The organism is Fundicoccus sp. Sow4_F4 (genome assembly GCF_052116145.1).
GTDB lineage: Bacteria > Bacillota > Bacilli > Lactobacillales > Aerococcaceae > Fundicoccus.
This window is the reverse complement of record NZ_JBQKLQ010000004.1, coordinates 173015-230685: the sequence shown is the minus strand read 5'-3', so window position 1 is coordinate 230685 and position 57671 is coordinate 173015. Positions and strand designations below refer to the sequence as shown.

58 protein-coding genes (2 of these 58 running past the window's edge) are annotated in these 57671 nt (G+C 40.7%); 11 read left to right on the top strand and 47 right to left on the bottom strand.

Translation table 11 applies throughout. From position 1 onward, the window contains the following. From ACTQ5J_RS08055 to ACTQ5J_RS08045, 3 genes are all read right to left on the bottom strand, one after another. On the bottom strand, nt 1-275 hold the 5' portion of the coding sequence (locus ACTQ5J_RS08055; protein WP_441752196.1) for a hypothetical protein. Its footprint begins 22 nt before the window's first position; the window shows 275 of its 297 coding nt (coding positions 1-275); the start codon lies at nt 273-275; its stop codon lies off the left edge, out of view. Nucleotides 276-308: 33 nt separating this feature from the next. Next, nucleotides 309-881 (bottom strand): GNAT family N-acetyltransferase, encoded by a 573-nt coding sequence (locus ACTQ5J_RS08050; RefSeq protein WP_441752194.1) that lies wholly within the window; start codon nt 879-881, stop codon nt 309-311. 393 nt (nt 882-1274) lie between these two features. Then, the gene (locus ACTQ5J_RS08045) at nt 1275-2084 is read right to left on the bottom strand and encodes an aldo/keto reductase family protein (RefSeq protein WP_441752193.1); all 810 of its coding nucleotides are present in this window, start codon (nt 2082-2084) and stop codon (nt 1275-1277) included. Nucleotides 2085-2310: 226 nt separating this feature from the next. Here ACTQ5J_RS08045 and ACTQ5J_RS08040 point away from each other — a divergent pair, with 226 nt between their 5' ends. Then, nucleotides 2311-3294, top strand: coding sequence for a YhdH/YhfP family quinone oxidoreductase (locus ACTQ5J_RS08040; protein ID WP_441752191.1), 984 nt, complete (start codon nt 2311-2313; stop codon nt 3292-3294). Between the two features lie 340 nt (nt 3295-3634). Here ACTQ5J_RS08040 and ACTQ5J_RS08035 read toward each other — a convergent pair whose 3' ends face one another. From ACTQ5J_RS08035 to ACTQ5J_RS08025, 3 genes are all read right to left on the bottom strand, one after another. Then, nucleotides 3635-4654: an ABC transporter permease subunit gene (locus ACTQ5J_RS08035; RefSeq protein ID WP_441752189.1), complete on the bottom strand. Its 1020-nt coding sequence runs from the start codon at nt 4652-4654 to the stop codon at nt 3635-3637. Nucleotides 4655-4683: 29 nt separating this feature from the next. After that, entirely contained in the window at nt 4684-6195 is a 1512-nt protein-coding gene (locus ACTQ5J_RS08030) for a sugar ABC transporter ATP-binding protein (protein ID WP_441752187.1), read from the bottom strand. A 78-nt stretch (nt 6196-6273) separates the two neighbouring features. Continuing rightward, nucleotides 6274-7347 (bottom strand): galactose ABC transporter substrate-binding protein, encoded by a 1074-nt coding sequence (locus ACTQ5J_RS08025; protein ID WP_441752185.1) that lies wholly within the window; start codon nt 7345-7347, stop codon nt 6274-6276. A 375-nt stretch (nt 7348-7722) separates the two neighbouring features. Between ACTQ5J_RS08025 and ACTQ5J_RS08020 the strand changes: the two genes are divergently transcribed. Next, a complete protein-coding gene (locus tag ACTQ5J_RS08020; RefSeq protein WP_441752183.1) occupies nt 7723-8634 on the top strand; it encodes an AraC family transcriptional regulator in 912 nt (303 codons plus the stop codon). 149 nt (nt 8635-8783) lie between these two features. Here the strand turns inward: ACTQ5J_RS08020 and ACTQ5J_RS08015 are convergent, their stop codons facing one another. Beyond that, nucleotides 8784-9566, bottom strand: a complete 783-nt coding sequence (locus tag ACTQ5J_RS08015; RefSeq protein WP_441752181.1) for a sulfite exporter TauE/SafE family protein — start codon at nt 9564-9566, stop codon at nt 8784-8786. A gap of 143 nt (nt 9567-9709) precedes the next feature. Continuing rightward, complete coding sequence (locus tag ACTQ5J_RS08010) at nt 9710-10228, bottom strand: VOC family protein (protein WP_441752179.1); 519 nt, start codon at nt 10226-10228, stop codon at nt 9710-9712. A 164-nt stretch (nt 10229-10392) separates the two neighbouring features. Between ACTQ5J_RS08010 and ACTQ5J_RS08005 the strand changes: the two genes are divergently transcribed. Then, nucleotides 10393-11052 (top strand): ABC transporter ATP-binding protein, encoded by a 660-nt coding sequence (locus tag ACTQ5J_RS08005; protein WP_441752177.1) that lies wholly within the window; start codon nt 10393-10395, stop codon nt 11050-11052. A 1-nt stretch (nt 11053) separates the two neighbouring features. Next, nucleotides 11054-11830 carry an ABC transporter permease gene (locus ACTQ5J_RS08000; protein ID WP_441752175.1) on the top strand — a complete coding sequence of 259 codons (777 nt, stop codon included), beginning with the start codon at nt 11054-11056 and terminating at the stop codon, nt 11828-11830. 83 nt (nt 11831-11913) lie between these two features. On the opposite strand, the gene ACTQ5J_RS07995 is transcribed toward ACTQ5J_RS08000, so the two are convergent. The 5 genes from ACTQ5J_RS07995 to ACTQ5J_RS07975 all read right to left on the bottom strand — a co-directional run bounded on the left by ACTQ5J_RS07995 (nt 11914) and on the right by ACTQ5J_RS07975 (nt 16466). Continuing rightward, nucleotides 11914-12555, bottom strand: a complete 642-nt coding sequence (locus ACTQ5J_RS07995; protein ID WP_441752173.1) for an SOS response-associated peptidase — start codon at nt 12553-12555, stop codon at nt 11914-11916. Between the two features lie 17 nt (nt 12556-12572). Continuing rightward, on the bottom strand, nt 12573-13361 hold the full coding sequence (locus ACTQ5J_RS07990) for a CHAD domain-containing protein (protein ID WP_441752171.1): 789 nt from the start codon (nt 13359-13361) through the stop codon (nt 12573-12575). Between the two features lie 104 nt (nt 13362-13465). After that, nucleotides 13466-14269: a hypothetical protein gene (locus tag ACTQ5J_RS07985; protein ID WP_441752170.1), complete on the bottom strand. Its 804-nt coding sequence runs from the start codon at nt 14267-14269 to the stop codon at nt 13466-13468. A gap of 354 nt (nt 14270-14623) precedes the next feature. Next, nucleotides 14624-15445, bottom strand: coding sequence for an aldo/keto reductase family protein (locus ACTQ5J_RS07980; RefSeq protein ID WP_441752168.1), 822 nt, complete (start codon nt 15443-15445; stop codon nt 14624-14626). Nucleotides 15446-15455: 10 nt separating this feature from the next. Beyond that, complete coding sequence (locus ACTQ5J_RS07975; RefSeq protein WP_441752166.1) at nt 15456-16466, bottom strand: NAD(P)H-quinone oxidoreductase; 1011 nt, start codon at nt 16464-16466, stop codon at nt 15456-15458. A 236-nt stretch (nt 16467-16702) separates the two neighbouring features. On the opposite strand from ACTQ5J_RS07975, the gene ACTQ5J_RS07970 reads away from it, so the two are divergent. After that, on the top strand, nt 16703-17542 hold the full coding sequence (locus tag ACTQ5J_RS07970) for a VOC family protein (protein ID WP_441752164.1): 840 nt from the start codon (nt 16703-16705) through the stop codon (nt 17540-17542). Nucleotides 17543-18024: 482 nt separating this feature from the next. Next, complete coding sequence (locus ACTQ5J_RS07965; protein WP_441752162.1) at nt 18025-18609, top strand: CDP-alcohol phosphatidyltransferase family protein; 585 nt, start codon at nt 18025-18027, stop codon at nt 18607-18609. A gap of 303 nt (nt 18610-18912) precedes the next feature. Here ACTQ5J_RS07965 and ACTQ5J_RS07960 read toward each other — a convergent pair whose 3' ends face one another. Beyond that, complete coding sequence (locus ACTQ5J_RS07960; RefSeq protein ID WP_441752160.1) at nt 18913-19251, bottom strand: hypothetical protein; 339 nt, start codon at nt 19249-19251, stop codon at nt 18913-18915. 314 nt (nt 19252-19565) lie between these two features. Further along, nucleotides 19566-19772, bottom strand: a complete 207-nt coding sequence (locus tag ACTQ5J_RS07955; protein ID WP_441752292.1) for a lipocalin-like domain-containing protein — start codon at nt 19770-19772, stop codon at nt 19566-19568. Between the two features lie 266 nt (nt 19773-20038). Between ACTQ5J_RS07955 and gap the strand changes: the two genes are divergently transcribed. Together gap and ACTQ5J_RS07945 are read left to right on the top strand one after the other, a co-directional pair. Further along, nucleotides 20039-21043 carry a type I glyceraldehyde-3-phosphate dehydrogenase gene (gene gap / locus ACTQ5J_RS07950; protein WP_441752158.1) on the top strand — a complete coding sequence of 335 codons (1005 nt, stop codon included), beginning with the start codon at nt 20039-20041 and terminating at the stop codon, nt 21041-21043. A 296-nt stretch (nt 21044-21339) separates the two neighbouring features. Continuing rightward, the gene (locus ACTQ5J_RS07945) at nt 21340-22338 is read left to right on the top strand and encodes a DUF697 domain-containing protein (RefSeq protein WP_441752156.1); all 999 of its coding nucleotides are present in this window, start codon (nt 21340-21342) and stop codon (nt 22336-22338) included. Between the two features lie 65 nt (nt 22339-22403). On the opposite strand, the gene ACTQ5J_RS07940 is transcribed toward ACTQ5J_RS07945, so the two are convergent. The 19 genes from ACTQ5J_RS07940 to ACTQ5J_RS07850 form a co-directional block, all read right to left on the bottom strand. Beyond that, nucleotides 22404-22718 (bottom strand): hypothetical protein, encoded by a 315-nt coding sequence (locus ACTQ5J_RS07940; protein ID WP_441752154.1) that lies wholly within the window; start codon nt 22716-22718, stop codon nt 22404-22406. Between the two features lie 61 nt (nt 22719-22779). Then, nucleotides 22780-23457 carry an RluA family pseudouridine synthase gene (locus tag ACTQ5J_RS07935; protein ID WP_441752152.1) on the bottom strand — a complete coding sequence of 226 codons (678 nt, stop codon included), beginning with the start codon at nt 23455-23457 and terminating at the stop codon, nt 22780-22782. 186 nt (nt 23458-23643) lie between these two features. After that, nucleotides 23644-24252 carry a DUF624 domain-containing protein gene (locus tag ACTQ5J_RS07930; RefSeq protein ID WP_441752150.1) on the bottom strand — a complete coding sequence of 203 codons (609 nt, stop codon included), beginning with the start codon at nt 24250-24252 and terminating at the stop codon, nt 23644-23646. 28 nt (nt 24253-24280) lie between these two features. Next, nucleotides 24281-25780: a sugar ABC transporter substrate-binding protein gene (locus ACTQ5J_RS07925; protein ID WP_441752290.1), complete on the bottom strand. Its 1500-nt coding sequence runs from the start codon at nt 25778-25780 to the stop codon at nt 24281-24283. A gap of 61 nt (nt 25781-25841) precedes the next feature. After that, nucleotides 25842-26753 (bottom strand): carbohydrate ABC transporter permease, encoded by a 912-nt coding sequence (locus ACTQ5J_RS07920; protein ID WP_441752148.1) that lies wholly within the window; start codon nt 26751-26753, stop codon nt 25842-25844. 11 nt (nt 26754-26764) lie between these two features. Next, nucleotides 26765-27712, bottom strand: coding sequence for an ABC transporter permease (locus ACTQ5J_RS07915; RefSeq protein WP_441752146.1), 948 nt, complete (start codon nt 27710-27712; stop codon nt 26765-26767). A gap of 19 nt (nt 27713-27731) precedes the next feature. Next, on the bottom strand, nt 27732-30035 hold the full coding sequence (locus ACTQ5J_RS07910) for a glycoside hydrolase family 31 protein (protein ID WP_441752144.1): 2304 nt from the start codon (nt 30033-30035) through the stop codon (nt 27732-27734). A 3-nt stretch (nt 30036-30038) separates the two neighbouring features. Next, a complete protein-coding gene (locus ACTQ5J_RS07905; RefSeq protein ID WP_441752142.1) occupies nt 30039-31061 on the bottom strand; it encodes a LacI family DNA-binding transcriptional regulator in 1023 nt (340 codons plus the stop codon). A gap of 549 nt (nt 31062-31610) precedes the next feature. Continuing rightward, nucleotides 31611-32267: a bifunctional 2-keto-4-hydroxyglutarate aldolase/2-keto-3-deoxy-6-phosphogluconate aldolase gene (locus ACTQ5J_RS07900; RefSeq protein ID WP_441752141.1), complete on the bottom strand. Its 657-nt coding sequence runs from the start codon at nt 32265-32267 to the stop codon at nt 31611-31613. Nucleotides 32268-32316: 49 nt separating this feature from the next. Then, the gene (locus ACTQ5J_RS07895; protein WP_441752140.1) at nt 32317-32913 is read right to left on the bottom strand and encodes a hypothetical protein; all 597 of its coding nucleotides are present in this window, start codon (nt 32911-32913) and stop codon (nt 32317-32319) included. A gap of 56 nt (nt 32914-32969) precedes the next feature. After that, complete coding sequence (locus ACTQ5J_RS07890; RefSeq protein WP_441752138.1) at nt 32970-35087, bottom strand: hydantoinase/oxoprolinase family protein; 2118 nt, start codon at nt 35085-35087, stop codon at nt 32970-32972. A gap of 24 nt (nt 35088-35111) precedes the next feature. Then, entirely contained in the window at nt 35112-36395 is a 1284-nt protein-coding gene (locus ACTQ5J_RS07885; RefSeq protein ID WP_441752136.1) for a gluconate:proton symporter, read from the bottom strand. Nucleotides 36396-36486: 91 nt separating this feature from the next. Then, nucleotides 36487-37440, bottom strand: a complete 954-nt coding sequence (locus tag ACTQ5J_RS07880; RefSeq protein ID WP_441752134.1) for a sugar kinase — start codon at nt 37438-37440, stop codon at nt 36487-36489. Further along, nucleotides 37440-38171, bottom strand: a complete 732-nt coding sequence (locus ACTQ5J_RS07875; RefSeq protein ID WP_441752132.1) for a hypothetical protein — start codon at nt 38169-38171, stop codon at nt 37440-37442. The genes ACTQ5J_RS07880 and ACTQ5J_RS07875 overlap by 1 nt, the downstream gene beginning before the upstream one ends. 14 nt (nt 38172-38185) lie before the next feature. Continuing rightward, nucleotides 38186-39175 carry a LacI family DNA-binding transcriptional regulator gene (locus ACTQ5J_RS07870; protein ID WP_441752130.1) on the bottom strand — a complete coding sequence of 330 codons (990 nt, stop codon included), beginning with the start codon at nt 39173-39175 and terminating at the stop codon, nt 38186-38188. A gap of 449 nt (nt 39176-39624) precedes the next feature. Then, entirely contained in the window at nt 39625-40047 is a 423-nt protein-coding gene (locus tag ACTQ5J_RS07865) for a GNAT family N-acetyltransferase (protein WP_441752128.1), read from the bottom strand. Nucleotides 40048-40065: 18 nt separating this feature from the next. Next, complete coding sequence (locus tag ACTQ5J_RS07860; RefSeq protein ID WP_441752126.1) at nt 40066-40488, bottom strand: GNAT family N-acetyltransferase; 423 nt, start codon at nt 40486-40488, stop codon at nt 40066-40068. Nucleotides 40489-40542: 54 nt separating this feature from the next. After that, entirely contained in the window at nt 40543-41160 is a 618-nt protein-coding gene (locus ACTQ5J_RS07855) for a DNA-binding protein (RefSeq protein WP_441752125.1), read from the bottom strand. 445 nt (nt 41161-41605) lie between these two features. Next, a complete protein-coding gene (locus ACTQ5J_RS07850; protein ID WP_441752123.1) occupies nt 41606-43642 on the bottom strand; it encodes a flavocytochrome c in 2037 nt (678 codons plus the stop codon). A 222-nt stretch (nt 43643-43864) separates the two neighbouring features. Here ACTQ5J_RS07850 and ACTQ5J_RS07845 point away from each other — a divergent pair, with 222 nt between their 5' ends. The 3 genes from ACTQ5J_RS07845 (at nt 43865) to ACTQ5J_RS07835 (ending at nt 45654) form a co-directional block, all read left to right on the top strand. Beyond that, the gene (locus ACTQ5J_RS07845) at nt 43865-44116 is read left to right on the top strand and encodes a YkvA family protein (RefSeq protein ID WP_441752121.1); all 252 of its coding nucleotides are present in this window, start codon (nt 43865-43867) and stop codon (nt 44114-44116) included. Nucleotides 44117-44256: 140 nt separating this feature from the next. Next, nucleotides 44257-44922: a cytochrome c biogenesis CcdA family protein gene (locus tag ACTQ5J_RS07840; RefSeq protein ID WP_441752119.1), complete on the top strand. Its 666-nt coding sequence runs from the start codon at nt 44257-44259 to the stop codon at nt 44920-44922. 9 nt (nt 44923-44931) lie between these two features. Continuing rightward, on the top strand, nt 44932-45654 hold the full coding sequence (locus ACTQ5J_RS07835) for a TlpA family protein disulfide reductase (protein WP_441752117.1): 723 nt from the start codon (nt 44932-44934) through the stop codon (nt 45652-45654). A gap of 110 nt (nt 45655-45764) precedes the next feature. Here ACTQ5J_RS07835 and ACTQ5J_RS07830 read toward each other — a convergent pair whose 3' ends face one another. The 13 genes from ACTQ5J_RS07830 to ACTQ5J_RS07770 form a co-directional block, all read right to left on the bottom strand. After that, a complete protein-coding gene (locus ACTQ5J_RS07830) occupies nt 45765-46229 on the bottom strand; it encodes a universal stress protein (RefSeq protein WP_441752115.1) in 465 nt (154 codons plus the stop codon). 77 nt (nt 46230-46306) lie between these two features. Further along, complete coding sequence (locus ACTQ5J_RS07825) at nt 46307-46483, bottom strand: hypothetical protein (RefSeq protein ID WP_441752113.1); 177 nt, start codon at nt 46481-46483, stop codon at nt 46307-46309. Nucleotides 46484-46982: 499 nt separating this feature from the next. Then, complete coding sequence (locus tag ACTQ5J_RS07820; RefSeq protein WP_441752111.1) at nt 46983-47192, bottom strand: hypothetical protein; 210 nt, start codon at nt 47190-47192, stop codon at nt 46983-46985. 1149 nt (nt 47193-48341) lie between these two features. Beyond that, nucleotides 48342-48761 carry a hypothetical protein gene (locus ACTQ5J_RS07815; RefSeq protein WP_441752109.1) on the bottom strand — a complete coding sequence of 140 codons (420 nt, stop codon included), beginning with the start codon at nt 48759-48761 and terminating at the stop codon, nt 48342-48344. Nucleotides 48762-48972: 211 nt separating this feature from the next. Further along, nucleotides 48973-49413 carry a GNAT family N-acetyltransferase gene (locus ACTQ5J_RS07810; RefSeq protein ID WP_441752107.1) on the bottom strand — a complete coding sequence of 147 codons (441 nt, stop codon included), beginning with the start codon at nt 49411-49413 and terminating at the stop codon, nt 48973-48975. 115 nt (nt 49414-49528) lie between these two features. Then, the gene (locus ACTQ5J_RS07805) at nt 49529-50758 is read right to left on the bottom strand and encodes an ABC transporter permease (protein WP_441752105.1); all 1230 of its coding nucleotides are present in this window, start codon (nt 50756-50758) and stop codon (nt 49529-49531) included. A gap of 1 nt (nt 50759) precedes the next feature. Next, the gene (locus tag ACTQ5J_RS07800; RefSeq protein ID WP_441752288.1) at nt 50760-51482 is read right to left on the bottom strand and encodes an ABC transporter ATP-binding protein; all 723 of its coding nucleotides are present in this window, start codon (nt 51480-51482) and stop codon (nt 50760-50762) included. A 75-nt stretch (nt 51483-51557) separates the two neighbouring features. After that, the gene (locus ACTQ5J_RS07795; protein WP_441752103.1) at nt 51558-52907 is read right to left on the bottom strand and encodes an efflux RND transporter periplasmic adaptor subunit; all 1350 of its coding nucleotides are present in this window, start codon (nt 52905-52907) and stop codon (nt 51558-51560) included. A gap of 73 nt (nt 52908-52980) precedes the next feature. Then, the gene (locus ACTQ5J_RS07790; RefSeq protein ID WP_441752101.1) at nt 52981-54960 is read right to left on the bottom strand and encodes an FtsX-like permease family protein; all 1980 of its coding nucleotides are present in this window, start codon (nt 54958-54960) and stop codon (nt 52981-52983) included. A gap of 2 nt (nt 54961-54962) precedes the next feature. Next, complete coding sequence (locus ACTQ5J_RS07785) at nt 54963-55724, bottom strand: ABC transporter ATP-binding protein (RefSeq protein ID WP_441752099.1); 762 nt, start codon at nt 55722-55724, stop codon at nt 54963-54965. Nucleotides 55725-55831: 107 nt separating this feature from the next. After that, nucleotides 55832-56854, bottom strand: a complete 1023-nt coding sequence (locus ACTQ5J_RS07780) for a sensor histidine kinase (protein ID WP_441752097.1) — start codon at nt 56852-56854, stop codon at nt 55832-55834. After that, the gene (locus ACTQ5J_RS07775) at nt 56835-57512 is read right to left on the bottom strand and encodes a response regulator transcription factor (RefSeq protein ID WP_441752096.1); all 678 of its coding nucleotides are present in this window, start codon (nt 57510-57512) and stop codon (nt 56835-56837) included. The genes ACTQ5J_RS07780 and ACTQ5J_RS07775 overlap by 20 nt, the downstream gene beginning before the upstream one ends. 92 nt (nt 57513-57604) lie before the next feature. Further along, a protein-coding gene (locus ACTQ5J_RS07770) for a fructosamine kinase family protein (RefSeq protein WP_441752094.1) crosses the window boundary here: on the bottom strand, nt 57605-57671 show its 3' portion. It continues 791 nt past the right edge of the window; 67 of the gene's 858 nt are visible here — the last part of the coding sequence; its start codon lies off the right edge, out of view — the gene reads right to left on this strand; its stop codon occupies nt 57605-57607.

Genomic DNA, 57671 nt, shown 5'->3' with positions numbered 1-57671 from the left:
AAATCTCGTTTGTGCATCTCATCTTTAAATAAGCTGTAATTTTCAGCCGCATCTTTAAAATATTGCTTGTAAAAAATACCATAGGCGATCATCGCATAAAATTGACTATCCTGATAGCTCTCAAGTTTGCGGTAAATATTCATAACTTGCCGATCGTTTAGATTGCCAGTCTGCAAATTATTGCGGTCTACTTTCATCTGTTTTTGGTTTTTCGAGCGTGTAATAACACTCAACACAATAGCAGCCGCAAAGATCAGCAATAAATATAGTAACATATAGACTCTTGACCCCTTTCAACTCTTTAGCAACTAGTTTAGTTTCATCGCTTCATAGTCACTTTTCAGCATGACATACTGGTGCATATCCCGGAAACTATCATATAGTTTGACTTGAGCTGGTTGCACAGCCACATGAGTGAAGCCGGCTCGTTTAGCTACCGCATTACTTGCATGATTTTCAATATCAGCATACAAATCTATCCGATTAAAGTCCAGTGTTTCGAAACCTATTGCCAGCATTGCTTTAACACTACGAGTCATAATCCCTTGACCATTATAAGCTGAATGAAGCCAATAGCCGATTTCAGCCCGTTGATTGCTTGCACTAACAAAGTGATAATTGATGGTGCCGACTAATTGCTTGCGGTAAGTAATTAACAAGAGGTAGTCTGTCCCTTCCGCCTGGCCATTCAGTTGAGACTTGATAAAAGCTAGTTCATCCTCAACAGTCTGTGTCGTATCCACGAAGGACAAAAATGGACGTAAATGTTCCCGGTCGCTATCCAGTAGGCGAAACAATTCCTCCGCTACAGATTGAACATGCGTCGGTGCTACCAAAGCCAGCTCCTCATCGATTGAATATTTAAATGGAAATCGATCCATCATACCACTCCTTCGTCCTTGTTTCACATTATTTTATCATGATTTAATGGACAATGCCTCTATAATTTAAGATGAGTGAAGCCGATTGGATACATTAACCATAGAGTAGACATCTGGCGCTCAACACTTGGAGCGATTGGCACGCTATCGGGCCGACTCTACGGGGACACTTGGTCCGATGCCCCCCATTGTGCCAACTCCACTGGGACACTTGGTCCAATGGACATTCCATCGGGCCTACTATACCGGGACACTTGGTCCGTTGAACCCTCCATCGTGCCAGACTAAAAAACTCCTAGCAGAGGATACCCGGCAGGCACCTTTCCACTAAGAGTTTAATTTAAGTCGTGTTTAGCTAGCATAAAAAAACGCGAACGACTATTTTCTTGCTGCTTATAATGCAGCAACTTCAGCCATTTCTTCTGCTGTTAATTCAAAATCAAATAATTCAAGATTATCTTTTTGACGACCTGCATCATGCGATTTAGGGATCACTACTACGCCGCTTTGAATTTGATAACGTAAGCTAACTTGAGCCCATGATTTATTATAAGACTTACCAATTTCAGTTAACTTCACTCGTGCTTCGTCGGATACGCCTGATAAAGGCCCCCAAGCTTCAGAGACAATCCCGTGCTGTTTGCCAAAAGCAATCACTTCATGATTCCAATGGCCGACATGCGACTGAATTTGGTTAACCGCTGGTTCAATGCGTGCATTATCTAACAGATACTGCAACTGTCTCTCATCAAAGTTTGACACACCAATGGCTTTAAAGACACCTTTATCCACATACTCTTCTAGAACTTTCCAGACTGAAACTATCTCATCTAAATCGTCCCAAGGATGATGAATCAAATACAAATCAATATAATCTGTTTGAAGTTGTTCTAAACTGAACGCAATACCTGCCTCAACAGCCTCACGTGACGCCGTATACTCTTCTTTACCCGGTAATTTAGAAGTTAAGAAAAATTCTGAACGGTCTAATCCACTCTTTTTAACGGCAGCTCCAATTACAGCTTCGTTACGGTAACCGATAGCTGTATCAATTAAACGATAGCCTGATGCAATCGCAGCATCTAATTCCGTAGTATCTCCAGTTATGTCACCATTATAATTATGGTCTTGTTTTCCGTACGTATTTGTCCCAGTTCCGATCATAGGGATTTCCACGCCAGTATTCAGTGTTACAAATTCCATTTAATCATCTCCAATCCACTGTATTATAACATAATTGTCTAAGGTGAACTAATGAAGGCAATCAGTAAGGCTTAGTATATTTTTCAAGAAATTTACCTTAAACTTAAGTAAGCACTTACAAAATAGGAATAGTAATCGTTCACACTCAGATTGCTTTCAATAGGTGTTTGTGATAACGTTATCATGAGGATTAAAGTAACATAACAAAAATATCGAGGAGGATTTTATGGATCAGTTTAAAGCATTAGTAGTGAAGGAAAGTGATGACAATATTGTTCATGGAATTGAAGAGATTACATTGGATCAATTAGACGAAGGCAATGTCTTAATTAAGGTTGCTTATTCATCATTAAATTATAAAGATATGCTGGCAGTACAACCTAAGGGTGGCGTTATTCGCCGTTACCCAATGATTCCAGGTATCGACTTAAGTGGGACAGTCGTTACTTCAGAAGACGATCGTTTTACAGAAGGTCAAGAAGTGTTAATCACAGGATACGACTTAGGAGTGAGTCATACAGGTGGACTTTCTGAGTATGCACGCGTAAATGCTGATTGGATCATTCCATTACCTGAAGGATTGAGCCTGAAAGACGCTATGGTTTATGGAACAGCTGGCTTTACAGCCGCTCAATCCGTTTATGCCTTAGAACAACACGGTCTTGCAGACAACAAGGATGCCCGTGTCATTATCACTGGTGCAACAGGTGGTGTGGGTAGTGTTGCCTTGCAACTCTTAAGTAAAGCAGGCTACACAAACTTAACGGCACTCGTTCGTAAAGACTATCAAGTTGAGGTTGCTAAAAACTTAGGCGCTCACCATATTGTCTTTCCAGATGACTTAGGTGATAAACGCATGTTAAGTCGTGCGAGCTATGACTTCGCTTTAGATACTGTTGGTGGCGATGTGGCTGCAACAATTATTCCACAGCTGGCTGACAATGGCAGCATCTCAATGTGTGGGAATGCCGCAGGCGTTAAATTAGAAACCAACGTTTTACCATTTATTTTACGAGGCGTGAACATTTTAGGGATTAATTCAGTGACAGAAACGAACGAGCGTCGTCTCCTATTATGGGATCACCTAGCAACTGACTGGAATATCAGTTCAGATGCGTTAAGTAATGAAATTACTTTGGATGAAGTTCCTTCAGTACTTGCTAAAATCAAAGACGGTCAACACCTAGGTCGAACAATCGTCAAATTCTAATTCTAATTAACAGACTGCCTCTTCTTCAGTGAGTGAGGCAGTTTTTATTTGAAAGAAAATAAGCCAAAAGACACTCCCTATGAAAAATAGAAGTCAGAAATTTATTAATTGTGCACTAGCCTCTGTTGCCGCAGAGTTAGTGCTTTTTTGGCTTAATACCTTAAAAAATTCAATGCAATTAACCAGCTGACAATGGGTCTTCTAGCTTGAACTGGCGTAGTCGTCCCAATTTTGCCAACGATTCCTATTTCCTTTGGCCCTTCATTCACTCATCCAAAACAAGCCTGCGCTGTCTTAAACTTAGACAGTGCAGGCTTGTTTTTTGAAAAAGGGACATCTTTTATCTTTTCTTCATTGTTTTGCGGATGTCTAAAGCAACAGCTGCGACAATCACAATTCCTTGGAAGACGTTGGTCATCTCAGGGGTAATTCCTAAGAATTGCAGACAGGTTTTTAATAATTCGAACACGAGTACACCAACCAGAATACCCGGCACAGTTCCGACTCCCCCGGCAGTTGAAACTCCACCGATAGTTGCGGCGGCGATGGCTTCTAATTCATAACCTTGTCCTGCAGTGACAGCTGCCGAACCCGTTTTTGCTGTTAATAGGAAACCGGCAACTCCGTATAACAATCCAGCTAAAGCATAGATGATAATCTTAGATTTGTGGGTGTTTACGCCTGACACTTCTGCTGCGACTTCGTTACCACCGATCGCATACATGTGTTTACCATAAACAGTGTAGCGGTATAAGACAAACATAATAATCCCCACTAGTAAGGCGATAATAGTCAAATAAGGTATTTGTAATTCGCCTAATCTGAAACCTTGTGCCCCAAAACGACTGTAGCCTGTATCTAATGAACCAATAGGAGTATTCTTAGACAGAATCATATTCAATCCGTAAATCGCAATTTGGGTTCCTAATGTCGCAATAAAAGGTGGCACAGATAGTTTCGCAATTACAATACCATTGATTAAACCAAAGAATAAACCAACGCCAATGGCCGCAACCAGTGCAACTGGAATCGAACTCCCTGCGATATTACCATAAAGAATCCCTGGCGCATCCGCTCTTTGGAGGAAGACAGCTGACGTGACGGCTGTTATTCCGACAATTCGCCCTGCTGACAAGTCAGTTCCACGGATAATCAAGGCACCGGAAACCCCTAGTGCAATAATAAAGCGGACTGAAACGTTGGATAGAATGTTTTTTAAGTTATTGAAACTGATGAAATTATTCGCACTAAATGATGTATAGATAACCATTAAGATGATAACCACTATTAACGCATTTTCAATTAGCCATTCCTTGATTTTTACTGTATGATTCGTTACTTTATTTGAATTTTCACTCACGATGATACCTCCAATTTAATCGATGTGCTTTAACTCGTCATGAAACGAGTCGCAAGGGACATAATTTTTTCTTGCGTCGCATCTTCTTGATTAACGAAGCCTGAAATTTCACCTTCGCACATCACCATGATGCGATTTGACATCCCGATAATTTCACTCATTTCAGATGAGATTAAAATGATTGATTTTCCTTGTTTAGCTAGAGCATTGATAATTTCATAAATTTCATATTTTGCCCCTACGTCAATTCCTCTGGTTGGTTCATCCAGTATGAATACTTCTGGACTTGTAACTAGCCAACGAGACAAAATAACTTTCTGTTGGTTCCCACCTGAGAGGTTTTGAATGAGTGTATCGCGACTAGGTGTTCTGACATTCAATGCTTTTATTTCTTGATCAACCATTGCTTTAACTTTAGATTCTTGAAGTAAGCCAATCGCATTCGTATAATTTCTGAGCGAAGCAACCGATACATTATCTGTGATCGATAGCACACTAAAAATACCTGAGTGACGACGGTCCTCTGTCACAAGTGCCAAGCCATTTTTAATCGCATCTTTTGAATCTTTAATTTTAATTTCTTTTCCATGGAGGAATAATTGACTGCCAGCTTCAATCGCCCGGATGCCAAAAATAGCTTCCATTAATTCGGTCCTTTGTGCACCAACCAAACCCGCCACTCCCAAAATTTCTCCTTTTTTTAGTTCAAAGGAACAATCTTTAAACGAGTTCATTCTCGGTGATGTAAAGTGTCTCACTTCAAGTATATTTTCTTCTTGAGGCGAGAAATCTCGTTCAGGAAACTGTTTATTTAATTCACGCCCAACCATGTGGCGAATAATTTCTTGTGTCGTAATTTTCTGTGCATCATAAGTGCCAACATATTGGCCGTCTCGCATGATCGTAATCTCATCAGAAATTTTCAAAATCTCATCCATTTTATGAGAAATATACACGATACCTAAGCCATCATCTCTCAGTTTATTAATGACTCTAAACAGATTAGCGACTTCGGTAGAGGTGAGAGACGATGTCGGTTCATCCATAATAATAATTTTTGCATCGTGAGAAATAGCTTTCGCAATTTCAACCGATTGTTGTTGCGAAATCGTTAAATCACCTAACTCTGTGTCAGGTTTAACTTTTAAGCCAATAATATCTAAATAACGCTGAGTCTCTTTGTTCATCTGGTCATGATCAACAAACAAGCCTTTCATTGGATAGTTTCCCAGAAAGATATTCTCGGCCACCGTCATTTTAGGAATCGGCTGTAATTCTTGATGAATCATCGCTACCCCATGATCCAAGGCTTCTTTTGAGTTAACAAAATTGATTTCTTTTCCATCTAATTCAATTGTTCCACTATCTCTGAAATAAATGCCATACAAACATTTCATCAAAGTTGATTTCCCTGCACCGTTTTCCCCCATCAAGGCGTGTACGCTGCCTCTTTTTACTGTCAGCTGGGCTTGGTCTAATGCTTTTACTCCGGGAAAGGTTTTATCAATGTCTGTCATGGTTAAAAGTACATTTTCATTCAATAGTTTTCACATCCTTCTATTAAAAATAAGGCGTCTGATGTTTGACAGTCAGACGCCTTAAAAGCTTCTAAAGATTAATTATTCACCATAAGTGTCAACTAGACGTTGTTGGTATTCTTCAACCGTTTCTTCACGATAATCTAAGCGTTGTAATTCAGCATCTTCTGCTGTCATTACTTTAATATAGTCATGCCAGAAGTAAGCAGCCACATCTTCACCTGTTAATAATTTAACTGCAACTTCAGCAGCTGTATGTGATTGGTTAAAGTGGTCATTTAAGACAGTCCCTGTAAATTGACCTTCACCTAATAACTCAACTACTTCTGGTAAAGCATCAACCCCAACGATATAAATATCTTCGTTGATGACTCGGCCTGCACCGTTAATCGCTTGAACTGCTCCTAAAGCCATACCGTCGTTGTTAGAGAAAATAACTTCTAAGTCTTCACCATACTGGCTCAAAGCATTGGCAGCAATTTCTTGACCTTTTGCTTGATCCCAGTTACCACGTTGGTGTTCACCTAAAGTTTCTGTTGGGATAGTTTGTTCTAACGTTTCGATAGAATACTGTGTTCTTTGTTCAGCATCTACGTTACCAGCATCCCCCATAATCATTAAGTAGCTAACTTTACCATCGCCGTTTAAATCACCCATGTCATCTAATTCAGCGATCATTTCACCTTGATAGATACCAGATTGACGAGCGTCAACACCGACATAAGTTGTTTTGCCTGGCCATAATTCTAGTGTTGAAGCATTTGGTTCACGGTTAATTAATACAACCGGAATCTCTGCACTTTGAGCACTTAAAATAATTTGGTCAGCTCCTGTTGGGTCTACTAAGTTTGCAATTAATAGGTCTTTACCTTGAGCAATAAAGTTATTTAATTGTTCCGTTTGTGTGGCTTGGTCGTTTTTACCATCTTGGAATTCAAGATTGTAGGTATTGCCATCAGCTTCACCTAATTCAGCAAAATAAACTTCCAATTCGTTTCTGAACAATGTCATAAAGTTATCGTTGTACTGATAAATGGCTACCCCAATGTCATAAGTTTCCCCTTCCGCATGAACGGGTGTTAAGCTGGCAAAAGGTCCCACTGCTAAGACGAATACGAATAGAGCGACCAGATATTTTCTAATTTTTTTCAACATTGAATGCTCTCCTTTATTTTGTAAGTATTATGACTATAAAATAAAACTTTCTAAATCTTGCATTACTAGTAATCGCTTTAAAACTCGACAGAATCAAGTATTATCTGTCATTGATTCTCGTTTTATTGCTTAGTAAAAAAATGGCGCATTTCACACGCCCTTCTCCTTTCATTGCGTCCAAAAAAATAATCAATGCCAACGAACTCTTGATAAATTGCTTTAAAACAACCTCCTTTGACACTTAAATTGCAAACCCTTACATTTGTAATTATATGCTTTTTGAAAATTGAATGTCTATGATATTTCATAACAAATGCATAGCCTTTTGTTTATTATATGATATGATTATAGTAATGAATAGAAAGTGGTGAAAAAATGATTATGAAAAGTTTTTGGAAACACTTAGCCTTGGATAATGGCGAGTTAACTTTGATTGAAGCCGGCTTACAAAAATTTGTTCCTCACCAAATGAATAACTACCGCGTCCGTCATGAGGCTGTCCTCCATGTAGTCTTGGATGGTGCAGGAATTTACAAGGTTAATCATCAGACCTATGAATTAAAAGCGCGTGATGGCTTTATCTTGAAGAAAAATCAACAAGTTTTCTATACCCCTAAAGCCGACCAACCTTGGACGATTGCCTGGATTGGTTTAGGTGGCAAAAATTTGCATCACTATTTGCGCAATACAACACTTGCCAACCAGGATGTCTACAAGTTCGAGGAAGACAGTCTAGCTTGGGTGGAGATGCTTAATTTTATTGCTTTACTCTCTAATAGTGATCCAACCAGTCAACTCGATTATTTACGAGCCTTTAGTCACCTCTATCAACTACTTTTAACGATTAATCATGAGTTTGCGGTCTACCAAACTCGGCAAAATTCTTACACGATTCCCGAAGCAAACCTTGCTGAAAAAATATATGAGTTTATTTACGAAAACTTTCTTACCAACTTATCGATTACACAAATTGCGGATCACTTCGATATCAGTCGTAACTATTTATTCAAACTATGCAAAGAGTATTACGGTCAATCGCCGAAGAATATGATTCAAGAACTTAGGATGAACCAGGCAGTTCAGCTCTTACGTGGCTCAACAATGCAAGTCAAAGAAATCGCCAGCATTGTAGGCTATAAAGATGCTTTCAGTTTTTCAAAAATGTTCTCCAAATATTATCACTATAGTCCCACACAATTTCGTCAATTGAGTGAAGACATTTATGATGAAATGTTATTTACCATCGATGAGACACTGCGTAAAAAATCATTCAAAAAATACTATTAATCAACTCGTGTCGGATGGTATAGTGATTAAGTCGGAATAAAAAAAAGACTGCAGAAAAAGACTGACTGGACGCTTAAAGGTTTCACGATAATACTGACGGTACTATTGTCTAAAAAGGGTCGGTTGGGTCTTTTTTTTGCAGCTTTTAATTAAAATGTTTGGTAAATATTAAGGACGGATATGAACATCAAGACGATCATTAAGGCGTTGTATAGGTTTTCGATGCGTTGGTTAGTGAGTTTTTGGTTAATTAGCGTGCCCATGTAACCCCCGATAATGGCGGCGACTATGATAAATGGCAAGAGACTAAAGTCAAATTCAAACAGTTCGCCGCTCAAGGCCATGCTGCCGAGTTTGGATAGTTGCGAAAAGAAGATGGTCGCAATTGAGTAAACGGCAGCGTTTTTCATGCTGAAGGACATCAGCCACATTAATAAAGACACGTTCAATGGGCCACCTCCGATTCCTAGGAAAACTGAAATCGTACCTAGAAAGACGCCGACACCAACGGCTAATAGCCAATGGTTGACTTGATAGTGCTTGATGCGATGTTTATTGAAGGCGTAAATCAAGATTATCATCAAGGTCGCAAGTAATAAGCTCGCTTGAATGCGTTGAACCATCGCATCACTGAGGGACTGAGTTGCTATCGAAAAGAGGCTTTCTCCTAAATAGCCACCTACTAGTGAACCGGCCGAAACCCCAATGAGAATCGGACCATTAAATTGAAACCCTTTTCTGATTTGCTTGTAAATGGACACTAAGCACATCGTAAAAACAGCGACTGAAGAATAAAAACCGATGACTGTTGGGGTGTCTGCGCCCAATAAGTCAAATAATGGTTTAATAATAACGCCGCCACCTAAGCCGGTCACGGCGCCAATGGTTGTTGCAAGCAAAACAATTACAGTGTAAATAAATGTCAGTGTCATGAAACGCTCCTTTAATAAATTTAATCTTAGTTAATCCTGTCATAAGGGCTCGGGCGAGCACTTGGCTCGGCACTTGAGCGAGCAGTTGGCGCGGCGTAAGTCCGAGCGCTTAATCTGGCTGATTTTATCAAGTCCGCTACCTGTCAAAATCGCCAATCTGCCTTGGCAATACGCTGAATCTTATCTGTGTTGCCCACTTCTTCAGCCTCTTCTTCGATTCTTTCTTCCTGCAATTTCATATAGGCTTCATAGCGGTCCTGAAAAGAAATTTCCTTGAGCAATTGATTGATTGTCCAAGTGTAACCAAAAGGATCGGTGAACTGCGCATGATACATGCCCATAAACTCGCTGGGAGGTTGAATCTCAGTCGCCCCATGATGTCGGGCCTTTGCTAAAGTAGCATCGACATCGTCTACCATCAATTGTAGCCAAATGGAAGCTGTTTCACCTGCTTTCGGCGCAAAACACTCATGGTCAGGATTTTCATCAATTAAACGCAAAGCGACATTGCCAATCAACACATTGACTTCATTTTTCTCACGACGGTTTGGAAATTCAAAAACATCTCCACGCTTAGCCTCTAAAACTTTTTCATAGAAAGTCAGCGCCATTAGAGCATTCGAGACCACAAGATTCAGTGTTAAACGGTTTTGGTTAGGCATCCATTACAACCCCTTTCATTCATAGAATAAGTATAACATATCTGGTTGAAATTCAGAGGGAGTAAACGTGTTCATACCCTACCCTAGTTGCTTTAAACGCACATATAGATTAGAATGATTCTAGTTAACTTAAATCAGAATAAGCATTTCTAGGAGGAAATTAGATGGCACATACACAGCCGATTATTAGCCTGAAACGAGTAGGCTTTCAAATTAATAGCAAATCTATCTTGTCGGATATTACATTGGATATTTATGAAGGTGACAGCATTGCCCTTGTCGGCCCTTCTGGAAGTGGTAAAAGCACCTTATTAAAATTGATTGGAAGTTTACTCTCGCCGACTGAAGGTCGCATTCAATTTAAAGGCGCTGATTTAAGCCAGCAGAATCCAATCGATTACCGTCAAGAAGTCTCTTACTTCTTCCAGAATGCCGTCTTATTTGATGAAACGGTCCGCGATAACTTAGCTTTTCCAGCTGAAATTCGCCAAGAGACCTTCGACGAAAAGCGTGCCATTGAAGGCTTGGAAAAAGTCCGTTTGAATGCCACTTATCTAACAAAAGAAATTCATGAATTGTCTGGTGGCGAAAAGCAGCGAATCGCTTTAGTCCGTAATTTAATGTATATGCCACGTGTTCTCTTATTGGACGAAGTGACAAGTTCACTCGATCAAATCAACCGTGATATTATATTAAATTATGTCCGTCAACTCAACGAAGCGCAAGGCACCACCCTTCTTTGGATAACTCATAACAATGATGATCTCCAATACTTTAATCGTGTGTTAAAAGTTGAAAACGGCCTAATGGAGGAAATTAAATAAAATGACTCAAAACTTAGAAATCAGCAATTTATCCCTAATGCTATCGACTCTTTTAATCATGTTGGCCGTTTCGGTCGACTTCAAAGAGAAAATCGGCCTCAGTAAAGACATTATCATCGCTTCTGTGCGCTCGGTGATTCAATTATTTATTATCGGTTACGTCTTATCGTTCGTGTTTAAAGTGGATAACTTTTGGCTCACGCTTGTCATGGTTGCCTTCATGATATTCAACGCTAGCTACCATGCTCATAAAACAAGTAATGGCATCAAACATTCCTTCCGCACCTCTTTTTTATCTATCGGCATCGGAACAAGCCTAGCTTTAATCATTCTTGTTTTGTCCGGCACGCTCGACTGGGTACCATCACAAATCGTTCCGATTACTGGGATGATTTCCTCAAGCGCCATGACAACCATTGGCGTCATTTATCGTACATTGCTTACACAGTTCAATGACCGTCGCCAACAAATCCAAGAAAAATTAGCCTTGGGAGCCACGAGTAAACAAGCGTCGCATGCCATTTTACGCGACAGTATCCGCATCGGAATGACACCTTCGATTTCAAGCACGAAAACCGTTGGCCTAGTCAGTTTGCCAGGCATGATGTCTGGGTTAATCTTTGCTGGGATCGACCCAACCCACGCAATCCGCTATCAAATCGTTGTGATGTTCACGATGATTTCCGTCGCAACTCTCTCATCTTTTATCGCCAGCTATTTAACTTACCAAACCTTCTACAACGACCAACTACAATTAAAACTTCCGATGACCAAATAGACTAAACGTCATCTAACAAAACAGCCACTACTGTCAGCCCATTAAAAAGGCTAGCATAGTGGCTGTTTCATTGAGTCGTTTTATTAGGGCTTAGCCTCTAATAGTAGCTCATGTGGATGAGTGTTTCTATTTTTTTCAAGTATTTCTTCTGCTGGCAATTCCAAATCAAGATAAGCTTGTTCAAAAGACGGTTCTAAAATAACTGGCATCCGGTCATGAATAAGCGCCATTTGTTGACTCGGTTCGGTCGTTAATATCGCAAAAGTCAAATAACTGCCGCCCTTGCCATCTGAATACCGTTCACAGATTCCAGCCATTGAAAATATAGCTTGATCTTTAACCGCGATACTATACATCGTTTTAGATTGCTCGTCACCAGCATTTGCTACTTGCCACTCATAAAAACAAGTCGCTGGTACAATGCAGCGCTTTTTCATAAAGGGTTCGCGAAACGTCTTCTTTTCCAAGATTGTTTCAATTCGGGCATTAATCAAGGGACGCTTCGCAAAACTTGGCGTCAATCCCCATTGGATATGATAAATTTTCTGATTGGGAAGCAGAATCGGATGATGCCCACTTGGATAAAAAATGTTGGGTGTGTCTTCTTTTTGTTCGGCTTCTTCTATCGCATAATCTAATACAAAGGAATCAATATCAGCAGGATTTAATTGGTAGCGTTCGAGTAATGCTTTCTTTGATGCTAGATAACTATATTGACCACACATGACTGACCGCTTCCTTTCTAGGATAGCTTTAATTGTTTTTGGATTAATAATAAGATAGCTTGTACCGCTTCGTCAGGTGCCTTCTCGCTCAAGTCACTCAGTAGTCTTTCAATCACATGACTATCCGTTTCTTTGCCTAAGTCAGCTTGAATGTGTTTAGCCGACTTGATGATTTTCTTTAACGTTTGCTCCGTCGATCTTTTTAATAAGCTAGCCGCATAGCGTAATTTCTTCGCTTTTTTGCGTGTATCATGGAGTGCTTCATAAGGCATTTCATCGACATGCTTACTTAAATTCTCTAACTTATCTTGTTTCTTCGCGAGACGCTTATCGATATATTGGGGCCAATGTTTGGTCTGGAGTATTTGCTTGTCGGATAACAGAATATCAATCGACTTGAGCATATTGTCAAAGTGTTGGCTATTGGTTTTATTAAAGGTCTTGCGTTGTTCGCGCCGGCGCAAGATGCCCAGATAATTGAACAGTGCTTGGTAATTGTCACTCAAATCCGGTTCCTTTACCGCAAAATCTTGACAAAAAACATGTAGCACATCCAAGTCTCGTAAGGGACTGAGCCCTCGCCCTGCTTCACGCAAATGCGACTGTAATTCTTGATAGAGTGCGGGATCGATGGTTGGCTTAAGGAAATTCAACAGTGCGCGCAGCTTCCGGATATTCGCGCGCAAAACATGAACGTGTTTAGCTTCAAAGGGATTATTCAGATAATCTTGGTAACTGCGTTTGACGGCCTCTGTTTGTTTGCGGACGGCATCGATGGGTTCACTCAAGGTTTCTTTTGTCGTCATAACCACTTTCTCCTCTCACTTTCCTTAATATAAGTATATCAGGTCAAGAAGCAAATCAGAAACCATACGAAAAACAGCCCCTAGAAAAGCGGCCGTTAGTGTGTTTAGGTGATGTCTGTTTGTTTAATCATTAGTTTGGGCGCAAAGTGATGGCATAAGGCCTCCGATAATTCAATTCGGCCTAGCGTCACAGGTAAATTAACGACGAGACACTCTTGTAAGTAATGATTAATCGCAAAATTCTCCGTTAAACTTAAATGCTGTCGCGCATAAGGTTGGAAGTTTGGGGCCTCTTGACCAACTTCCTGTGCCGTTTTCAAATCCATGCCTAATTCATAGGTCGCAATCGCTCGACGTAAACCAGAAGCGGGCGTACTGTTCGAATGTAAATTTAGAGAGTGTAAGAGATTATTGCTGTGGTTGATATACAATAATTCATTATCTTTAAATACCATATAAATACCCGCTGTCGCTTCGGCTTGGCGAGCCATCCATTCACGAGGTCTCACATATTCCAATTGTTGAAAGCCTTGACTCAATAGTTCAAGGGATTCAGCTTGTAATTCTTCCCAAGAAAATTGGGTCGACTGATAGTCTGTCAAATATTTATCGAATGTCCCCTGAGTTTCTTCTAATTCCTTGCGACCAAAATCCGTATAAGACACTTGAATTAATGGTGTTGACATGTTGTTTGAGTCGGATATTTCAGCTTTTAATAAGCGCTTAGCTCGCTTTCGAAGATTGTTTGTTTCGCCAATCAAGGCAACTTTTTCTGGATTGGTCAATCGATAATTGCCGGTTCGTTTTTCTAATCGTTTATGGTCCTTGTACAGTGGACTTACCTCGAGTACTTGCCGCCCAGCTTCTAACCAAGCCTGTGCATCGCTTTGTACCTCATTCCAGCGCATTATATCCCCCTTCTTCCTTGCTTCTCTATTGGAAATTAGTTTATCTTACTCAAGCATCACTTTCAAATATTGCCTATAATCTTAACACCTTTTTTAAATTTCATGCGACTGATCGAAAATTCTAAGACGGTACACGATAGAATAAACCCTCTAACGAAGGGGTTTGATTTTTATAGGAAAGCCGAGTGTTGCTCGTGATGGATATGAGCCAGCAACCTCGCTTTTTTGTTATTTTTTTTGAGCCAGAGGCCTTTTGTCCTTTTGACTAACGGTGGATGAAAAGATGCTTACTTAATCCATCATATCCTATCCACCCAATAAAAAAGACGACCAGACCGGCCGTCTCTAGTATTTTTATAAGAATATGTCGCCGTCCCAATGCCAAGTATCAAGGTAAGCTAAGTCTTCTGCTTCTAATGAAAAGTCAAAAATTTGTGCATTCTCTGTAATACGATCCGCATGAACGGACTTCGTTAATGGAATATAATTTTTCTCAATGCCATAACGTAAAAGAAGTTGGGCGATAGACTTGTTATATTTTTCAGTCATCTTAAGAACTTGTGCATCTTCTTTCATTTGCGAAATAGGTGATAATGGCGACCAAGCTTGAATTGCCATACCAGCTTCGCGACTTAAAGCAACGGTTTCTGCTTGTAAGACTCCTGGGTGTAAGCGCAGTTGGTTGATAACTGGTTTGACACGGCAATGGGGTAATAAGTTTTCTAAATGTTCTACTTTAAAGTTACTTAAACCAATAGAACGGATTTTCCCTGCTTCATGTGCGTCTTCTAGTGCACGCCATGTTTGAATGTTTGACTCACGCCAATCTTCTTCATGACCTGAAACGACTGGCCAGTGAATTAACATTAAGTCTAAATAATCTGTCCCTAAGGCTCTCAATGATTCATCAACTGATTTTAATGTATCTTCGTAAGCATGATTGACGTTGTCGATTTTCGTTGTTAAGAAAATCTCTTCACGAGGCACACCACTTTTACGAATTCCTTCGCCAACAAGCGTTTCGTTACCATACATTTGTGCTGTATCTATGTGACGGTAGCCCGCTTTCAACGCATTGACAACGCCATCGACACACTCACTTGGATCCACATTCTGCCAAGTACCATAACCCAATACTGGGATTTCTTTGCCATTCAATAAAGTTAATTGTTCCATTTAAACTCTCCTATTTACTAAAATTTGTTAATAATATTTTGCCGATATTACGATTTTCTGTCATGTAAGTTTGGGCAGATTCAGCGTCCGCCAAAGCAAATGTCCGGTCGATGATTGGATAAATACTGCCATTATCCAAATAAGGTTTTACGCGAGCTTGAAACTCACTCGTTAATTTGGCCTTATAAGTAGCTGAACGTGGCGTCAATAAAGTACCTGTCAGAGTGACAAATTTCTTCATCAAATCAAACAGCTGAACTTGCGAAATCACAGACCCTCCCAAGGCTCCGATTAAGACCCAGCGCCCACTTTCCGCAATGCTCCTTAGGTTTTTCTGCCAGTAGCTAGCACCAACGAAATCTAAAATCACATCAACACCGCGGTTGTCAGTGGCTTCTAAAACGGCTTGACTGAAGTCTGTTTCCTTATAGTTAATGGCTACATCTGCACCAAGAGCTAGACAGGTATCTAATTTTTCTTGCGAACCAGCTGTCACAATCACACGTGCTCCGACGAGTTGCTTCGCTAATTGGATGGCGGCAGTTCCGACGCCACTTGCCCCTGCATGAATTAAGACTGTTTCACCTTCTTGTAATTTACCATGCCAGAAAAGTGTTTGGTAGGCGGTTAGAAATACTTCAGGTATTGCGGCTGCCTCTTTTAGACTAATCCCTTCAGGAAGCAACATGGCACGATTTGCTGGCATGACCACATATTCTGCATAGCCGCCACCATCAACAAGCCCCATGACATGCTCACCCACACTGATCCCAGCGCTATCGCCAGCCACTTGGACCACCACGCCGGCTACTTCAACACCCAATTCCACTATGTCTTCTGACGTTTCATTGGCACCATCGGCATAGCCCGCCTGACGCTCGCGGGTCATAATATCCGTTCGGTTCACTCCAACTGATACAACCTCAATCAATAGGTCACCCTCCTTTAGAATTGGTGCTTTGACGTCGCGTAATTCTAAGGTCGAGCCTTCTTCCAGACATTTTACTACAATCCCCTTCATTGAAATCCTCCTCGTTTCTACTTTATCTATTATACACGAAGATAAGCTTTATCGCTCGCAGAACCGCTCGGCCCAAATAGGGCTAAACAGTTTGAGGGCATTACAAAAGTAATGACTAAAAGTTAGCCTTGTTGACAAAAATAAGCGTATAATAATGAAGATGAATTAATTTTGCCACAAGATAATTTTTGTGGCTTGACGGCTAATCGTCATATTTGGTGAAAGGGAGTTTTAATATGAATTTACAGGCAGTGGAATTTGATTTTATTGTAAATAATGTGAAGCAAACGAAGGAAGTTTATGAAGCAGTGTTCGGTTTGGAAATTATTGAAGAAACAAATTTCCCCGTCGGCAGCAATGAATTGGTATTTAATTTGGCTGGCACGCGTTTCCATTTATTGGACGCGAATCCCGACTACGGTATGGAAGCACCGGCAGTCGATGAGGATTTTCCTTTCTGGTTTAATGTCAGCACAGAGGATATTCAGGGGCTTTGGCAAAAGGCCATCGCGGCAGGTTGTAGCGAGTTAGTCGAACCAACAAAGTCGGCTGATTCAGGTTCAATGACCGCGATGTTCCGCGATCCAGATGGCTATATTTGGATGCTAAACGACTTTTCCAAAAGCGACATTGACGCTTTTGAAGGCCTGGCAATTGCTTATGTTGTTCAAGACGTGGCCTTGAGCTTAGAAACCTATGCGGCCATCTTCCCGATTGATATCCTGTCGCAAGCGGCTGATCACAGTGAAGCAGTTTTCACCTTGTTCAGTACACGTTTCCAAATATTTGCTGAGAACGAAATCGAAGGCTTGATGGGACCTGGTGAAGGGGAAGGTATGCCTTTTTGGTTCAACTTAGTTGTTCCCGATTTGCACGCCGTTTGGGAAAAAGCGATGGCTTTGGATTGCCAAGCAATTCAAACGCCGATTCATATGGAGCAAATGGGGATCACGAACGCGATGTTTGCTGATTTGGAAGGCTATGTATGGATGCTACATGAAATTCACGAAGTGGTTTCTTTTGAAGACCGTGTAGATTACTTCGAGCAAGAGATGGGCTTGAAAGAAAAAGATTAACTTTTGAAATTTAACATTTAAGTGTGTGCTTGTCCCGTGTGGATCAAGCGCATTCTTGTGTTGGTGAAAGCGCTGACTGTTGTGATCAGTTTATCGTCACGGCCAGGGCCAAAACTGCTACTCGCCGCGACGCCCAGGGCCAAAACTGCTACTCGCCGCGACGCCCAGGGCCAAAACTGCTACTCGCCGTAACGGCCAGGGCCAAAACTGCTACTCGCCGTAACGGCCAGGGCCAAAACTGCTACTCGCCGTAACGGCCAGGGCCAAAACTGCTACTCGCCGCGACGGCCAGGGCCAAAACTGCTACTCGCCGTAACGCCCAGTTTATGGGATTGGATGAGCGTCCTAGGTGCCTCCTCCCAAGCAGACTGTCGCCTTATGAACGTCGCTCATATTTTGTAAAAAGATGGTTTAAGTACTAAAACAACGCAAATGATGAGAAATATGTTAAAATTAGTTTTAGTTTTAGAGGAGGAGTGCGTGTGAATAATTTGAAAAAATCGCCGATTAAGAAAGCGGATTGGTTGGCGATTCCGAATTTATTATCGATTGTGCGGATTCTGTTGATTCCACTTTTTGTTTATGTTTATCTGAATGAGTCTCTTCGCCATAATTATCTGTGGGCGGCTTTTATTGTGATGGTGTCGGGGGCGACGGATTATCTCGATGGTGTAATTGCGCGCAAGTTTGATATGATTACTGACCTTGGGAAGCTGCTGGATCCCTTTGCGGATAAGCTGACGCAATTGGCGATTATCATTTGTCTGGTATTTACTTGGCCGGGAATGGTGATTGTGATTGCAGTCTTTGTCATCAAGGAAATCGCCTTGTTAGTTTGTCAAATTGTCTTGTTTAGAAATGGCAAAGTCATGGATGGCGCTTTGTGGTACGGCAAAGTGTCGACCTTCGTTTTCTATGCATGCGCTTTGATTCTGGTCGCTTTTCCAAATTTGAACCAGACCCTAGCCAACCTGTTAATGAGTCTAACCGCTATCGGTTTGCTGTTGGCATTTATTTTATATACGCGCTGGTTTGTTCGCCAACTGCGAACTAATTCGAGAAAATAAATACACAAGGATTAGCGAGTGCAATTATCTTAGGATAGTTGCTCGCTTTTTTTAATAGGGACTATTCAATTATCCTAAACCGTGTTATGATAAAAAGTAAGCGGATACACCTATAGATTAATAAAGCTCTACGCTAAGCGAGCCCCCAAAAAAATGCTTTGCGTCAGCCAACTATTGTCCGCCTATTTATCTTTTTTTATCCCCTTATCCAAGCAATTGTTAGCCAAAGGCCAAACGATTGCTTGGTTTCATATACCAATAAACAAACACTCGCAAACCATTTGGGCTTGCGAGTGTTTGCCTTTAATTTTCGGGTTCAATGGTGTCAAATCTCAAGTAGGCTGTGAACATTAGGGCTGCTTGAATAATGACGAACATCATATAATCTGGAATCAAAGCCACCGCTAAGCCGTAAAGGCCGGCTGACAATAGAAGTAGTCCTTTCTTTTCCCAGAATAAGCAGGCAAAAGTGGTGGCTGTCGCTAACCAGGTGGCTGCTAGATGGGGCCAGACGATAGCAATTGCAGCGCTATAATTTGTATCGTTCACAATGGCCGGGTTCAAAAACCAATGCCAGATATAATATATGGAGGCGATTAGACCTAATACTAGAGCTGTTTTGACATAAGTGTTTGTTCGCATGATGTTAGTCCCTTTCTATCGTCTCGCTTACTTGTTTGTACTTAGTATAGCGGATGACACTATGAGTGACTAGTCGAAAAACACTAAAAGAACGTCGAGAAACGTTAGTTTCTCAAGTTATTGGAGTTAACGTCTACACGACGCCAGCGTATAAAACTTGAAGTGCTTTATGACCTAATGGTGATTTCATCCCTTTCGCTTTGAATGACGCAGTCTTGGACTTGGCCGATTCGTTTAGGCACTAAGCTCATTTCCATATGATGACATAAAGTCTGAGTGACTTCATCGCCTTCAAAACGTCCAGTATAAGCATGCTATGCATTGGCGGCTTGAGCTGTACCTGTGTGTAAATCACCAGTATTTGAATAATTTAAAGCTGAACGGCTGGCTCTTGATAAGGTCGCCGATAAATAACCATCTGGCGTATACATTAAATAAACAGTCGCTTCTGTACCCAAGAAATAGTAGCGCTCCCTCTCTTTAGTTTCACGTGTATTCTCTAATAGCGTCCAGTCACCAATGACTGTTTCAAGAAATGTTTGAGTAATGAGCCTACTTCATTTCTAAATGTATAATTTTTTCATCTGTTACTTGATTATGCAGAAGCGGTCTTAAAATTTCTGGCTATGGGTTTAGGGCGGGGTGTTATCGCACCTATATTCCCGGGTTGTAGTGGTTTGGAAGCAGTGTAGAGTTATTTTTGAGGCAGATTAAATGCTTTATGTCCTATTTTTCTTTAAGGTGTATGTGTAGTGTCTCTCTTGTGTTTTCCGAAGGAGGATTTTCGATGGCTGTGAAAGTAGCGATTAATGGGTTTGGTCGGATTGGGCGTTTGGTATTAAAGCGGATTTTAGAGACGGATAGTGATCTTGAGGTAGTGGCAATTAATGATTTGACGGATAATAAGGATTTAATTTATTTGTTGAAGTATGATACGGCTCAGGGGCGTTTTCCTTATAATGTCTCTTTGGATGGCGATAAGATGGTAGTTGGGGATTATGCGATTCAGACGTTTGAAGAGAAGGATGCGGCGAATTTACCTTGGGGCGATTTAGATATTGACATTGTACTTGAGTGTACGGGTTTTTATACGTCGAAAGAAAAGTCAGCTGCTCATATTCAAGCAGGCGCTAAGCGGGTGTTAATTTCTGCGCCGGCTAAGGATGATGTGACCAAGACGATTGTGTTTGGTGTCAATGAAGAGTCGATTGCGCAGGATGATACGATTGTATCGGCTGCGTCTTGTACGACCAATGCCTTGGCGCCTTTAGTGTTTTCATTAAACAATCATTTTGGTGTCAAGCGTGCTTTGATGTCGACGATTCATGGTTACACAGCTTCTCAGCGTCTACAGGACTCTCCTGGTGGGCGTAAGAATCGTGCCGCTGCTCAAAATGCGATTCCATACACGACCGGGGCCGCTAAGGCAATTGGTAAGGTAATTCCTGAGTTGAATGGGAAGATTGATGGCAGTGCGATTCGTATTCCGGTTGTGACAGGTTCGATGGTAGAATTGTACACTGTCCTAGAACGCGATGTCACAATTGATGAGGTCAATGCGGCAATGAAAGCTGATGCGTCGGATTCTTATGTTTACGTGGAAGACGAAATTGTGTCTTCAGATGTGATTGGTTTCCCAGCTGGTTCTTTATTTGATTCGACTCAAACGAAATTGATGGATGCGGATGGCGGTCAACTTGTCAAAACAGTGACTTGGTATGACAATGAATATGGTTTCGTCTCAAATATGGTACGGACTTTAGAGCACTTTGCAAATTTAGCGGCTGAGTAATTGGCTGGTTCTTTGCCGGCGATTTTCTGACTAGTAAGTGAAGCAATTTGAATGCTTTATCACCCCTGGCACAGTTTGTGTCGGGGGTGATTTGTCGAGACGACGTCTCTTGTCTAGTCTTTGTGGCCAGATGATGGAAGGTGGCAGACCGAAGCAAATCTTCCAAACTTCCCCACTCACCTATCACGCTTACCAACCACACAAAGAACATCTTTTCCAAATAGGTCTTCTGACTGATGCACATCACCAATCAGTTGAGGTACACTAAGAAAAAGAGTATTGAAAGGAGTGGCTGTATGAGCCAATGGTGGAAAGATTTGAAGCGCCTGCTGATTTGGGGCGGTGTGATTTTGGGCATCTTGCTGACGATGTTTATCATCAATCAGTTTTGGACGCTCTATCAATTGCTGGCCCAATTGCACCCCATCCTAGCAGCCGTTGTGATTACCGGGCTAGTGCTTGGCCTCGCCTTTATTTGTTACAAGGTGGCGCGTCAATTACTTAGAAATCAACCTTTATTGGAATTACCGCCGAATCCGACAGAAGAAGAATACACGACATACCTGGACAGCTGGCTGGGCATACTAGCGAAAAATCCGCACCTAGACCCCGCCGAGTTTCAAGCTGCGCTAGCAACTAGCGAGCCTGCCCTCGATAATCAAAGCAAGGCCGCCATGGTCAATGAAGGCCTGGCAATTTTAAGGGAGCGTTCTTTACCGCTAATCAAGGAAAATGCGAATGCGATTTTCCTGAGCACCGCCATTTCTCAAAACGGCTCGCTCGATAGTTTTATGGTGCTCTTCACCCTGATGCGGATGGTCTGGCAGTTGGCCATGTTTTACGAGACCCGCCCTTCGCTGATGTCCCTCTTGAAATTGTATCTGCAGGTAGCGAGTGTCGTTTTGATGGCCCGCACCCTGGAGGACACGGATTTAATTGAAGATCAGATGGAGCCGCTGATTGCCTCGATTATTGGCGAAAGTCTGGCCTCGGCCATTCCCGGCATGGTGCCCGTCACAAATCTGATTGTCAGCTCCCTGATGGAAGGCACGGTCAACGCCTTTCTCACCCTGCGTGTCGGCTTAATTGCCCAAAATTATTTAGGCAGCGCCCAGGACCTTGAGAAAAGTAGTCTGCGCCGCAAGACATCGACCCAGGCCCTGCGTTACATGGGCAGCATCATCAAAGCCAACAGCGCGGTCGTATTGAAAACCGTCGGCAATGCCGCCAAGAATGCTAGCTTTGGCAAAGCCAAACGCTGGTTAAAGTTCGATAAAACCACAGGCAAAATATGACAGAAAAAGCGTCAGGTAAACCATTGAATCAATGGTTTACCTGACGCTTTTTACTTGCTTGTTTTCTAATCCACTAATGCCATGAAATTCATGACTGGAATCTCATACGGATGGGCTAGTCGAATCAGACTGTCTACTTCCGTACGGTGCTTGGCCCGAATGCGACATTCAAGTTTGACTTCATCGACTTCCGTCAACTCACCGACTTGCCCAATATAAGCTTGTGACTCGTCGAGTGGCCGAAAGTGACCTTTGACTAAACTTGTCGCATAACAATAATCGTAATTGCCCTCTTGTAAAAAACCGCCTGAATTTAAGGCTTCAATTACCGATTCCTCGTGCCCAAGTGGGATAAATACTTCTAGTTTTAAAAACTCCATGCTTGCTTCAGCCTCCTATAGCCACTCTTTGTCTAGGTGTCGCCTTCATAGAGTAAGTGTACTAAATATCTCGCCAAATATCCCACGGAAAGCTTGCGGGAGGTCTCGAAGTAACTTCCAGCCAGTCTTTTTTAACCGGATGTTCCAGGCCTAAAGTCTGCGCCCACAGGGCTATTTGCTGGCCAACTTTGTTGACGCCTTGCCCATATTTCTGATCACCCCAGATGGGGGTCTGCATGCCGGCTAATTGCACCCGAATTTGATGGGGACGTCCGGTTTCTAATTGAACAGCTAATAGACTCAAGCCAGCCTGGCTGTCTAAGACTTGATAAGTCAGGATGGCTTTTTTGCCTTGAGGGTGATGACTTGGCACGATCGAGACGATGTTTTTCTGCGTATCTTTGTATAGATAGTCCGTCAACTGGCCCTTCGCTTGAGCCGGACGACCGTGAACGACCGCATAATAGAGACGCGTCATCGCATGACGGCGCACTTGGTTCGATAAACGCGAGGCGGCTTTCGAGGTTTTCGCAAAGACCATCGCCCCACCCACGGGACGGTCGAGTCGGTGAACCAAGCCTAAATAAACATTGCCAGGTTTTTGATAACGGACTTTGATGTCCTCTTTTAATAGTGTCAGTAAATCTTGGTCGCCACTTCTGTCGGCTTGAACCGGTAGATTGACTGGTTTTTCTACCAATAATAGATGATTGTCCTCATACAATATTGGGACTTTCATGACATCCTTCTCCCTTTAAACATAGTCTCTCTATCATACCATGAATAAATTTTAAGTCATCCTTAAAAATGGCTAAGCTTGAAGCTGTTTGGGGAGTAATAGCTCCGACAATTGCCGAACAAAAAAGGATCCAATTCGGGCCTAAAAAAATCACCCCACTCTTTAAAAGAGCAAGGTGATTGGTGTTTAGTCTGTGCTGAGTTGTGTCAGTACTTTATGTAGGGACCAGGCGTTCAGGTTGGCCAAACCTACGAAGCCTCCGAATAGGTAAAAATAGACGGCTATCAATAGACCGGCATAGCTGGTCACGCTTAGGAATACGATCAGTGTATTTATGATAATCATGAGGCTTGTTTGGATGGGAAAGCTCATGAATAGGTAGCCGCAATTTCTGAGGGTGTCCTTGAACTTCATCTCATACAGGCCAGTTAAAATAAATTGATAGGTCAATAAAACTAAGGTAGTGATGATGCCGATTAATTGAATTGGCAGTAATAAGGTTATGTTTAATCGTGAGGGTAATACAACTAAGCACAGAAAAACGGTTAATGTAAAGCTTCCTGTTTTTAAGGATGTGATCCATTTTTCTTTAACTAGCTTCCAGAATACTGTGTAAATAGCTAAATCAGGGAATGTTTGTTGTTTGTATTTGGTCGTTAGTAAGGCCCCCCACGCAGCGGGTATCGTAATGATGGGTAAACAGCAGGCCATAAAAAGGACGTTTAAACCGACTAAATCAAATAGTTTATTGAGAAATTGAATTATTTTACTGTCTAGACTGAGTAGTTGTCTCATGTTTATGGCCTCCTAATGTTTGTCGTGATTATTGAGCACTTTCCTCGTATCGTGTATAGGCTGCATCCATGATACTTAAAAAGTTTTCTAAGCCCATTTGGTTTAGTGTATCTAAGTAAGTATCCCATTCGTCTTGGACGCCGCCTTCAACAACCCATCGCGTAGCTGCTTGACTAGCGTATGAACTGATGTCGATGGTTAGAGTAGTTAATTGGCCGATTTCTTCTTGTGTGTAACTTACACGTGGGAAGGCTGGTAAGGCAAATTCTGCTAAATCATTGTCTAAGATTAATTTCAGTCCGTCCCCTTCTGTTTCGTCAATCTCAACTTTGTCATTAAAACCATCGGTAACATATTTCGGTCCGAAGTCTCTTAATGAGTTAACCCAAGCTGAAATATCTGCTGTTTCTCCGCCAACTGGTGGTAGAACCGTATAAGTTCCATCGTCATTCTTCTGAGTAGCGATGCCAAATGATCCGTAGAAAGTTTGAATCGATGCATCCTCTGTATACCAAGTATCTAGCCATTGTAATAATTTTTCAGGGTTTTCTGTATCACGTAAAATTAAAAATTCATTTCGGTTATAATTTAAATGGTCAGGGTCAGAAATAACATAGCGATTGCCATCTGGACCTTCTAAAGCTGGTAAAGCAACATATTGATCAGAGTTTTGACCAAATAAAGCATCGGCCGTCCAACCTGCTGCCACACCGACACGAGCGCCTGCTGTATCTTGACGTTTCGCTTCTCCCATTGATGTGTCTTGAGTAAAGATTTCAGAATCAATTAAGCCTTCTGCATAAGCTGCGGCCATCGCTTCGATTCCTTGTTTATATTCTTCAGTGATGCGATTGTAGATTGGCTCACCATCTTGTAAGGCCATGTCATACTCGTAACCGTTTCTAACATTGAATGGTAAGATGTAGGCGAAAATCGCATCATAGTTACCGGCACCATATGGAATTTCGTCGGTAGCATCCCCGTTACCGTTGGCATCTTCTTCTTTAAAGGCACGCAATACTTCAACAAATTCATCATAAGTCTGCGGCATCTCTAAACCAAGATTATCTAGCCAGGTCTGGTTAATGAAAAGTTGGTTTCCTACTACAGGTCTCATTGGTAATTTCGTCGGTAAACCATAAATATGGCCATCTGCCGCCGTCGCAATTTGTTTCAGTAAAGGTTCTTTCTCCATGGCAGCTGTTAAATTAGGCATGTGTTCTGCAATTAAATCTTCCAATGGTAAGAATAGAGCAGCATTCTGCATAATTTCAGAATCACTTAAAGCGTTCGACCCTAGAAAAGCATCCGGCAAATCACCACTTGCCATAATAACGGCCTTTTGATCAGCCCAGTCAGAGTTCACGTAAGTATCCCATGTGACATTGATGCCAAATTCAGCTTGACTATCAGTCACGAAACCATTCTGATAATCCGTTCCCCAATCAGACCAACGAACGGTTGCGATTTCATATTCACTCACGTCTTGAGCACTCACTGCTAAACTTGGTAGAATTCCGCTTGTCATTGCTAATAAAGAACTCACTGTTAATAGTTTTCTAATAGATTTTTTCATATAATGTTCTCCTCTATTCTTTTAAGGCGCCAATCATAACGCCTTGGTTGAAGTATTTTTGTAAAAATGGATACAAAATCATAATAGGTGCTGTTGAGACAACAATTGACGCATACTTCATCATATCAGCCAACTGTCTGAGTTCGGCAGCTAGGTTTCCTGCTGATGATGATTCCATTAACACTTGATTATTAATTAACATCCTACGTAAGATGAGCTGCAAAGGTTGTAAATTCTCATCTCGTAAATAAATTAACGCATTGAACCATGAGTTCCAAATACCAACGGCTGTCCACAGTCCAATTACTGCAAGAATCGCTTTGGCAAGCGGTAAAACAATTTGAATGAAATATCGAATGGTTCCAGCGCCATCAATTTGGGCCGCTTCCCATAAGCCTGCTGGAATACTATTCTGGAAGAATGTGCGAATAACAATAATGTTGAAACTCGAAACTGCAAAAGGCACAATCATGACCCAGATGGTATCAACTAATCCTAGTTTATTAACGACTAAATAAGTCGGGATCAAACCTCCTCCAAAAAACATTGGAATAATATAGAGCCAAACAAACCACTTATGTCCAACCATATCCTTACGTGTCAGTACAAAACCAGCGGGCACATTAACAAAAAGTGCAAACAGCGTTCCTGCAACCGTATAGAAGATAGTATTAAAGTAACTACGCCAGATTAATCTTTGTTCAAATAGCTTTAAGTAACCATCCAACCTCCATTCTTTTGGCCAAAACCAAACATTTCCATTGGCGACATCCGCGGGATTACTGAATGACGCGATAATGACAAACCACAAGGGATACACAATCACTAGCATCAAAGCGATAGCAAATGTGTAGATGAAGAAAGTAAATACCTTTTCCGATAAGGTCTTCTTCCTTTTATTGGTTCGTTTTTTTGATAATTGCATGTCTTTTCCTCCTAAAACAAACCAGTTTTGGTCATACGTTTTGATAGCCAGTTAGCAAAAATAAGTAGCGCTAAGTTGATGACGGTATTAAATAAACCAATAGCTGTTGACAAACTATATTGCATGCTTTGCAGACCTATTTTATAAACATAGGTAGAAATGATTTCACTTCCTGCCAAGTTCAATGGGTTTTGTAATAAGAGAGCTTTTTCAAAGCCGACTCCTAACAGACTACCCATACGTAAAATTAATAGAATCATGGCTGTCGGTAAAATTAAAGGAATATCAATATTTTTAATCTTCTGGAAGGTATTCGCCCCATCCATGGTGGCTGCTTCATAGTAAGTCGGATCAATCGCTGATAAAGCAGCGAGATAAATGATGCTATCCCAACCAATGTGTTGCCACACATCACTCCAGACATACACATCCGCAAAACGATCTGGACTTGATAATAGGTTAGGCATTGACATACCAAACTGATCCAGAATGTTAGCCACTAAACCTGATGTTGGCGATAGGAACATAATGATCATCCCACAAATAACCATTACTGAGATAAAATGCGGTAAGTAAGTAACCACCTGAAACACTTTCTTAAAGTAGCCCTCTCGCATTTGGTTAACCATTAATGCTAAAGCAATTGGTAATGGAAAGCCGATTAAAATACTGTATAAAGAAATTTTAATCGTATTGCCGACTGTTATTGGAAACTGGTAAGAATTGAAAAACTGTTTAAAGTGCTTGAGTCCAACCCAAGGACTTTCTAAAATACCTAAAGCAGGTAGATAATCTTTGAAAGCAATTACAATACCACCCATTGGGACATAAGCAAAAATAAACAAAAGAATTAAAGAAGGAAATGCTAAGATATATAAAGGGACACTCGCCTTCAATCGAGCTTTAAAACGTTTTCTTTTCTGTTCACGACTAGGCGGAACTAAAACTTCTTGTGCCATGATTGACCTCCAATCAAATTTAACTCGTCATTATGTAAATGAGCTCGAATAGACTTTCTTCCAACACCTTATTCTGAATCCGTTGGGTATTTGAAAGAATCTTAGTGACATTGTCTTGTTGAAAATTCTGCCAAATTTCTTCTTTAATCACGTAAGCAATTTTAGCTTCATTCACTAGTGAAAAGAGTTCGGCTTTAATATCTTGTTTAACTATCGGAGCGAAGCCTTGAATTGCTAGTTGTAGGCTTGTTTCAACTTTTATCCCTTTAATACTGACTTCTTTTCTCTGTGCTTGATAGTCACTGTCGTAACCTTCCACCGAAAAAGCTTGCGTCCCACAGAATATAAAATCGTGTTGGCGATTGGCTGGTAATACATCAGATTGACCATTGATTGTTAGCTGCAAAGTGTGTGTGTCATTATTTAGGTCAAGAATGGTTTCGACTCGTTGATTATCTTTCTCCTCGACTAAGCGATACTGATTAGAAGCGCCCGGGTAAATTTTCCATGTGATGACTTCAGGTAACTCTTCGAAGCCAGTGGCCATTGGCGAATAATCAAGTGGGATAATGGCGCCTGCTTTCGCAAAGACGGGCATACGATCTAATTTTCGATACACTCTCAAGGAAGCGCCTCCTTGATAACGTAAATTCGTCCAAAAGTCATACCATTGACCGTCTGGGAAATAAATTTCTTCTACTGCACGATAGAGCATCGAATTAATTGGACTCGTAATTGGTAAAACTAATAGCTCACTACCAAAATAGAATTCATTTGGATAGTTGTAAGAGATAGGTTTATCCGCTTCTCCATAATAGAGTGGGCGAACTAATGGAATGCCTTTTTCGTGCGTCTCAATATTTGCAGTATACAAGTAAGGAAGTAACTGATGACGTAGTCTTAAGAAATGCGTCATAATGACTTCAATTTCCATCGAATAATTCCAAGGTTCCTTGCCCATAAAAATGCTATTAGAACTATGGATGCGGTTGATTGGGCTAAAAACACCTAATTGCAACCACCTTAACACTAATTCCTCGTCTTTATAGCCATACATATGTCCACCAATATCATGACTCCACCAGCTATAACCAATGTTTGCTGCCGTCGAGGTCATGTAAGGCTGAAACTTCAATGAGTCCCAAGTATTTATCGTATCTCCCGAAAAACCTAATGGATACCTGTGACTACCGGGCCCGGCATACCTAGATAAGATAAGCGCATTTTTACCCCGCTTTTCTAAATCAAGGTAATGATAATGATTGAGTAACCATAAAGGATCCAAACCCGATACTCCACTATCCGTCCCTTGTTGCCAATCGATCCACCAGAAATCGACACCGTCTACCTCGTTAGGATGTAAAACTTCTTCAAAATAGGCCTTTCTGAAATCTGAATCTGAAAAATCCAAGACCGCTGGTTCATTCAATTTGACATCGAGTCCCAGTCTTTGGGCCATTGCTGGATAGGCATCTTCAAAAGCTCTGACGCCATCCGCAGGATGTAAGTTTAACGTAACCGCCAAACCTTCTTCATGTAACCAGTTCATAAAATCGGCTGGATCTGGAAACAGTTCTTTATTCCAACTATAACCTGTCCAGCCACTTCCGAAGCCTTCTGGAATATCTGTTATATGCCAATCCATATCAATCACAGCCACTGATAAAGGGATTTCTTTAGTCTTGAATTTAGTGATTAAGTTACGGTATTCTGGGTCTGAATACCTCCAAAATCTACTCCACCAATTGCCTAAGGCGTAACGTGGTAATTTAGGTGTGAAGCCTGTCAGTTGATAATAAGTTGTTAACGCTTTTTGATACTCATGACCATAGGCAAAGACGTAGACATCTGTTGTCTTTAAGTTCTTTAGTGTAAAATCGCCAGCCGCATTTAAATAATGTGACTGAGAATCATCCAGTACGGTAAAACCAGTAAAGCTGATAATGCCTGAATCAAGTGGTGTTTCCCCATCGACCCAATCGAGTGTGCGAGTCGTTCCTTTTAAGTCTTTGATTGGATCGCCATAATACCAACGATTCCCATAGGGTTGGTAAGCAAAAAAGAAATCAATGAATAACGTTAAATTGGAAAATGGTTGATTCTTTTTATAGTATAAATGAAAATATTTCGTGATAATTTCTAAGTCGTCAGCAGTCTCAATCGTATTAAACTCAATCGCCACTTCATCAGTAATTTTACGGTTCACAACGACTTGTGTCGTTTCATCGACAAACTCGCCTGTTTCTGAGTACTCCATTCTCAGAAGCTGATTACTTAAAATAGTAAAGCGATAACGTTCTCCAACTAATATGTTATTGATCATACTCTACCCTTTAGCGTGCCGCGACACACTATCCCTTTCTATCAATTCTCCTTCGATAATCGTTACCTTAGGAATATCTGATTGTTTTTCTACAATTTGAATAATTCTTTCTATGGCTACTGACCCTTTATAAACCTGATTTAATCGAATCGTGGTTAAAGGCGGATTGTTTAATTCCGCATACCTAATGTCATCAACACTGATAATTGAAAGTCTGTTGACATCGTAAAGCCCTTTATTTCTTAAATATTTAATAAAGTTCATGGCTAGGAAATCTGCCGTGACAAACAAGGCAGTAAATTGTTTTAAGTTTTCGATTAGTTTATCAAAGTCGCTATCATTGAAAATTAAGTCTTTATCAAAGCTCAATCCTTTTTCCAGCAGACTGTCTTTATAACCATTGAAACGCTGTTCAATAACACCGACGATTTCTAAGTCGAAATTATAGGATAGAAAACCAATTTTTTCATGCCCCTGGCTATATAAGAAATCAACTGCTTTTTTGGCTTGTAAGTAGTCATCTGATTTAACAAAATAAACGTTAGAATTATTCAGTGCTTCGCCTTCATTATCAAGATGGGTATCTACAAAAACGATCGGCACACTGACTGCTTCCACCATTTTTAAATAGATTTCCTGATAAAAACCAACTGCGATAAAACCAGAAAACGCCCAATTTGACTGAATTTCTTGAATATCTTCTAAAGAATTCACATTATGAATTAAAATAAAGTAATTCTCTTTCTTCGCAATCGATTCAATCCCACTTAAGACCTCTGTCGCAAAAGGATCTGAAAAATCATAGCCTGGTCCATCACTGTAATAAAGTAAACCAATTAATCTCGATGAGGCGTTGACCAATGCTTTCGCATTCATATTAGGTGAGTAATTATACTTTTTAATTATTTTTTCAATTTCTATTCTTTTGTCTATTGAAACTTTACCGCCCTTACCATTGATTACGTTAGAGACTGTCATTACACTGACGCCTGCTTCTTGGGCAATATGTTTCATTGTTATACGCATCTTGGCTCCTCCTTTTCAAACTATGATGTTTATCCGGTTAAGTTTAACGTTAAACTTATTATAGTTTAATAAATTTATTCTTCTTATGCCCTACTTGTGCCCTACTTGCCTGGCTTTAGTCTCTCTAAAAGTTTAACGTTAAACTCATACCGTAAAAAAAATACCTCTCTAAGGTTTAACGTTCAACTTGCTTCTTCACAGAGAAGTATATAATGACTTGAAATGATTGTCAACGCTTTCAATCATTTTATTTAAAATTACTTTTAAAATTTATAAAATCACTCGCCTTTTTTAGACGAGTGATTGATACTTTTTTTACGGGAATGTTGTTTCATCAGGCTTCTTATATGTATTAACTAATTACCTTTGTATGACCTCTTAAGAGATTATAGGCAATATTTTCTATTTCTAAACTTATGAGCAGGTTGCTCCTTAAGATCCATTTTTCCATTTTTTGTTAACTTTGTTTTTCACGAAAAACTAAGTTGGACTCCTCAATGACCATACAAAAAAAGTCACCCGTCTTTATGAGCGAGTGACTTGATTATTTTATTGAGCATTTACTGCTTTCAACTCACGGTAGCGCGCAATGAACTTCGCTGCTGTTTCCGTGATATCGGCTGAAGTTGCGCCTTCAAAAGGATGCGTTAAGTTCGAACCAGCACCAACCGCAACTGCACCAGCTTTAATCCATTCGCCCAAGTTGTCATAGCTGACACCGCCTGTTGGCATGATGTTCGCATGAGGAAGTGGGCCTTTGACTGCTTTAATATATGAAGGACCAACCGCTGAACCTGGGAATAATTTAACGATATCAGCGCCTGCTTTCATAGCAGTCGTCATTTCAGTGATCGTTAAGGTACCTGGTAAGTAAGGGATTTGATACAAGTTACATAATTGCGCTGCAGCTGCATCAAAACTTGGGCTGACAATATATTCAGCACCTGCTTCAATTGCTAGCTTAGCTGTCGTCGCATCTAAAACCGTTCCTGCACCTACCACAACGTTCGCATTATCCTTGAATTCAGCTTTCAACTCTTGAATTGCTTGAGCCGCTTCCGGGACAGTGAACGTTAATTCGATGCCGTGAATGCCACCAGCCACTAATGCTTTTGAAATTTCAACCGCTTCTTGACGAGACTTACCGCGCACCACACCGATGACACCTGATTCGATCAATTTACCTAACACATTCATTTTTTTCACATTATCTCTCCTCATCAATATACTCTGCTTTACTTGGCGATGATTTAGTCTATTTTCTAGCCAAAGTTTCGATTTCTTTATGGACTGCTTCGGGATATATTGGCAGCAAGGCTATTTTATCCAGAATAGCCGGATAATAAGCAAAACCCGTGTAATATTGTGCAAAATAGTTCGCCACGACTTCTATCAAAACTGTAACAGGTGATTTCTTTTTAAAGCCAGCAAATTGCCATAAATCAATCTCAAATGCTGATAAATCTAGCGCTTCTTTTTCTTGAATAGCATGAAAGGCTTCATGTGCAATAATGACCGGTGACCATTGTTCAAATAACCATTCAGGCTGTTGATGCGCTAACCAAAATTCATTATTTTCACGATACAAGTCATTGACGACAATGCGATTCGTACTTTCAAAGAAACCAATCATCGCAAAATAATCCTCAATTTTTTCTTGTCTAAAATCAACTGTAAGCTGTAAATGCTTGACTAACTCTTCGACACTATTCACCTTTAATGTTTCTTTATAAAAAGTGACTAGATTTTCCGCCATAGTTCTAGCTAATTCAATTTTACTCTTAATTTCCTGTTCAGACAAACGTTGTCCTATACGATCTTGTCGAACCGTATCAAAAATGTACTGGTCCACATCGATACTTTTCAAATGGTGTAAAGAAGTCTCTAGTCTTGTTGGACTGTGTGTCATTAGATGTTATTACGTGCGCCCATCACAATGACTTCTTCGCGTCCTCCATGTTGCATTAACTCTGTATCCATTACCATGTTTAATTGGGCTAGATCTAACATTCCAGTATAGTCCACTACCTTTGCACCAATACATAAGTAAATATCTGGAGCCAATTTGATATCGCTCTTGTAGACAGCTAAATCTTCCCAGTACTCATCAACCGTTGAACGAACGCCTCCAACAGTCGTTACTACCGCTTCTCCGTCTCCACGTTGAACTTTAATAAAGCCTTTGTTGTCAACCACACGTACTTCATTCTTCTCACCCTTCATTGCTGTGAATACGAAGAAGTAGTTGTTTGACGCGGCTAATGTTAATTTGTCTCCAGGTAATTGCATTGATTTTGCGGCAATTTTACGCGCTTCAGCCTCTTCAACTTTGGCTGATAAGTCAGTCGTTCTAACTTCTGTCGATCCAGTAGCGATCGCACGGACTTTATTCGTTTGCGAATCGATTTCCATTTGTACTTCAATTGTTTCTGGAGATGCTCCCGATTTAGTGGCTGATTGAATCGCTTCATTACGAATATCGTCTAAATCACTTGGTGTCGGACTCGGAATTACGCGTTCCACAACATCTCGAACCATCGCTAAAGCGACACCAATTGAAGAAATAACTTCTGCATTTTCAGCAATGTCATACGTTAAGCCCATTCTTTTAGCTGTATAAGGAAGTAAAGAACTTGCTCCACCACCGCCACCTACTAATGAAATTTGATCGCGCTCTACTTTATGTTTTTCAGCTAAATAAGTGATTACTTTAATCACCACATCCGACGCTCGATCCATAATTTCTGTTGCCACTTGTTCAACGCTCTTACCTAACTCATCGGCTAAAGCTTTGATTGCCTTGTAAGATGAGTCATAATTCCCATAAGAATAGTCACTTTCCTTAACTATTTTCAATGCATTGGCTGCACAAGTCACTGTGATCGCGAATCGTTTACCGTTAGCTGATTCAATGGCAATGTAATCATTGGGATCATCTTGCATTGGTTGGATACGAACCACTTTCGGATTTTGAATATCTGCTGGATCTGCGAATGCCGCATAATCCAAATGAGCGATATGGGCTGATCGAGGGCCAACTGCGACCACTTCTTTAGTATTTGCACGAACCATTGAGCCTCCTGCAACACCAGAAACATGCACGTCTAAAGAACTAATCAATGTTTTATGTCCGCCAACGATTGAATAGTCAATCATCGGGCGCCCATTTTTAATGACACCGATATCTGTACTTGTTCCGCCTACTTCAAAGAAGATTGCATTTGATGCACGTAAATACATTAATGCACCAACTGTCGAAGCGGCTGGACCAGATAACATGGTTAAGACTGGTCTTTTTCTCATCTCATCAATATCCATTACACCACCGTCACCACGCATAATCATCAATGGTACTTTAATTCCAGCTTGACGCACACTTGCTTCGGTACTATCAGCTGTTTCAAACATTTTTGGTAAAATCGAGGCATTGATTACGGCTGTACGAGTCCGTTTAGATAAACCGTACATTTTACTTATATCACTTGCTTGTGAGACTTCAATTCCTAATTCTTCACCCAGCCTCGCGATATCTTTTTCTTCAGTGCCATCATCCACACCAAAAGCTTTAGACGCCACAATTACTTCTGCACCTTTGTTACGTAAGGAGCTAATCGCTTGTTTGGCTTGCTCACTATCATAGTGTTTTAAGGGGATATAAGTATTGTGAGTAGATATTTTTCTTTTTCCTGTCTCATCCAAAATAATGTCATCAATTTTTGCTTGACGTTTCGCTAAAAAGCTACTTCCCATCCCGATAACACCTGTTACAGCCACGTCACCTTCTAATAAAGCATTCGTTGCTTGTGTTGTACTATGTGCAATAAAACTCACTTCTTCTGGTTCAATATTATTATCTGTTAGACACTTCTTAAAAGCTTCTACTACACCAGCCGATACACCTTCAGCGTGGTCATGGGTTGTTTTAACTGAGCCAATCCCAATAATTTCATATGTTTCATTATCGATGGCCACTGCCTTAGTATGTGTTCCACCAACGTCAATCCCTACTCGAACTTGTCTATTCATTATAATCATAAGCTCCTTTCTCTTTTATCCGAACATGAAGTAAACAATGGCAATATTAATTGCACCTGCTAACCATGCCCAAGGAACACCAGTTTTCATAAACTCTTTCGCGCCCACTTTTGAATAATTTAATGCCCATAAGTTCCAAGATTGAGTTGGACACGTCGATAAGTTCATCGCAATCGTTGGGACATAAATCAACGGGAACATCAGCGTCATTGGGAAAATACCCATTCCTTGTAAGATTCCAACCGTCGCACTACCCGCACCGAAAATTGTTAACGGACCACGGAATAGACCTAAAGGTAAGAGAATTGCAAAAGCAATACATAAAACTAATGAACTACTTGGCATCACACCGCCTAATATTGCTTCGAAGAAAGGAGCCGCAATTCCAGAAATTCTATTAAACATTGGTAGAATAAATAGGAAACCTAGTAATGATGACACATCTACAACACCTTCTTGGAAGGTTCTAGTAATCGTACGTGTTCCTTCTTTATAGTTAGGAAGTTTGCCACATGTCCATAAAGCATAAATACTTGCGACAATAAAAGAAGGAATCGACTGCCAGCCAAAACCGATTGCTAAAGCGACGGGAATAACTGGTGCTAGTAACGCATAAGTTGGTACATCCTTTTTAACATCAGCTACTTTTGCTTTGGCTGCCCAGTTGTATGTGCGCTTTTTACGTAAATGGAAAATCAGCATTAGAATCACAATAGAGGATTGAATAGCCATCGCTGAAAAACCAAATCTTAAATAATTCCAGTCATACTCATAACCTACGAAAATCCCTTGCATTTGTCTAAATAAGACAATGTTAACGTACATTCCACTACCAACACTCATCAAGTAAGCAGTCACTGCTAACGGTTTAGGAACACCTAAAGACATTAGGATAGGCAATACAATAATACCGATTGCTACTACCGCACCCGCTCCAAATGTTGACGTAAAGATAATGGTCGTTACAATTGAAATCAATGCTGTTGTAAATAATGGATTCTCCCCACTTAGTTCAACCGTTTTCTTAATCAATGTAGACGCAATTTCCGTTTCAATTAGAATACGTCCGAACCAACTACCGAAGATAACCACAACTGCGGTTGCCCCCCAACTTTCAGGACCTCCTTGTAGAATATCAACCATCGCTGTATCCCATGTGAGTTGCCCACCAACAATTGATAAGCCAGTCCATAACACTGCCATAATGAAGAAACCAATCATTAAGTTTCCACCAGTGGCTGCAAACTTAATTAACCAAAAATAGCTTATTAGTAAAATTATACCGATAACAATTTCCATTTTTTAAGACTCCTTTTCTCATCCTTTTGTACACTTTGTGTTGCTTTACTGACTCTTTAAGAGTTAGGCGATTGCCCTTTAATCCTATTGTTTATGAATGCTGCTTAATAAACTCTGCTAATTCTTGACGAGTGGGTAAGCCTTCATTGTCTGAAATATGACTGACTTGAATCGCGCCAATCGCATTGGCTCTTTGAAGTGTTTCTTCTAGACTTAAGCCTTCGATTAAGCCAGTAACAATTCCTACTGCGAAACCATCGCCAGCTCCCACCGTATCAACTAATTCTTTCAACTTGAAACCTTGCGCGATGGTCATTTGGGTCGTTCCTGCTTGAGATTGATACGCGTAACAACCCTTTGCACCATCTTTAATGATGACGCCTTTCACTCCTTTAGCTAAATAAAATTTTGCGATGTCATCTGGTTTACTTGAGCCAGTTAATAGTTCACCTTCGCCAAGACCTGGTAACACATAGTCAGCTTGAAAAGCCATCTCATTAATTCCCTTAATCATTTTCTCTGTCGATCCCCATAGAACGGGACGTAAGTTTGGATCAAAAACGATTGTAATCCCTTTGGCTTTTGCCCGTGTAACTAAATTTTGTACAAAACGATACGTTTCATCATTAACTGCCAGAAAGACACCTGAAACATGTAACACATCGACATCTTCCAAGGAAACCTCATCACTTAAGCAATACGGTATTTTTGATGCTGCTGAGTTTTTTCTAAAGTAAAAGACTTCCGGATCATTCACTGTATCTTTTCCTTTAAGTTGAAAACCCGTAGACGCCCCCTCATAAAATTTACTATATGTCGTTCCAATTCCTTCATCTTCTAAAAAACGAGAGATATATTTACCAAAAGGATCTTGTCCTAACTGAGTCACATATTCAATCGAATGCCCTAAGCGTGTCACCCCCACCGAAACATTAATCTCTGCACCAGCAATATATTTAGTAAAAGACTTTACCTTATCCAGTTCACCTTCTTCATTGGCTACAAACAAAGCCATTGGTTCTCCTACTGTTACTATTTTGCCCATTAATAAAACGCCTCCTTAAACATATTAAGTTCATTTTCGATTTCACTCATTGCCATTGGATACTCCAAAACATATGGCACATCTAGCTCTAAAAAGTATTGCCAATTCATTTTTCCCTTATTTAATAAGGTTGCTTGTCCTTCTTCATCGATATTCTTCACGTGAAAAATGCTCGTCGCTTCTTTTAAAACAGTAAATGCTTGTCTGGCATCTTCTTTAAGAACAGCATAATTCCCCGCGTCAAACGTATAGCTAATCGGTAAACCGGTTTCTCGAATTAGTGTGATTGCTTCAGAAACTACTTGGTAAGTCCCATTAGCTTCAGTTTGATCATTTTCAATATTCAAGTCCATCTGATAGCGAGTCAATAAGTCAGTAAGTTCTTTAGGTGACGTCTTGCTAATACCGCTTAGTTGGCCGATATTCATTTTTATGCGCTGAGCACCTAGTAGGCTGGCCTCTTGTAAATAATACTCAAGTTTTGGACTCAGTCCTTCTGATACAAATAAGCTATCCGGAATGGATAAGAGTAAATCCCAGCTTTTTAGTTTACCGGTTTCCAAAAACTTTAAACATTCACTTTGCCGTTTTTTATTATCTTCTGAAAACATCTCGTAACGATACTCAATGCCATCGACTGCTATTTCATGTGTTAACAGAAAGTCTGTAAACTCACTTTGAGTTAGACCTTCTGCCAGAGCAATGATTGTATTTAAATATACTTTTTTCAATTAATTCCTCCGTTTTATAATGATTCTCTTAAGTGTAAGGTTGCTGGTATATCAATATTTTCATTGGTGATATTCCCATTAATAATCTCTAACAAAACTTCTGTTGATCTTTTCCCAATCAATTCAGGTCGTTGACTAATTGCAGTTAACGTTGGCATCAATACTTCGCCAATCAATAAATCATCATAACCACAAATTCCGCAATCTTCTGGAAAACTCAATTTATTTCTTCTTAATGCCTTAATAATTTGGTTGAGGACCGTTCCGTTCGCACCGAAAAATGCCGTACGTTTGGCTTGATAATCAATTTTTTGTACAAATTGATCGACAAGTTCTTGAGAACCATCTACCTCTAATGTCAATAATTCTAATTGATATTCATGTGCGACCAACTTCATCGCATCATAGCGTTCTGATCTTGGACTCACGTCCTTTATTGGTTCACTTACATGAACAATCCGTTCATAGCCATTCGCTACAATTTCTTGTGCTAGCTGTTTAGTTATTTGAAAGTTGTTTGATTGAATGGTTGGCCAAAAATTTGCTCTAAGGGTCCGATCAATTAAAACGACTGGTAACTTTGATTCATATAAGAAACGATACTTTTCAGCATCCATCGTCACTGGCTGTAACATCATGCCATCAATATTCTGATCCAATAATTTACGAATATTATGCAGTTCTTGTTCTTCAGAATTATTAGACGTCATGATCATTAATTGATAGTCCGTTCCCGCAAGCTTTTCTTGCATCGCTTTAATCCAATAGCCAGAATAAGTATTCTCGATATCCGCTACCATCAAGCCAAGCAGATGACTTTTTTTAGTTTTCAAAGATTGCGCTTGACGATTTGGACGGTAGTTTAACTCTTCAATGACTTCTTTAATATTCTGTCGAGTCTCATGACTCATATTGCCAAAGCGTCCGTTTAAATAACGAGATACTGTGGTTTTAGAAACGCCTACTTTTGTTGCGACATCTTGAATAGTGACATCTTTCGCCATAAGTTCTTACCTCCTTGGAAACCGGTTAACACGATTGTAAACGTTTGAATTTTGTTTGTCAACGCTTTCTGCAAAGGGTTTCATTGACACACTCTATAAATACTGTTGCATTATTACTTGCGAAGTTAATGACACAGTCGGATGTTTGTTATAATATTTTTCTGATTTTCTTTTAAATAATTCAATAGAGTTCGCTTAACACACACTGAAAGAATGTCGTTTTATAAATTTCAGAAATTGCCAAGTCACCTTCATCACCTAGAAAATTCAATATTTTTGCATCATGACGATCTGAGTGCTTCCTGCAAGAGTGTCTTCCATAGTGAGACGCAAGTAATGAAAGAACTCAGTTTTATTATTTAGGCTATCAACTAGTTTTGTTATCCCTTAAACCACAAAAAAAAAGCACCTCCTGCTGTAAGAGATGCTTCTTTGTGTTTCCTTATGGCTTACTGTAACTTTTTATAAAAATAAATCCGCCTCTCGCCCACGCGAGGCATATCATCAAGTTTACCGTAAACTGTGTAACCTTGTTCCTCGTAAAAACTTGTCCCTTGGAAATCTTGCGTCGTCAACGTCACATTGACCACCCCTTTTTCCTTGCCTAATCGTTCTATTTCATTCAATAGCTGACTACCAATTCCCTGTTTGCGATAATCCTTTTGAACCGCAAGTTGCGTAATTTCCATCGCGTCATATTCAAAACGAGCCACTATCACCCCAATCACTTCACGGTCCTCAAAAGCTGCAATCGATACTGTATCAGCATTTCTCGCTATATGTTGGCCGAACACCTCAAATTGTTGCTCCTCAAAAATCCGATGACAAATCGGCTCAGCCACTCTCGAATCGACTGTTTGATAATAGATCATGACATACCTCCTCCAACTTTAATTTAATCGCTTAACAAAATAGTGCATAGATACACCACGCATTGGCATATCATCCAATGTTGCGTAACAAGTATAACCACATTTTTTATAGAAACCTGCTGCTTGATAACTGCGGGTTCTCAATGTAATGTTAATAATATTTCTTTCCTTAGATAAATTTTCGATCGCATTCATCAACTTACTGCCTATTTTTCGTCCCTGAAAGGCCGAGTCGACTGTTATAAATTCAATATAGATGTGATCATATTGACGCTTAGCCACAACAGCACCGGCCAAGTGTTCTCCCTCATAAGCCGCCAAGGTTAATCTTTCTTCTTCCTTGTCACGCAACTCATCAAAATAAGTTTCCGCTTGTTCTTTAAATACGTCTTGAACAAAAACTTCAACGTGCTCAAATTGACTCTGTTTAATTGTCAGCATAATTTCCCCTCGATAGGTCATTGGATTGTTTATACGTTTGACTACTCTATACGCCTAAATTCTGTTCAGCAGCAAGATTGATGACTCTGAAGAAGAATGAAGATAGCGGGTAATCTTTAATAGTTTTGCTTCTTTGCGGTGCCCTTCAAACTGATAAAATTCCGCAAAATGAATCTGATGTCCAGACTGCAGTGTGAGGCTCGCATGAGCGGCTCCTTCTTTACCATGAGACACTAGTTGGTGAATGATTATGCTACTTATTGGAGTGGCCGTTTGATAAGCAGTTAATATCTTTTCTATCCCCATTAATGGCTGGGCTTGAGTAGCTTCAGCAAATTGCGCCTTTGATGATAAATAGTTTGATGTCAGTGTGACATCTTGCATCCAAGCTGCCAGTAAGAAATCTCGAATACCACGCCTTTTGGGGGCATTATCACAATTCAAATCACCTATCGCCAGAAAGTCCGTTTCAAAAGCTAGCTCTTGATCCGGCCCAAAAGCCAAGCCTTCCACTTTTAGAGCCTCTTCTAGACGAATAATTGCTTTAGGTCCAACTCCATGGAGTTTCGCTACTGATTGAGCACTCACCTGACTCAACGCTTCCAAATGCGTGAGTCCAACATTATTTAATGCTCGAGTCGCTGGTTTTCCAATATTAGGTAGTGCTTTCACGATTAAACGCTCCCTTTCTAACTTGTCAGACTTTAATAAATCCACAGTGACTCTTAGTCATTGCAGTGTTTCTTGAGTAGTGCCTGAATTCATTAAAACATTCTCATTAAGATTATACACGGTGTATCGTGAAACGTATAGCAAAAAGGACCTAAACTCAATAAGCGCCTAGCTTTTGCTAACCAACTCATGGCGACATTGACGACTCGATGTCCATCGGAACTTGTCATTCAAAGATTATGTGTGCTAAACGCTTATCCTCCTAGCTAAGGATATCAACATCGTACGAGGTCACTCATCACACACAAAGCCCCTTCTCATTACACCTAAACGCAAAGAAATTTCTCAGCCCTGACACTGAGAAATTTTTTGCGTTTAATTATAACCAGCGAGGGGACTCGACTAGTTTCGGGGATAGCAAATATAGTTTAATAACTTTCTTTAGTTAAGCTGCGGAATCTGCTTCTTCATCTGTCTCTTCGTCTGTCTCTTCTTCTGTCTCTTCTTCAGTTTCACTTTCCGTTGGCTCGCCTTCAGTATCAGCGCTGTCGTCTAGACTTCCGGTTTCTTCGTTTTCTACAGAGTCTTCAGGTTCAGTTTCTTCTTCACTTGCGTCTTCTGAATTAACTTCTTCCTCTTCTTCTTCCGGAGTCACGTCTTCAGTTGCATCTTCTGTACCTTCTTCTGTCCCTTCCTCAAGAACAGCTTCTAAATCAGTTGCTGCCATTTGACCAGCGATACGACCAAAGACAATGATATCTAGAACGGCGTTACCACCGATGCGGTTACCACCATGAACGCCACCTACTACTTCACCTGCTGCAAATAAACCTGGAATGATTTCACCGTCTTCATTCAATACCTGCGTGTCATTATTAATTTTCAAGCCACCCATTGTATGGTGAATGGATGGTGTGACTGATAAGGCATAGTAAGGTCCTTTTGCTAATGACATCGTCATATTAAGACGGCCAAATTCTTCATCGACACCAGCCGCTTGGGCCTCGTTGTAAGTATCTAAAGTTGCTTGTAAAGTTGCCGCATCTAATTCTAAAGCCGTTGCTAATTCTTCCAGACTTTCACCATGAACGGCATGGCCTTTTTCAATATATCCAGCCATTGATGCATTTTGGTCCACTAATTCTTGATTGACAAGCAAGTAAGCTACACTATCTGTTTGGGCAATAATGTTGGCTGACACAACGTCTCGTGTTAATAATTCATCCGTAAAACGCAGGCCCTCTTTATTCACAAGAATCGCACCATCTCCACGTAAACCTTCTGTATAAAGGTAACCTGTTCCTGGTTGAGTTGTCGGGTGAATTTGGATTTCTTCCATTTGGTATAGTGCTGCCCCTATTTCAACGGCCATTTGAATACCAGATCCTGTTGCACCTGGATGGTTAGTTGTTTCAAAACCTACTTTACTTTCGTCGTATTGTTCAACCATTTCCATATTGGCACCGAAACCACCGGTTGCGAGAATCACTGCATCTGCATTTACAACAAAACTTGCACCGTCGGCTGTTACGACATTCACGCCTACAACATGACCTTCGTCATTTGTGATTAATGATTGAGCTTCTGACTCCAGATAGATTGGAACGTCTAATTCATCTAATTTCTCTTTCAATACACCTATAAGAACTGGTCCAACTGCTGATCCGTCTTTAGGTTTATGGATACGTGCATTTGTTTGACCTCCAGAAAATGATACGTCTGTTAATTCTGCACCTAAATCATTCACCCATTGTAGAGCATCTGCAGATTGTTCGACCATTGTTCTCAATAACTCTGGATCATTTAATTCATAGCCACCGGTAAAGGTGTCTTCGTAAAATTGTTCATTTGAATCTTCAACACCCAATTCAGCCTGAATGTAGGTTTGCGAAGCATTCATACCACCAGTTGCTCGGTTAGTATTTCCTCCGATTACTGCCATTTGTTCTAAAATAACCACGTCTTTACCAGCTAAAGCTGCTTCAATTGCTGCTGCCATCCCAGCACCACCCGCACCAATCACGACTACTTCTGTGTCGATGTCTGCTTGTTCAACTGCTTCGACTGATAACTTATTGGCTTCATCTTTTAAGTAATCTAAGTCCGCTCCCGCTTGTTTTAAAGCATCTTCGATAGCTGCTAGCACTGCATTACTTGAGACTGATGCTCCTGACACGACGTCAACGGCTAAACTTTGTGTTTGAATGATTGCTTCAGTAATTTCGCTAATAGCTGCTGTACCAATTTCACCCGTTTCTCCGTCGGCAATTACTTGAATGTTCTCAATACGTGTCTCAGTCACCGTTACGATTGCTTCCACCGAACCACCGAAACCATCTGCTACCCCAGAATACGTCCCAGCTTCAAAACTTAATCCGTCTTGCGCACTTGCTGATCCCAATGTAGTTAAACTCGTGACCAAGCCAGCACCTACTAGTACAACTACCAGTAACATGCCAATTATCTTTCTCATTCTTTCCATTCTAAACACTCCTTTGTGATGTTTTGTACATTTTATTTTATCACACTAACTAAACAATATCTATATCACGACAGTTGAACGAGTCTTTTTGGCTCTTGTGCATAATTATTGCATAAAGTTAGTGCATAACTGAACAATTCAGAGGTTAGCGTAAATATCCTGCTTAAGCCCTATGTCACACTCATCCTTTTGCTTTATTATATTAATAAGGAAGGTGATATCATGAGAAAGAATGTGCGATTAGGTACTTATGCGAAGTCTTTGTTTAAGAAAGAGACGCCTTGGTATATTAAAACGTTGGCAGGCATTGGTCTGGCATACACGTTTTTACCATTGGATGTCCTACCAGATTTCTTCGGACTAGTGGGAATCGTCGATGATGCCGCTGTGATGGGAATTCTAACAACAGCCGGTATGAGTTTATTAAACAATTATTACGATAGACACCCCGAATTAATTCAAGCTAGACAATAATAATTAAAACAACAGCATCTTGCTTTCAGCGGGGTGCTGTTTTCCTATTGTTTAGGCTATTATAGCTTCAAGCAAATTTCATACTTTATCCCTTTTTGTGTGTTAGGATAGGATGATAAATGATTTAGAGAGGAATAGTTATGCAATATTTACTTTTAGCAGTTGAAGGCGTTTTGACCTTCATTTCCCCTTGTTTGCTTCCAATGATTCCTATCTATCTAGCTTATTTGACAGGACAAACGGAAGAAACAGAGAGTACGCAACATAAAAAACTATTGTCACAATCAGTGCTCTTCGTGCTTGGCTTTACGATTGTCTTTGTTTCCATGAGTTTATTTGTCACAACAATCGGACGTTTCGTTTTAATCAATCGGACATTGATTCATATTATTGCAGGTGGCTTTATGATTTTGATGGGCATCGATTATTTATTAGGCAATCCATTGATGAGTCGCTTAAATAAGATGCCGCAGACGTCGCTTCGCAATACGAATGCTTTGGTATTCGGGATGGTCTTTTCGATTAGTTGGACACCTTGTGTGGGAACTTTTTTAGCAAGCGCGCTGTCCTATGCCGCTACGTCAACTTCTTATATTGAATCAGTCACTCTATTATTGAGTTTCTCGCTCGGCTTAGGTATTCCATTTGTTTTAAGTGCTTTATTAATTCAAGAAATGCAGTCAGTAATGATATGGATCAAACGTCATTACCGCATCATTCGCCTCGCATCAGGAATTTTATTAATTGTGATGGGACTTAGCTCGATGTTTGGTTGGTTAGAAACTTTATTAGTCTCACTAAGTTAGGAGCTTACAATGAAAAGAATCTACATAATTTTAGCTTTGATGGTACTTTTGTTCGCAGGGGCCTATGTCATTTATGATAATTACTTGGCCAGTGAGGAAGAAACCCTCATGGAAATGAGTTCGTCTATTGAAATCGCAGTGAAGGATGTGCCCGCAGAATCAACAGTTGACGCAGACTCAGACAAGAATGACACTGAATCTTCAACTGTTGTTACGGTCCAGAAACCAGAATCACCCTCAAGTACTGACTCAAGTGAAAAGGAAGATGAGTCCGAATCAAGTGCTGAATCGCAAACTGTCTCTCAAGAAGAGGGTTGGCAAGGCCCAGAGTCGAATTACCTGAATGCAGAAGGTGACTTACTAAATTTATCAGACAATTATGGTAAAGGTACATTAATAAACATTTGGGCTTCATGGTGTGAACCTTGTCGCGTGGAGATGCCTTATTTCGAGGAAGCTTACCAAACTTACGGCGACGACATCAACTTCATCATGATGGATGCCTTAGAGAGTAAACCAAGTGAAACTAAAGAAGCGGCTGAAGCCTTCTTTGAAGAAATGGCTCTGTCAATGCCAATTTACTTTGATCACCAAATGAACAATCAGTACTTATTTGGTGCGACCATCCTACCTCTGACTTTCATCTTAGATGATGAGGGTAAAGTTGTTGAAATCGTACGTGGCCAAGTCTCTCCAGCCAAGCTTAACCAAATGATCGAAAAGATTCGCTAAACAAAAAAAGCCAAGAACAATCGATGAATGATAAACACTGCATTCAATCGACGTTTATGGCTTTTTTGGTATCCTTATTCATCTTATTGTGACTAACGCTGATATAATCACTAATCAAAATCGCCTTCCGGCATATTATCCGTATCTGTTCGGATAATTAACACATCACACACGGCTCGGCGAATCACGAAATCTGAGACTGAACCAATAAAGAAACGCTCTACTGCATTTAAACCACGCGCTCCCATAATAATTAAATCAATAGACTCTCGTTCAGGTATCGTCGTGCTAATCATCGTCCGCGGTGAACCAATTTCCAACAGTACGCCCATATCCAATAAACCATTTTCTTGGGCATAATGTTGACACTTTTCTAATAACTCATGACCATTGCGCTCCGCAATTCTAACATATTCCTCGACATTAAAAGGTAGGCTTCCGGTATCATCCAATATATGTGTAATATACAATTTAGCATTGTTTCGCTTTGAAATGGCCACGCCTTTTCTCAAAGCTTTCAAGGACCCTTCTGACCCATCAACTGCAACTAAGATACGGCTGTATTCTTGTAACACAAAAGCACCTCCTCATTCTTAATTCCATTATATCAAATCACCTGACTACTTGTCTGCTTTTAAAAGACATCGCATCCTTATTTTAACTCCTCGAAAATCACGGTGCAATGCCCTTTTTCATCGGCATCACTAACTTTAACGATTCTCAAAGATTTTTTATTCGCATAGTCGGCAATCTCTTGATAAACCTTTGCCATTTGGCTCTTGAAAATACCAGATCGTGCTTCAAATTCTTCTACAATATACTGTCCCATTCGAACTGCACCTCGCTTCTTATTTTCTTTAGTTTATCATATCTAGGGTGTCATCCCCAAGGAAGACACTTGAATGGGATAGATGGAGTGGACTTAATCCACCTTCATCGGCTGCCAATAGCGACCGGTAAAGACAGAACAAAGTCAAAAACAAACCCTAATGAAACGGACGTCAAACTTGACACAATATCTTCCCAAAACACCCCTCGACTAATCATGGTACTGATTGAATCGATCACTAAACTTACATTCAGAAAACTCCGCGATGTTCTCGGATTGATTGATAATCAATAGCAATTGAAGTAGTCCTCAAGATTGTTACAACAGACTCAAAGGAGCGTCGTTCATCCTAAAAAAATAGAGCTGCACGCCGGATGGCGCAAACAGCTCTAGGGTGTTTTCACTAGCCTTCAATCTCCATGCCCCATTCAAAGGCTTATGTCTTTTGAATGGAATCTACTATTGAACAGACAAGTCTTATAAATAAGTTAGTCGCAAATTAACGAGATGGTTTTGGTGGCTGACAAACGTCACATTGACGTTGATACTTATCTTTAAATTTCGTGAAAGTTTTCTCAAATTTGTTGCCACATTCGCATTCTAATAACAACTTTTGAGAGAAACCATGATATTCAGTCGATAATACTTTAGTCGTTGAGTTCGTTTCAACAAACTTTTTAATTTCACCGATGGTCCAGCGTTTTTTCATATAATAACCTCCATTTTCATAACCAATGGAAGCGTGATACCCTTCCGTGATTAACATAATACTCTTGTGACCCTATCATACCACAGCTCTGCCTACTTTTATAGCGTTTATCTTGCGATCAGTTTGGTAATCCCTAGCCTCAATTCCTCCCATGAAATAGAAGAGATGTCAACCGCTCACGTTCTAGATGATAAATACAAACAGAGTCTGGCTTTAATAAAATCGTCTTGAGCCTTGGCTCAAGACACTGCTGGTTTTGGTGGTTCTAGTGGGGCGTAGTGCTTGAGGTGGTGATGGTAGGCTTCTTGGAACTGCGAGTAGGATTAACCTGATTCTAGGATAAGTCTCGGCACGATTTAACACGACTGTGCCGACTATAGACCATGAATCGGCAGGTTCTCGACATGAATGTGCCGACTATAGAACATGAATCGGCAGGTTCTCGACACGACTGTGCCGACTATAGACCATGAATCGGCAGGTTCTCGACATGAATGTGCCGACTATAGACCATGAATCGGCAGGTTCTCGACACGACTGTGCCGACTATAGATAAGACTCGGCAGGTTCTCGACACGACTGTGCCGACTATAGAACATGAATCGGCAGGTTCTCGATACGACTGTGCCGACTATAGAACATGAATCGGCAGGTTCTCGACACGACTGTGCCGACTATAGATAAGACTCGGCAGGATCTTGACGCGACTGTGCCGACTATAGACCATGAATCGGCAGGTTCTCGACACGACTGTGCCGACTATAGAACATGAATCGGCAGGTTCTCGACATGAATGTGCCGACTATAGAACATGAATCGGCAGGTTCTCGACATGAATGTGCCGACTATAGACCATGAATCGGCAGGATCTCGACACGACTGTGCCGACTATAGACCATGAATCGGCACAATAAGATGAGAATTCTAATTTAAGCTAGCCACCCCCAGACTTAGCCCTCATTCAGCTTAGATCAGCTAGCAAAAGCCTCTACCTAGCTATCGCGTGCTGCTAATCATCGAGATTCAGTATAATTTCAAGTCGCTTCTTATTATAATCGTCGCGAACCTCGGTGAGTGACACTTTTATCTTTCTTGCAAGAAAAAACAGCCGTGTCCCCTAAAGGTTCACGACTATCATTCTTTCTACACTTAAACTAAAAAGCCAACTTGAGCCGCCACTAAAAACAATTGCGCTAAGCCGATCACTTTACTAATTTCATTGATTCCCAGGGCTTCTGTAATAGTTTCAGCTTTCTTAATGCGCTTGATTCCGTCAAGATAATCAAACATCACCACCGCCGTCAGCAAAAAACTGGCTAACAAAGGGATAGGATTCCCGTAGAAGTAAATGATCGACACAATACAATAGGGAATGTACATGATACTGGTGATACTAGAAATTTTGCGCGCAAACTGCTTCTGTTCGCTCAACTTTTCCTTGCCCATCCTTTTGAATATGTCCTCAAATTCTGTTTTTTCGTCCTCGCTCATGTGCTTCATCATCGACAAAGACTGAGCACTCATCCAAGCAATAATAATCGCCTGGAGTAATAAATAAATTTTAACCATAATTGCCTCCTGTATGACTCTATTATACTCATTCAGGCGGAGAATAAACAGCTTACTTATAAAATGAAATATCTGTAGACAAACAAGCCCCATAAGGTAATGAGCAGTTTGACAAGTTGCTCAAATCATTTCATTGCAATACTCATTCCTTCATTGGTCAAAATAGGGCTTACCGCCAGCTGGCTAAGTGACCTATTTTGCCTGGTTTAAATTATAGGTCTTTAGCTAGGCGGATCATGTCACGACACTGGATGCCGTTCTCGAAAATCGGCATAGGATAATGGCGAATAAAGAACTCATGGTCTACGCTCGTTTGTGTGAAGCCCATCTTCTGATAGAGCCTTAACGGTCCAACACTTGAATTACCTGTCCCAACTTCCATTCGCTTGAAGCCGGCATTCTTGGCGATTTTCAATGCGTGACTGATTAATTGCTGGCCGAGTCCACGCCCTTGTGCTTCTGGAGCGACGGCCACATTTTTCAATTCTATTGTTTCTTGATCAAGTGGCAGCAAGACATACACACCAAGGTCCTGTGCTAGATAACATTCGCCTTGCCCCAGATAGCTCTGGATGCTTTCCAAAGACGGGTCCGCTAACAATAATAAAGCCATCGGCGCTGTTTCTTTTGCTTGCAATTTTCTTATATCCATAGAATATCTTCCTTTCAATCGGTCGCTTCTATTCATACTAATTGTAAAAAGTTCGTAGATAATAGTCAACAAAACCCCCTCTAAGCCAGAGGGAGGGCCTAAAGAGAGGTGATACTTATCTTAATATATCCACGACGTTTTTACGGGCCGCCGTGCGTGCTGGAAAGACGCTGAAAATCAGTCCAATAATCACGGACACACTAACGCTGACCAAAGCTGTTTGAAAATCGATGATGGCTGAAAAGGGAAGAAAGCCACTAATTAAAAAGGCTAAGCCGATTCCCATTAAATAGCCGATGACACCACCTAAAGCAGTGATGGCGATGCCTTCGAGTAGGAATTGCCAAGTAATGCTGCGGCGAGTGGCACCTAAGGAACGGCGGATACCAATTTCTTTGGTTCGTTCCGAAACGGAGATATACATCATATTCATAACGCCGACACCAGCGATGAATAAAGAAATACTGGCAACAGCAGATACAAATAAGGTAATCATGCTCAGAGTGCTACCAATTTGTTCCATCATTTCTGAACTATCGTAAAAGCGATAATCCCCCATATCAAAGGCTGATCCGTCGGTTATCAAGTAATCATAAATTTGTTGATTGATTGCTTTCATATTCGAGTCCGGTTCAAAGTAAACGATGATTTCCCATTCATTAGCTTCTTGCGGGTTATAGCGTTGATAAGTCGTTGAGGGAATTTCGATTTGACTCTTCGTGACAAAGAGGACACCTGAATTGCCGCCAAATGGGGCTTCTTGAACCGCCGATTCACTATCGTAAACACCGATAATTGTATAGTCTTGTTTATCTAACTGGATCGACTTATGCAATGCTAAACCGGGTTTTTCAAATAAATCGGTGGCTGCCGCGAGATCAATAATCGCATAGCGTTGATTATTCTGGAAATCTGCTAGCGACAAGTTTCGTCCACTAACCATCCTATATTGGCTAGCATCGACCAAACTGACATTGTAAGATTCGCTTTTGCCGCTAAAAGTAGCCTCCATATAACGCACTGTCTCGTCTTGTGCTTCAACAACTTCAACTTCATCTACACCCGGTATATTACTAATTGCCGCCAAATCCGCTTTAGTAAAAGGATTAAAGCGACTGTAATCAATGGCCTCACTTGTTGGATAAAAATAAAAAGCTTGATTGGAACGGCCTTGGGCATCTTTCGCTAGATCATTTAAGGTTTGTTGTTGGAAACCATTACCTAGACTCATAATCGTAATAACAGCTGAAATTCCGATAATAATCCCAATCATTGTCAAGAAGGTCCGACGGCCATTTAAACGCAAGGTGACCAGCGATGATTTTAATACTTCACTGATTCTCATACTAACCCCTACTTTCTTCTAGCTGCGTTTGTACTCGCTTGGTTAGTTCCGACTGGTTAATGACGTCGTCGACTGCCTCTTCGACTGGAGCCGCATTATTTTGGATTTGACCATCGACCATGCGAATGTGTCTGGTGGCGAAATGCTGCATGTTAGGGTCATGCGTAACCATGATTATCGTCACACCATCTTCAGCGTGTAACTTAGACAAGATTGCCATAATCGAGGCAGAAGTTTTCGTATCTAAAGCACCGGTCGGTTCATCCGCAATAATAAATTCCGGCTGATTGACCAAGGCTCGGGCAATGGCTACTCTTTGTTTTTGCCCCCCGGAAAGTTGCGACGGTTTTTGTTTCAGCTTGTCACCCAAGCCGACTCTATCTAAGGCCGTTTGAACAAGCTCTTTCGTTTCCTTTGCTCGCAGTCCTTTATAAATTAAAGGTAGTCGAACATTTTCTTCAACCGTCATATTGCTGATTAAGTTAAAGTCTTGAAACACAAAACCGACCACTTGATTACGTAAGTTGGAAATTTGTTGATCGGTTCTTTGTTCAATTGGTTGACCCTCGAAGAGATAATCACCTTCAAACTCATGATCCAGGAAGCCCAACACATTAATGAGCGTGGATTTTCCTGAACCAGACGGTCCCATAATTGAGACAAAATCATTACGATAAATCGTTAAATCAATCGAATTTAAAACATGTAATGGCTGATCACCCATTTGGTAATATTTATTGAGCTGTTTGATTTCAATCAAGGGAGCTCCCTCTGTTGTTCTAGTCTTTTCCACTAGACATCACCAACTATCCTGATTAGTTTCAGCCGATAAATCGGTTGTCACCATTTGTCCGTCGACTAATTCATACGGGTTTAAGAGAAGAATATCGCCCGCTGATAATTCACGCAAGACCACCCGCTGCGTCCCTTGACGTTCAATTGTCACGGCCACTTTCACAGCGACACCTTCGCGGTTAACAAAGACATATGTTTGATCATTTTCTTCGATTATCGCTTCGACTGGTAAAACGACGCCAGGTAATTTAATCCCTATTTTGACAGAGAAACCTGGTTGAATGGCTTCTGCTGCTGAAATCATAAAGTTGAAATTGGCTCCTTCGCTGCTCGTCGCGGCCGGCGTAAAACTAGCCTCTCCTATGGTATTACTGTCGCCACTCCCTGGAATTTGATCAAAACTAATAATTTCGCCAGCGATGTCGCGGTCTTCGGCATTGATATATAAGGAAACCGGACGGCCTTCTTCTAAGGTATAAAACTCATATTCACTAGCCGTTCCTGTGACAGACACTTCATCGCTGACGATGCGAATAAAGGCTACTTGAGTATTGTCCTTTCCTTCTTCATTTAAGACAATTGTCCCATCACTTTTAGCTAAGACACGCCCCTGTTGCTTTTCTTGCAGGCGAATCAACTTGATTTCGAGATCCTCAATCGCTTCATTCACTTGGCGAATTTGGTCCTTCATGCCTTCAACTGTCGGATCGCTGCTAGTATAAGCATTGGCTTCACCATCTGCAAGTGAATAGTTGCCAATTTCTTCCTCGATGTAATAGCCTTGTTTACCTGACGGGTCCCAATAACTTGATATGCGGTCGCCTTGATAATTATAGGCAGCGCCTGTGTAGTCGCTCAACTGTTTAATCAAGACTTCACGTTGGTTATAGGTACGCGTTTGTTCGCGCATCAAGTCTTCAATCTCATGTTGCGTTTCTACTGCTTTTTGTTCATAGGTATACAATAAATCATTCTTTTTCACGAATTGACCATCACGCACTTTAACCGTCGCGATATCACCTTTTTCTTTATCATAGAAATAGGCTTGATCGGTTTGTAATTGAGCTGTTCCGGTTAAGATCACCGGGTCTTGTTCGTATAAGGTAAAGGTCGAATAGACATGATTTCCTCCTGTTTGGCTACCATCTTCATTGGCTTGGTTGGCTTGCTCCTTGTCTCCTGAGACTTCCACCAAGGAAGCTGGGGCATCTTCCATCACTACGCCGCTGCTTGTGAGCGGCGACGTTCCTCGCCCGGCTCCGGCAAAAAAAACTGAGCGGATAAAGAATCCTAAAACCAGTAAGACCAGTAGTAAACTCGCGACAATCGCGATTAATTTTTTCTTTTCTTTCATACAGCACTCCTTTCAAAAAACGACCCCTCCGCTCAAAACAGAAGAACCGTATTTGGTAATAAATTGACTTTAATTATTCGACGATATCTAAGTAAACTTTTGAGGTGGCTTTATAAATTAGCCAGTAAATTGCCATAAAAACCAAGGCGACGCTCGCAATTGAAAGTAAAACAATAGTGATGTTGGCGACACCTAACAAAGCTAAAAGTTTATTTAGAATCGGAAAGGCGAAGATGGTATGAATGACTGCGACTACAATCGGTAAGAAAAATAACCATAACACTTGTGCATTCGTTGCTTTCTTAGTCATTTCACGACTCAAGCCAACTTTCTGCATAATCTGGATTCGCTCACGGTCTGCCATTCCTTCGGAAATTTGTTTAAAGTAAGTAATCAAAATCGTTCCAATTAGGAATAAACCACCTAAGAAAATGCCTAGGAATAAGAAACCACCGTTCATGATATACCATTCTTCACGCTGTTCAGCGCGGGCTCGGTAGTAGAAGTCATAGTCTGCTTCATAACGATCTAGGAAGGCATGCAGCTCCTGGCTATACTGCTTATCTTCAGCTTGACTGGCTTCATTTAAGTTAAAGGCTAAAGATGCATTGTAATTTAAAGGAAAATCATCTTCTTTAGTCAAGCTGTTCAAACGGTCAATCGCTTGGACTGTTGGCATCACAATCATATTTAATTCATATAAAGATTCATAGTTTTTCAAGCTTTCTGGAATCTCATCAATGACTTTGACCGCATAAGTTTGCCCCCAAACAGTTAAATTTTCTGGTGCAGCCTTGTCTTTTGAGCTATAAAAACCAAGTTCATGATCCGCAAGCTGCAAATTAGTCCCTGCTAATTGATTAAAATCCATCTGTGGCAGTAATCTAATATCCCAAGACTCGCTCGTAAAACTATAGTCACTTTGGAGTAATTCATTATTTTCAATACTCCCCATTAGATTAACCATTCGAACGAGTGTTAAATCTGTGACTTGACGCCCTCTTTCAGCCGAATAGTTTTGAACCGCTCCTTGCATATCGCCCAATTGTTCAGTCAATAACTCACCACTTTGACCCGAACTAATAATCGTCACGCTGTGTTCGGTTGGTGACAGTGCCTCTAGCGTTTTTTCAGTTCCGACATACATGCTGAGAGTCGTTGAAACAGCCACAATTACCATCGTTGATAGGATACTAATATTGGCTAAGCCGACCGCATGTGCTTTCATTCGATACAACATACCTGAAATCGAAATGAAGGGACCAGGCTTATAATACAATTTTTTATTGCGCTTCATTAGTTTTAAAATAATGATTGAACCGGCTGTAAATAAACCGTACGTTCCGATAATGACCAAGACAATCGCGAGTAATAAATTGACGAAAACTTTGATATCTTCCGTCGTCAGCGATAGCCAGTAGCCTGCGCCTACAAATAACAGGCCTGCTAAAAAGATTAACCATGAACCTTTGGGCTCACGTTCGCCGGCTGAACTTTCTTTCAATAAGTGAATCGGTTTGGCACGAACAATGCGCAGCACATTGAAAGAGAACAACAGGGTAAAGATGCCCGCAAAGACTAAGACTGTCAATAAGACTGATAGCGGCGCGAAAGCAAATTCCATCGGTACCGGCAATTGCATCAAGTAGTTAATAAACAAGAAGTTTAAATAACCAAACACAATCCCACCGACAATGCCTAACAGAATACTTCCACACGCCACCAAGCTATTTTCCAAAAACATCACACGAACTAAATGTTTCTTCTCTAAACCAAGGACACTATATAAGCCGAGTTCTTTCTGACGCGTTTTCTGAATCACACTATTGGTGTAAATCAGGAAGATGACAGAGAATAAACCAATCACCGTGCCACCAATCGTAATTAAAGCGGACAAGCTACTGTTGTTTTCAACAAAGCTAATTTCTAATAAGGAAATCATCATAAAGAACATCGCAGCCGTAATCGCCGCGGCTACCATAAAAGGACCATAAAACTTACGGTTTGATTTTAAATTTCGAACGGCCATCCGTAGAAAAAATTTAAAGCCCATCACTATTCACCTCGGTCCAAACTAACGAATAAAGCCTGACTGATTTGATTCGTGAATTGATCCGGATTTTGGTTACCACGGTATAATTCATGGTAAACCCGGCCATCACGGATGAATAAGACGCGGCTTGAATGGCTAGCCGCTTTGACACTATGCGTCACCATTAAAATGGTTTGACCCGCTTGGTGGATTCTTTCAAAGAGTTGTAATAACTCTTGACTCGACCTTGAGTCTAAAGCACCAGTTGGCTCATCGGCTAAAACAAGTTGTGGCTGTGTAATTAAAGCTCTCGCGACAGCTGCTCTTTGTTTTTGCCCCCCGGACACTTCATAAGGATAGTTATCCAATAATTGTTCAATCCCCAACTGTTGGGCAAGTGGTTGCAGTAGTTCTTCCATAATTTTATAAGGGGTATTAGCCAAAACTAAAGGCAATAGAATATTGTCTTTTAAACTAAAGTTATCTAATAAGTTGAAATCTTGAAACACAAAGCCTAATTGTTCACGGCGGAACCCGGATAAGTCCGACTGTTTTATGTTCGACAAAGCTTTACCTGCTAACAGAATTTCACCTTCACTTGGGACATCTAACGTCGATAGTAAATTCAGTAAAGTTGTTTTACCTGAGCCTGATTCACCCATAATGGAAACAAATTCACCTTTCATGACTGAAAAGTCGACATCTTTCAAAGCAATCGTTTCGTTTGTTCCTAAGCGGTTTTTATATACTTTCTTCAAATGTTGTACTTCTAATAAGGCCATCATTTATTCCTCCTCTTTAACTACCCTTATCTTATCCTGTTTAGAAGAATCGAGCATTTATTGATCCTTACAATATAAAAGAAAACCTTACATTCTTGTAAGGTTCCAAGTTAATCGAATATTTCAATGGCATCGCGACGCGTTTCTAAGTATACAAGGGTTCCTTTCCCAACCTCTGATTCAATCTGTAAACTGTAGTTGAGTCGCTGACAAATTTTACGCGCCAAGAATAAACCAAGACCAGTCGACTTATCTTGCATCCGACCATTCAAGCCGCTATAGCCTTTTTCAAAAATCTTCGGTAAGTCATTCGGATGAATGCCAATGCCGGTATCCTTAATAAGAATTTTAGTTGCGTCTTTAATTTCAATCGTAATTTCGCCACCGGCCGGCGTGTATTTGAGAGCATTGGATAGAATTTGTTCCAAGAGGATTTGCAACCATTTAGCATCGGACAAGACGGTTAGATTTAAGGGAGAATAATTGATTTGGATATGATTGTAAATAAATAAACTGGCATACTTCTTGAGGATGTTTCTGATTAAAGGGTCAACCGCAACTAAACTCAAATCGAGTTCATGACCGGTATCTGCTAACTTTAAATAGTTCAGTCCCATATGTGTATAATCGTTTAGGTAAATTAATTCATGTTTAATCGTTTGACGACTAGTTTCAAGACCTTCTTGTTGCAGAATCAAGCTAATACTCGAAATCGGTGTTTTAATTTGGTGCAACCATAAGGTGAAGTAATCTTTCTGTTCTTCAAGATGTTGTTGAAATTCTTGGCGCTCAAGCGCATGTTTTTTTAATAGGACTTCATATTGAGTGATGTAAGTTTGCATAATTAGGTCTTTGTCATCGACCTGTTTGCGAATCGTTAAGATAGAACTTTCATCCAATTGTCGCAATGCGAGATATTTTCGTTTTAAAAGATACCATTGTTTGATTAGCCAAACGCCCAACACCAGACCGGATAGGCCAATTGCATAGGCGCTGGCAATTAGTGGAAAGTCTAAGAATAATAATAGAATTGTAAAAATGGCACTCGTCAGAGCCCAGAAAATTAAAGGGTATTTGGCAAAATATATTAATGCACTAATTTTGTGTTTGTTACTAATCGATTCCCACGCCATAGCCGACTCCTTTTTTCGTTTTGATCATGTTCGTTTGACCGATTTCTGTGAATTTCTTGCGCAAACGAGTGATGTTGACAGCCAATGTATTATCGTCGATAAAACTTTCATCCTCCCAGAGGTGCATCATGATCGCCTCACGGGTCACGAAGGTGCCCTTGTGCTGAAAGAGAATCTCGATGATTCGTAGTTCGTTGCGGGTCAAATCGACAGCTTCCTCACCAACTGTCAGGCGCGATTCGTTAGCCCTGAGAACGACTTGGCCGACGCTCATAAATTGAAGGGGCTCGTTGAAATCATAAGTGCGGCGCAGGAGTGCTTGAACTTTGGCCGTCACAATCGACAGCTGAAATGGCTTTTGAATGTAATCATCTCCTCCGAGTTGGATGGCCATAACTAAATCCATCGTTTCATCACGCGACGTGATAAAAACAATGGGAATTTGTGAAATTTTTCGAATTTCTTGGCACCAGTGGTAACCATTAAAGGCGGGTAAATTAACGTCTAAGATGACCAGTTGTGGCTCGAATTCAAGGTAATCGGCCATCACATCGTGAAATTGTGAGACGCAGTGGACCTGATAACCCCATTTCTCCAATTCAGTTTTTAAAGCGTCTTGAATCACAAGGTCATCTTCAACAATCATCAGTTTAAACATGTAGCACCAACTTTCATTTATTCAGCGAGTACTTGTATAGTATAGTCAAAATTTAAAGGCATGACACCAAACTTAAGCCGCATGTTGAGTCCTTAAGCATTGGACAAAATAGTCTCGAGTTCATGCTTCACACTCATCGCGTAGCTGGCACCAAATTTG

Coding starts and splice junctions, on each gene's coding strand:
- ACTQ5J_RS08020 (WP_441752183.1), top strand. CDS start 7,723: ATGATTATGAAAAGTTTTTGGAAACACTTAGCCTTGGATAATGGCGAG.
- ACTQ5J_RS07985 (WP_441752170.1), bottom strand. CDS start 14,269: ATGCGCTGGAATGAGGTACAAAGCGATGCACAGGCTTGGTTAGAAGCT.
- ACTQ5J_RS08040 (WP_441752191.1), top strand. CDS start 2,311: ATGGATCAGTTTAAAGCATTAGTAGTGAAGGAAAGTGATGACAATATT.
- ACTQ5J_RS07905 (WP_441752142.1), bottom strand. CDS start 31,061: ATGCGTATAACAATGAAACATATTGCCCAAGAAGCAGGCGTCAGTGTA.
- ACTQ5J_RS07980 (WP_441752168.1), bottom strand. CDS start 15,445: ATGGAACAATTAACTTTATTGAATGGCAAAGAAATCCCAGTATTGGGT.
- ACTQ5J_RS07775 (WP_441752096.1), bottom strand. CDS start 57,512: ATGTTTAAACTGATGATTGTTGAAGATGACCTTGTGATTCAAGACGCT.
- ACTQ5J_RS07860 (WP_441752126.1), bottom strand. CDS start 40,488: ATGCTGACAATTAAACAGAGTCAATTTGAGCACGTTGAAGTTTTTGTT.
- ACTQ5J_RS07840 (WP_441752119.1), top strand. CDS start 44,257: ATGCAATATTTACTTTTAGCAGTTGAAGGCGTTTTGACCTTCATTTCC.
- ACTQ5J_RS07940 (WP_441752154.1), bottom strand. CDS start 22,718: ATGGAGTTTTTAAAACTAGAAGTATTTATCCCACTTGGGCACGAGGAA.
- ACTQ5J_RS08045 (WP_441752193.1), bottom strand. CDS start 2,084: ATGGAATTTGTAACACTGAATACTGGCGTGGAAATCCCTATGATCGGA.
- ACTQ5J_RS08050 (WP_441752194.1), bottom strand. CDS start 881: ATGGATCGATTTCCATTTAAATATTCAATCGATGAGGAGCTGGCTTTG.
- ACTQ5J_RS07805 (WP_441752105.1), bottom strand. CDS start 50,758: ATGAGAATCAGTGAAGTATTAAAATCATCGCTGGTCACCTTGCGTTTA.
- ACTQ5J_RS08015 (WP_441752181.1), bottom strand. CDS start 9,566: ATGACACTGACATTTATTTACACTGTAATTGTTTTGCTTGCAACAACC.
- ACTQ5J_RS07870 (WP_441752130.1), bottom strand. CDS start 39,175: ATGGCGAAAGATGTCACTATTCAAGATGTCGCAACAAAAGTAGGCGTT.
- ACTQ5J_RS07820 (WP_441752111.1), bottom strand. CDS start 47,192: ATGAAAAAACGCTGGACCATCGGTGAAATTAAAAAGTTTGTTGAAACG.
- ACTQ5J_RS07865 (WP_441752128.1), bottom strand. CDS start 40,047: ATGATCTATTATCAAACAGTCGATTCGAGAGTGGCTGAGCCGATTTGT.
- ACTQ5J_RS07925 (WP_441752290.1), bottom strand. CDS start 25,780: ATGACAAGCGGAATTCTACCAAGTTTAGCAGTGAGTGCTCAAGACGTG.
- ACTQ5J_RS07930 (WP_441752150.1), bottom strand. CDS start 24,252: ATGAGACAACTACTCAGTCTAGACAGTAAAATAATTCAATTTCTCAAT.
- ACTQ5J_RS07910 (WP_441752144.1), bottom strand. CDS start 30,035: ATGATCAATAACATATTAGTTGGAGAACGTTATCGCTTTACTATTTTA.
- ACTQ5J_RS07825 (WP_441752113.1), bottom strand. CDS start 46,483: ATGGGACAGTATATTGTAGAAGAATTTGAAGCACGATCTGGTATTTTC.
- ACTQ5J_RS07885 (WP_441752136.1), bottom strand. CDS start 36,395: ATGGAAATTGTTATCGGTATAATTTTACTAATAAGCTATTTTTGGTTA.
- ACTQ5J_RS07890 (WP_441752138.1), bottom strand. CDS start 35,087: ATGAATAGACAAGTTCGAGTAGGGATTGACGTTGGTGGAACACATACT.
- gap (WP_441752158.1), top strand. CDS start 20,039: ATGGCTGTGAAAGTAGCGATTAATGGGTTTGGTCGGATTGGGCGTTTG.
- ACTQ5J_RS07990 (WP_441752171.1), bottom strand. CDS start 13,361: ATGACGACAAAAGAAACCTTGAGTGAACCCATCGATGCCGTCCGCAAA.
- ACTQ5J_RS07815 (WP_441752109.1), bottom strand. CDS start 48,761: ATGGTTAAAATTTATTTATTACTCCAGGCGATTATTATTGCTTGGATG.
- ACTQ5J_RS08005 (WP_441752177.1), top strand. CDS start 10,393: ATGGCACATACACAGCCGATTATTAGCCTGAAACGAGTAGGCTTTCAA.
- ACTQ5J_RS07995 (WP_441752173.1), bottom strand. CDS start 12,555: ATGTGTGGTCAATATAGTTATCTAGCATCAAAGAAAGCATTACTCGAA.
- ACTQ5J_RS07970 (WP_441752164.1), top strand. CDS start 16,703: ATGAATTTACAGGCAGTGGAATTTGATTTTATTGTAAATAATGTGAAG.
- ACTQ5J_RS07935 (WP_441752152.1), bottom strand. CDS start 23,457: ATGAAAGTCCCAATATTGTATGAGGACAATCATCTATTATTGGTAGAA.
- ACTQ5J_RS07785 (WP_441752099.1), bottom strand. CDS start 55,724: ATGATGGCCTTATTAGAAGTACAACATTTGAAGAAAGTATATAAAAAC.
- ACTQ5J_RS07835 (WP_441752117.1), top strand. CDS start 44,932: ATGAAAAGAATCTACATAATTTTAGCTTTGATGGTACTTTTGTTCGCA.
- ACTQ5J_RS07795 (WP_441752103.1), bottom strand. CDS start 52,907: ATGAAAGAAAAGAAAAAATTAATCGCGATTGTCGCGAGTTTACTACTG.
- ACTQ5J_RS07880 (WP_441752134.1), bottom strand. CDS start 37,440: ATGGGCAAAATAGTAACAGTAGGAGAACCAATGGCTTTGTTTGTAGCC.
- ACTQ5J_RS07810 (WP_441752107.1), bottom strand. CDS start 49,413: ATGGATATAAGAAAATTGCAAGCAAAAGAAACAGCGCCGATGGCTTTA.
- ACTQ5J_RS08000 (WP_441752175.1), top strand. CDS start 11,054: ATGACTCAAAACTTAGAAATCAGCAATTTATCCCTAATGCTATCGACT.
- ACTQ5J_RS08010 (WP_441752179.1), bottom strand. CDS start 10,228: ATGCCTAACCAAAACCGTTTAACACTGAATCTTGTGGTCTCGAATGCT.
- ACTQ5J_RS07920 (WP_441752148.1), bottom strand. CDS start 26,753: ATGCAATTATCAAAAAAACGAACCAATAAAAGGAAGAAGACCTTATCG.
- ACTQ5J_RS07975 (WP_441752166.1), bottom strand. CDS start 16,466: ATGAAGGGGATTGTAGTAAAATGTCTGGAAGAAGGCTCGACCTTAGAA.
- ACTQ5J_RS07915 (WP_441752146.1), bottom strand. CDS start 27,712: ATGGCACAAGAAGTTTTAGTTCCGCCTAGTCGTGAACAGAAAAGAAAA.
- ACTQ5J_RS07945 (WP_441752156.1), top strand. CDS start 21,340: ATGAGCCAATGGTGGAAAGATTTGAAGCGCCTGCTGATTTGGGGCGGT.
- ACTQ5J_RS08025 (WP_441752185.1), bottom strand. CDS start 7,347: ATGTTGAAAAAAATTAGAAAATATCTGGTCGCTCTATTCGTATTCGTC.
- ACTQ5J_RS07790 (WP_441752101.1), bottom strand. CDS start 54,960: ATGGGCTTTAAATTTTTTCTACGGATGGCCGTTCGAAATTTAAAATCA.
- ACTQ5J_RS07845 (WP_441752121.1), top strand. CDS start 43,865: ATGAGAAAGAATGTGCGATTAGGTACTTATGCGAAGTCTTTGTTTAAG.
- ACTQ5J_RS07960 (WP_441752160.1), bottom strand. CDS start 19,251: ATGCGAACAAACACTTATGTCAAAACAGCTCTAGTATTAGGTCTAATC.
- ACTQ5J_RS07780 (WP_441752097.1), bottom strand. CDS start 56,854: ATGGCGTGGGAATCGATTAGTAACAAACACAAAATTAGTGCATTAATA.
- ACTQ5J_RS07850 (WP_441752123.1), bottom strand. CDS start 43,642: ATGGAAAGAATGAGAAAGATAATTGGCATGTTACTGGTAGTTGTACTA.
- ACTQ5J_RS07800 (WP_441752288.1), bottom strand. CDS start 51,482: ATGGGTGATCAGCCATTACATGTTTTAAATTCGATTGATTTAACGATT.